A 55666-nucleotide genomic window follows, 5' to 3' on the forward strand; every position below is an offset into this window, starting at 1 on the left:
GCTTTAGGCTTGACACCGACCGCCGGGGCTCATCCGGTAAGGGAGAACCCCGGCGGGCGGCATCCCAGCAAAGACCGGGTACGAACACGAGGAGGAGCGGTCACAGTGCTTGATCCGCAGGGTTTGTACGCATGGGAGCCGAAGGGCCTCGCCGTTGTCGACATGGCGCTCGCGCAGGAGTCGGCCGGCCTTGTCATGCTCTACCACTTCGACGGATACATCGACGCGGGCGAGACCGGCGACCAGATCGTCGACCGACTGCTCGACTCGCTGCCCCACCAGGTCGTGGCCCGTTTCGACCACGACCGGCTCGTGGACTACCGGGCCCGCCGCCCGCTGCTGACGTTCAAGCGCGACCGCTGGACCGACTACGAAGAGCCGACCCTTGACGTACGGCTCGTGCAGGACGCCACCGGCGCGCCCTTCCTGCTGTTGTCCGGCCCCGAGCCGGACGTCGAGTGGGAGCGCTTCGCCGCCGCCGTTCAGCAGATCGTGGAGCGGCTCGGCGTGCGCCTCTCGGTGAACTTCCACGGCATCCCCATGGGTGTCCCGCACACGCGCCCTGTCGGCCTCACCCCGCACGGCAACCGCACCGACCTGGTGCCCGGCCACCGCAGCCCCTTCGACGAGGCGCAGGTGCCCGGAAGCGCCGAATCCCTCGTGGAATACCGCCTCATGGAGGCCGGACACGACGTCCTCGGCGTCGCCGCGCACGTGCCCCACTACATCGCCCGGTCCCCGTACCCGGACGCCGCGCTGACCGTCCTGGAGTCGATCACCGCCGCGACCGGCCTGGTGCTTCCCGGCATCGCGCACTCGCTGCGCACCGAAGCCCACCGCACCCAGACGGAGATCGACCGGCAGATCCAGGAGGGCGACGAAGAGCTGGTCGCCCTCGTCCAGGGACTCGAGCACCAGTACGACGCCGCGGCGGGCGCGGAGACGCGGGGCAACATGCTCGCCGAGCCGGTGGACATCCCCTCGGCGGACGAGATCGGGCTGGAGTTCGAGAAGTTCCTGGCCGAGCGGGAGGGTGACGCCTAGGGCCTGTCCGGCGGATCATGCCGCAGACGCGGGGGATGGCACATCCTCCCCCAACGCTCGGCTTGGCTCGCGCGGGCGGACCCTCATTCGCGTTGTCGTCGGTTGTCGACGCTCCGCGTCGCCGCCCTCCTCCGCCTTGCAGCTCGACGCACCATCCCCCGCTCACCTGCGCCGATCAGGAACCCTTGCTTCCCTGCGAACTGATCCGCCGGACAGTCCCTAGCCCGCTCTTCCCGGGGGCCCGGTCGGGGGGACTGTCAGTGGCAGGTCCTAAGCTGCTCGGCATGCTGAAGGTGGGCCTGACCGGCGGTATCGGCGCCGGCAAGAGCGAGGTGTCGCGACTGCTCGTCGAGCACGGCGCGGTGCTGATCGACGCGGACAGGATCGCGCGGGAGGTCGTCGCGCCCGGAACTCCTGGACTCGCGGCGGTCGTCGACGCCTTCGGCGAGGAGGTGCTCACCGCGGACGGCGACCTGGACCGGCCCAAGCTGGCCTCGATCGTCTTCGCCGACCCGCGGAAGCTCGCCGTCCTCAACTCGATCGTGCACCCCCTGGTGGGCGCCCGCTCGCGCGAACTCGAAGCCGCCGCCTCCGACGATGCCGTCGTCGTGCACGACGTGCCCCTCCTCGCCGAGAACGGCCTGGCCTCGCTGTACGACCTCGTGATCGTCGTGGACGCCAGCCCCGAAACCCAGCTCGACCGGCTCGTCCGCCTGCGCGGCATGTCCGAGGAGGACGCCCGCGCCCGCATGGCCGCCCAGGCCCCACGCGACAAGCGCCTGGAGATCGCGGACGTCGTGATCGACAACGACGTACCCCTGGAGGACTTGAAGGCGCGCGTGCGTGAGGTATGGGCCGATCTCGAGCGCAGAGCCCACCAGCCGCAGGAATAGCGAGCCGTAGGGATGGCGAGCCGTAGGGATGGCGAGCCGTAGGGATGGCGAGCCGTAGGGATGGCGAGCCGCAGGGATGGCGAGCCGCAGGAATGCGAGTCGTAGGAATAGCGGCCCCCTGCGGGGGCGTTGAACCCCTTGAGTGAGGGAAGGACTCAGCCGTGCCCGAGATCAGCGGTTCGACCGGACGTACTCCGGAGACGCATGTCATCGACTTCCGCGCCGCCGAGCAACTGCTCGCCGCGCGTGACCCGCGGGGCGCGGTGAAGCTGCTCGACCCAGTCATCGCCGCGCATCCGGAGAACACGGCCGCCCGGCTGCTGCGTGCGCGTGCCTTCTTCGCCGCCGCCCAACTGCGGCCCGCCGAGCTGGAGTTCACCATCGTGCTGGAACGCGAGCCGGACAACGCGTTCGCGCACTTCGCGCTCGCCCGCACCTATGAGCGCCAGCGCCGCCCCGACCAGGCCAAGCGCCACTTCAGACTGGCGGCGGCGCTCGACCCGAAGCCGCAGTACCTGGAAGCGGCGCGCTTCGACTCGTAGGGACCCCGACTCTCGGCGCGTCCGAGCCGGTCAGGGATGGCGGTGTTGCCGCGGCCGGTACGGACGCCGATTCTCCGGCCGGTACGGAGGCGGGTCCTCGGGCGGGCGGTAGGGCGGGATGTCCGGGCCTGGCTGGTAGTGCGGCCCCTGGCGGATGTGCCGCACGATCATGGTCATGTCCACGGTGACGATCAGCCACAGCACGCCGCACGCGGCCGCCCATCCGGGCCGCCCGGCCAGGGCGAACGCGGCCGTCCCGGCGATCGCCCAGATCAGCCCCCACACGCTCAGCCAGAAGCGCAGCCGCAGAGCACTGCGCGCTGTCGTCGGTTCACTGCCCGTACGCATCAGGATCACCACTCCTACTGGGAAACGTACTCTTCGTGGTGCACGTTCACCAAGGAAGAGCGGTCGCATCGACGACCGCCGGGGGAGGCGACGGTGCTGCTGGACGCGCTGCGGGCGGACGCGAGGCTCGCCAAGTGGCTGAGGGACCTGGAGAGCGAGGGCACGCCCCGGACGGAAGCGGTGCTTCCGGACGCGGACGAGCTGCCGGACGTCCTGCTCGACCTGACCGTGTCCCACGAGCACATCAACGAACTCGTCGCGCTGCGCGCCCGACTGGCCGCCGACGCGGAGGCGATGACACTCCTCGCGCGCTGCGTCGGCCGTTTCGTACGGGACATGGGGGAGATCGGCAAGGGCTGGGAGCCGCCGGCGTTCCCCGCGTCGACGGGGGCCCTCGGGCGCTGCTTCCATGTGTACGTCTTCATCGCGGCGCTTCCCTACGTGCGCGCCTACCACCGGGAGCGAGGCGTCCCGGAGGACGTGTCGAGGCGCACCCTCGCCGACCTCGGCCGCCATGTGGCCGTGCACCACCGGCGGCTCGGCACCCCCGGGCTGCTGTTCCCCTGGTGGATCGCCCTGCACTTCCACGGAGAGCTGTTCCAGCTGGGCCGGCTGCAGTTCCAGCGGACGCGGCTCGGTCAGCGCACCGGCCGGGCGGTCGCGGCGGCGGGCCTCGGCCAGGGCCCCGGCGACCCCTGCCTGAGCCTGCACATCACCGACTTCCGCGGCCCCCTGAGCGCCTCAGCCTGCGACCGCTCGCTCGCCCTGGCCGGGGATTTCTTCGCCCGCCACTACCCCGACGAGCGCTATGAAATAGCCGTGTGTCACTCCTGGCTGCTCGACACCCAGCTCAAGAGGTATCTGCCGACGGACTCCAACATCGTCCGCTTCCAGGACCGCTTCGAGCTCGTGTACGAGAACAAGACTCCGGACGATGGCGTGCCCGTCGGCTTCGTCTTCGGCGACCCCGATCTGCCGCCGGAGAAGCTGCCGCGGCGCAACAGCGTCGAGCGGGCGGTGGGCGACCATCTGCGCGCGGGCGGCCACTGGTACGGCGGGCAAGGCTGGTTCGCTCTGTAGGCCCGGACCCATGCCCCTCGAACCCATCACCCGAACGAGTGGCGGATGGCGGGAACGGGCCGACGAACGTGGCTCGTTGGACGGGTATGAGGGCGCCCCCGCTCGAGCGAAGCCGAGAGTCCAGGAGAGGTGGAGGGGGCGAAACCAATCCCCCGCACTCCGATGAGTTCCCGACGCCCACCCGGTCTACCTCTGTGAAAGCACCGGCTACCGCTTCACACAGGAGATCCCCATGTCCGAGACCACCGTCCCCGCCGCCCGACTCGCCTCCGCTTCAGCTTCCGCCCCCGCGACCAACACCCCTCGCACCCGCCGAGCCCGCATCTCCCTGACCGCCCTGCAAATCGTCCTCGGCCTCTTCTACGCGATCGCGAGCGCCCTCCCCAAGCTGCTCGCGAACCCGTCGGCCGTCGAGGCCTTCGACAAGCTCGGCTGGGGCCACACGGGGATGTACGTCATTGGCGCGCTCGAACTCGCCGGCGGCATCGCCCTGTTGGTCCCGCTGCTCGACTCGGTGGCGGCGGTGGCGCTCAGCGCGCTGATGCTCGGCGCGTTCATCGTCAACGTCACGGCCATCCATGGCCCGTACGTGGCGACCCCGCTCATCCTGATCCTGCCGCTCGCGCTGATCGCCTGGGCCAGGCGCAGCCACACCAGCGAGCTGCTCCGCGTGGTACGCCGACGGGCGTGACGGCCGTACGCGACGAAGGGCTCCCCCAGCGGCAGGGGGAGCCCTCACTGTCGTACGGCGGAACGGACGCCCTGGCGTCCAGGACCTTCAGGCTCCGGAGCCTGAGCCGGATCAGGCACCAGCTCCGGATCCGGCGCCGGAGCCGGGGGGACCACCGTCCGGGCCGGAGGAGCCGGCGGAACCCGAGGTGCCGAAGGACAACCCCCGCAACCGCTCCAGCTCGCGCCGGTCCCGCTTGGTCGGGCGCCCCGCCCCCCGGTCACGGATGCCCGCCGGTGCGACGGCCTCGCGCGGCGGGGGCGGCGGGCTGTTGTCGACGTAGCACTCGACGGCGGCGGGCGCGCCGACCCGTTTGCGGATCACGCGTTTCACGACGACGACCCGCTCCCGGCCGCCGTGCCGCAGGCGTACCTCGTCGCCGACGCGCACGGCGTACGCGGGCTTGACGCGCTCACCGTTCACCCGGACGTGCCCGCCCCGGCAGGCGGTGGCGCCCATCGAGCGGGTCTTGACGAGACGAACGGACCAGATCCAGCTGTCGACCCGCACGCTCTCGCCGCTCGCCGGCCCCGCGGCCTCGGCGGTGGTCACCGCGTCACCGGACTCCTGCGCACCCCCGGCATCCGCGCCCTTCTTCTCCCCGTCAGCACCCTGAGAAGCCATGCCCTCGACTCTAGTCCTCAGGGACCGGCCCACCGAGCGGATTGTCCGTCGCGCGGACCACCCCCGATGCCGCCGGCCCGGCGGGCGCGGCGATGACCTGGTCGTGTACGGCGAGCCCATGGTCGTACGGTGGTGGCATGGACAGCAGTGGCCCGGGATCCAGCGGTCCGAACGGCGGCGGCCTCGCCGAACTGGACGCGCGGGTCTCCGGGTGTCGGGCCTGTCCGCGTCTGGTGGAATGGCGCGAGGAGGTGGCCCGCACCAAGCGCGCCGCCTTCGCCGACCAGACGTACTGGGGCCGCCCGGTCCCGGGGTTCGGGCCGGCCGACGCCTCCCTGCTCATCGTCGGGCTCGCGCCCGCGGCGCACGGCGGGAACCGGACCGGGCGGATGTTCACGGGGGACCGGTCCGGGGACGTGCTCTACGCGGCACTGCACGATGTGGGGCTCGCGTCGCGCGGGACCTCGGTGACCGCGGACGACGGACTGGAGCTGTACGGCGTACGCGTCACCTCGCCCGTGCACTGCGCCCCGCCGGCCAACAAGCCGACGCCCTGCGAACGGGACACTTGCCGGCCCTGGCTCGTGCGGGAGCTGGAGCTGCTGCGGCCCTCGCTGCGGGCGGTGGTCGTCCTTGGCGCCTTCGGCTGGCAGGCCGCGCTGCCCGCCTTCGCCGAGGCGGGATGGACGGTGCCTCGGCCCAGGCCGGTGTTCGCGCACGGGGCCCAGGTGTCCCTCGGTTCCCTCGAGCTCTTCGGATGCTTCCACGTCAGCCAGCGGAACACCTTCACTGGACGGCTCACGCCCGCGATGCTCCGGGATGTGCTGGACACAGCCGCCCGGGCGGCGGGGCTGACGACCCGGCCGCAGGCGGGTTAGCCTCGCGCGATGGGCCTGTATCCGGAGATCGAACCGTACGACCACGGAATGCTCGATGTCGGCGACGGCAACCGCGTGTACTGGGAGGTCTGCGGCAATCCGCGCGGCAAGCCCGCCGTGATGCTGCACGGAGGCCCCGGCTCGGGGTGCGGCGCCCGGTACCGGCGGTACTGCGACCCGGAGGCGTACCGCATCGTCCTGCTCGACCAGCGCGGCTGCGGACGCTCCACGCCGCCCGCGAGCGCGTACGAGACGGACATGAGCGTCAACACGACGGCCCATGTGATCCAGGACCTGGAGCTGCTCCGCGGCCACTTGGGCATCGACCGGTGGCTGGTGTGGGGAGTGTCGTGGGGTTCGGTGCTGGGGCTGCGGTACGCGCAGACGCATCCGGACGTCGTCACCGAGCTGGTGCTGACGGGGGTGGCCACCGGCTCGAACGCCGAAGTGGCCATGCTGTCCAAGGGACTTGGGACGCTCTTCCCCGAGGCCTTCGAACGGTTCCTCGCCGAGCTGCCGAAGGAGGAGCGCGACGGGAATCTCGCCGCAGCGTACAACCGGCTGATCGAATCGCCCGACCCGCGGGTGCGGGCACGCGCGGCACGCGCCTGGACCGACTGGGAGACGGCGATCATTCCCGCGCCGCCGCGCTCGGTGGAGCGCTATGAGGACCCGGCCTTCCGCATGGCCTTCGCCCGCACGGTCACGCATTACTTCGGCAACGACCATTTCCTGGGGGAGGGGAACGACGAGGGTGTCGTGCTGCGGGACACGCCCTTGCTCAAGGGCATCCCCGGCACGCTGGTGCAGGGCAGCCTCGACCTCGGGAATCTGCTCGGCACCGTCTGGCGGCTCCACCACGCCTGGCCCGGCAGCGAGTTGGTCCTCGTCGACGACGCGGGGCACAACGCGGGGGCTCCGGGTGTGGTGGACGTCCTGGTGGCGGCCACGGACAAGTACGCGACCGCGGAACGCTAGTCGTCTCCGAACAGGTGCCGCACCGTTGATCGGTAGTTGGCCTGAACGTGCGCGAGTGCGTGCGCACGGGCCCGGTCCGGGTCGCCGGACGCGATGGACTCGTACAACTCGCGGTGTTCGGTCAGGAGTTGGGGCCACTCCTCGTTCTGCCGGGTGAGCCAGCGCAGTCGGCCGTCGACCGGTTCCATGACGGAGATCAGCAGGCTGTTGCCCGCCATGGCCAGGATCCGGTCGTGGAAGCGGGTGTTGATGTCGGTGATCGCCTCCGCGTCGTCGGCGTGCGTCGCGGTCGCCGCGCGGTCGAGCAGGTCGGCCAGCTCGGCCAGCGCCTCCGGGGTGGCGCGTGAGGCGGCGAGCCCGGCCGCGTAGACCTCCAACGCCTCGCGCAGTTCGAAGAGTTCGGCGACGTCGGTCGGCGTGAGGCGGCGTACGACGGTCCTGCGCGGCGTCTCGAAGAGCACGAAGCCCTCGGCGACCAGCGCGCGGATCGCCTCGCGGACCGGAACCCGGGAGACCCCGAACCGCTCGGCCAGCTCGCGCTCGACCAGACGGTCGCCGGGGCGTAGCCGCCCCGCGATGATCTCCCGCCGCAAGGTCCCCAGGACGCGCTCGCGCACCGCGCCCAGAGGTTCCCGTTCGGCGCCCAGTGACTCCCGCACCCCGCCCAGGGGCTCCCGTTCGGCGTCCAGCGGCTCGCGCACCGCGCCCAGGGGCTCCTGTTCGCCGCCCAGTGAGTCCCGCTCCGCGCTCACTGGATCCCGCCCCTCGCCCAGGGGTTCGATCTTCGTCATGGGCCCATCTTCGCCGACTCGGAGGGTGTTTTACGGAGCCGTAACGGCACGGACATCGGTCAGAACGGTTGACGGCGGGACCATGACGGCACTTTGGTATACCAAAGCGCTTCGCCAGGCCGCCCCCACACGCCCAGAGCAGTCCTCCGTCCCCTCGCCCCTGGAGGCCCCGTGTCCCTCGCCGACAGCGCCGAAGCCACCGGCGCGCCAGCGTTCGTCCCCGACCCCCGGCTCACCAACGAAGACCTCGCGCCCGCCGAGAAGCGCAACTGGAAGGTCTTCGACCTCTTCGCCATGTGGATGTCCGACGTCCACAACCTCGGCAACTACACGTTCGCGGCGGGCCTGTTGGTCCTCGGTATGAACGTCTGGCAGATCTTCACGTCGCTGCTCGTCGGCTTCGTGATCATCTATGCCGGCATGAACCTGATGGGCCGCGTCGGGCAGCGCACCGGCGTGCCCTTCCCGGTCGTCAGCCGTATCAGCTTCGGTGTCTGGGGCGCCAACATCTCCGCGCTGATCAGGGCCGTCATCGCCATCATGTGGTACGGCATCCAGACCTACCTGGCATCCGTCGCGGTCAACGTCATGCTGCTCGCGGCCTGGCCCGGCCTGGAGTCCTGGACCCACCACTCCTTCCTCGGCCTGGACGCGCTCGGCTGGACGTCCTTCCTCGCGCTGTGGCTGGTCCAGGCGCTCATCATCAGCCAGGGCATGGAGTCGGTCCGCAAGTTCCAGGACTTCTGCGGCCCCGCGATCTGGCTCGTGATGATCGCGCTGGCCATCTGGGTCCTCGCCAAGGCCGGCTGGAGCATCTCGCTCACCTCGACCCCGCACCCGGTCTCCGTCGGCGAGCAGTGGCGTCAGTGGTTCGGCGCGGTCGGGCTCATCCTCGCCACCTACGGCACCCTGATGCTCAACTTCTGCGACTTCTCGCGGTTCGCGCCCAGCTACAAGACGGTCAGGCGTGGCAACTTCTGGGGGCTCCCCATCAACTCCACGGCCTTCGTGATCGTGTCCGTCATCGTCACGGGCGGTTCAATCGAGGCCTTCGGCGAGGCCATCACCGACCCGGCGCTGCTCGTCGCCAAGGTCGGCAACACCTGGGTCCTGGTGCTCGGCGCCCTGACATTCGCGATCGCCACCATGGGCGTCAACATCGTCGCCAACTTCGTCTCCCCGGCGTACGACCTCGCCAACGTCTGGCCGCAGAAGATCACCTTCAAGGTCGGCGGCATGATCAGCACGGTCGCCGCCCTGGTCGTCACCCCCTGGAACCTCTTCTCCAACCCCACCGTCGTCAACTACTTCCTCGGCGGCCTCGGCGCCTTCCTGGGACCCCTGTTCGGCGTGATCATGCTCGACTACTACTGGGTCAAACGCGGCCGCGTCGACATCGAGCAGCTCTTCAACGCCCAGCCGGGCTCCCGCTACTACTACCGCAAGGGTGTCAATCCCAAGGCACTGTGGGCGTTCCTGCCCTCGGCGGCCGTGGCCGCGGTCCTCGCCCTGGTGAAGGACTTCAGCGACGTGGCCCCGTACTCCTGGTTCATCGGTACGGCACTGGCGGCCGGGCTGTACGCGGTGCTGTGCCGGGCGGAGCGCGCCGCCGCCGAGACCGTCGCTGTACCCGCTACCGCCGTCGTGGAGGGCTGAGCGTGCGGATCGTCGTCACCAACTGCAATACGACGCAGGAGATGACCGAGGAGATCGTACGAGGTGCCCGGGCCGCCGCAGGCCCGGGCACCACCGTGCTCGGACTCACCCCCGCCTGGGGGCCCGAGTCCGCGGAGGGCTGGCTCGACAGCTACCTCTCGGCGGCGGCCGTCCTCGACACCCTGCGGACGTACGAGGGGCCGTACGACGCCGTGGTCATGGCCGGCTTCGGGGAACACGGCCGCGAGGGCGCACGGGAGTTGGTCGACGTACCGGTCGTCGACATCACCGAGGCGGCGGCTCACCTCGCCTGCCTGCTCGGCCGTCGCTACGGCGTCGTCACCACCCTCGAACGCTCACGCGGCCAGATCGAGGACAGTCTGTACGCCGCCGGTGTCGCCCAGAACTGCGCCGCCGTCGTCGCCACGGGCCTCGGCGTCCTCGACCTCGGCGACGCCCAGCGCACGGAGGAGGCGTTCGTCGCGGCCGCCGCGCGTGCGGTGGAGGCCGGGGCCGAGGTACTGGTCCTGGGCTGCGCGGGGATGACCGGACTGCAACGGGCGGTGGGGGAGAAGCTGGGGCTGCCCGTGGTCGACGGGGTGGCGGCGGCGGTCAAGCTCGCGGAGTCGCTGGTGGGGTTGGGGCTGAGGACGAGTCGGGCGGGCGGCTATGCGCGACCGCTCGCCAAGCGGCGGGTGTGGGGGTCCCCGGGTGACGGGGACTCGCTTCCTTCGGGGTGAAACTCGACCGGCTGACCGGCTGACCGGCTGAGCGGCCGAGCGACCCAGCGGCCGAGCGACCCGGCGGTGGACGGCGGGGCGGCAACGGGCGGCGATCACGCACTCCCGAACGGAGCCCTTCACGATGCCTCCCACCCGTCGTCAGGCGGAGATGCCACCAGGGCAGGGTCGCCCGGCTCCTGCGCCGGGCGAACGGGTCCGGCAAGGCGCGCCGGACCGTACTCCGCGTCCAGCGGGCCAGCAGCCGCCTGAACTCGGCCCGCGCTCTCGTCGGCAATCGCACCAGCACGTCTTCCAACAAGTCGCGTGCGTGTCTGACGTCGTCGAAGGAGCAGCCGGGGCAGGAGCGGAGTGCGCACGCCGGATGCAAAGTGCGTCGGCCGGGCGGGCCGAGGAACACCCGGTACCGCCGGAAGGCCCGCTCGGTGGCACCCGGATAGACGTAGCTGTCGTCGCTCAGGCCCTCGACACGGTGGACGGCCAAGCTCGTGGCCGCGGACAGGCCGTGGATCCGGGCGGGAGGGGCGGGGTCCACACGCGGGGCAACCGCGGTTCGGCGCGCAGGGCGCGAGGCGGTCTACGCGGCATCGTCCTTTCAGTGGGAAGCCACGCACGCGGTCCCGCAGGCGATGGGGTAGCCGGTCAGGCAGGTGGTCATGACCGTCATCGTGCCGTCGTCGGCGGCCCCTTGGACACCAGGTGTTCTCAGTCGCCGACCGTCCGGCTCAGGTCGAGGTGTATTACGAGGACATTCCCGTCGGGTACTGGACGACCGTGAAATTCTCCGGCGCCCTGCCCGCGCGGCGGGTGAACGAGCTGCTCGACCGGGTGGAGCGGTTGCAGCAGGCCGTCAAGTTCGCCCGGGAGGAGGCCAACGGCGTGGCCGTCGACGACCAGCGGGTGGGAGACGCCGTGTTCGGCTACCTGTTCGGGTAGCCTCTGAAACTCCCCGGCCGCCACGCGACACGGCCGGGGTGCGCGAGGAGCGCAAGCTGAAGCTGAAGCTTGTCGTGAGGCGCGGCCAGGACTCAGAGCCGGCCGCGGTCAATCTCAGACTCTTGCTCCAGACTCAGTATTCGCCGCCGATCGCCGGATCGACCGGGCCCAGGTCCCGGTACGTCGAAATGCCGGTTCAAGTCCGGCCCGCGCAGCTCGATGCGTGGTGGTCCAAAGGCAGGACGCGGCGACATAACGACTGACCTGGGTCCTCAAGCGTGCCGGCGTGTGAAGTGGGTGGCATCACAGGGTCCGGGGGCCGGCTACGCCCTCGGACCCGCTCCGCGTTCGGCGACAATCAATCCGGGCTCGCCGCCGTTCGGCAACGGTGGCCCGTGCCCGCTCCTGTCCGGCAACGGTGGCCCGTGCCCGCTCCTGTCCGGCAACGGTGGCCCGTGCCCGCCCCCGATTGCGTTCATAAAGAACGCGGCTTTCCCGCGAAGTGTCACCTCGCGGAAATGTGTACGTTCCGTTGTCCCCGGCAACGCGATCTACCGTAGGAACCACACCAGCCCGGCCGACGTCGCCCGAAGGCATCCCGCCCGCCCTCGCCCGACAGGAGCCCCGTGCCACTCCCCACTGGCGCCGTACCGCCCTGGCTCGCCCACGCCCTGCGCGCGCAGCGCGGACCCGTGCCGTGGAACGCCGTCCTGCGGGGCGCCCTGGCCGCCGGGCCCCTGCTGCTCGCGGCGGTGGCGGCCGGGCGGACCTCCGTCGGAGTCGTCGCCGCGCTCGGTGCCATGCTCGCCGGGATCAACGACCGGCCGGGGAGCAGGCGGGCCGCCGTGCGCAGGCTGGGCGTGCCGGCGCTCGTGGGAGGCGGCGGGCTGCTCGTCGGGTCGTACGCCGGACAGCACACGGGGGCTGTCACGCTCACCCTGCTGCTCACCGGGCTCGGGCTGGTCGCCGGAGCCGTCAGTGCCGTCGGGCCCGTCGCCTCCGGGGCCGGGACGCAACTGCTCGTCGCCGCCGCGATCGGGGCGGGGATGCCGCTGCCGGAACCCGGTTGGCAGCGTGCGGTCTTCTTTCTCGGCGGGGCAGGATGGCTCCTCGCGCTGCGACTCGCACTGCCGACGACCGGCCCCACCGCCGGCGACTACCGGTTCGACGGTGAGCGGGACGCCGTCGGCGCCGTGTACGACGCGATCGGTGCGCTGCTCGAAGCGGCCGGCGGGCCGGACGCGAACAGCCGCCGGGTCGCGCTGACCGCCGCGCTCGACCACGCGCAGGACGCGCTCGCCGGGCCCCGGCTGCGGCGGTACGCCAGTTCCGCCGCCGAGCGCCGGCTGCACGCGCAGTACGCCGCCGCGCTGCCGCTCGCCGAGGCCGCGACCGCGCTCGCCTGGGCCGGCGAAACCGTGCCGGCGCGGGCCGCGGAGGGGCCCCGGCGGCTCGCCGCCGCCGTCCGCACCGGCGGCCAGACCGGGCCGCTGCCCGCCCCCGCCCTCCCGCACGACCGTCTTCTCTCGCGCGGTGGCACCCCCGTCGCCCCCGTGCTGCGCGCCCTCCACGACGCGCTGCTGCACGCCGCCGACGCCTTCGACCGGGGTGGCGCCGCCGACACCCTGCACACCCGGCGCCGTACCGCCGCCTCCCTCGTACACACCGCGCTGGGTTCAGCCGGGCGTGAGTACGGGCTGCGCGTCGCCCTCTGTTTCGGCGCCAGCGCGGCCGTGGCGCAGGCCCTGCACCACGCCCGCTGGTACGGCAACCACTCCCACTGGTACTGGCTCCCCGCGACCGCCGTGTTCCTCGTCAAGCCCGACCTAGGGCCGCTCGCTTCGCGCGTGCTGTGCCGGGCGGCGGGGACCGTGCTCGGCGCGGTCCTCTTCGCGGGGCTCGCGGCCCTGCTGCCCCGCCCGGAAGGGCTCATCGCGCTGGTGGCGGTCAGCGGTGCCCTCATCCCCGTCGCCACGCGGCACTTCGCCGCGCAGACCGCCGTCGTCACCGTGCTCGTCCTGGCCCTCGTGATGGTGGGAGGGGAGCCCCAGGCCTCCTGGAGCCGGATCGGGGAGACGCTGCTGGCCTGCGCGATCGTGCTGCTCGTCGGGCATCTGCCGGCGCTCGGGCAGCGCGGCGGGACCGTACGGGCGCGGCTGGTGCGCGCCGCGGAGGCGGCGGACGCCTACCTCGCGCATGTCCTGAGCGACGGCACCGCGGACGACCGGGCCGGCCGGTGGATCCTGCGGCGCGAGGCCTATCGCGCGCTTGCCGAGGCCCGTGCGGCGATCGACCTCGCCGCCGCCGAACTCCCCGCCCTGGCACGGCACGCCGAGGGTGCGGACGAGGTGGCGGCCACCCTCGAACGGCTCGTCGACACGACCACCGCGTGCGCCGTACAGCTCGACGACACCGGGCGGCTCACCCGCCACCACACCGAGCGGATCGCTGAACTCCTCGACGAACTGGCCGTCCGACGTGAGCGGACGGGACTGCCGGCCCCCAAGCTTCCCGTCGCCGTCTGACCGCCAGTGTCCCGCGCCGGAAATCCATGGGTAGATCCATGGCGCCGCCGAAGCCGCATATCGGCCGCCGACCACGTGTGTTGCCAGTTCGTGGCGCAGCCGACCTGCCTACGCATGTCCGGCGCGGGACACTAGGACCCCACCCGCACCCACACCGGCGCATGGTCCGACCCCGCCACCCCGCGCCGCTCGCCCGGGTCCGCGCCCACCGACGGCAGCCGGAGCTGCTGCTCGCCGGGCAGCCCCGTGCCCGCGGCGGTGACCCGGTGGACCAGGTGATGACTGACCAGGATGTGGTCGATCAGCTCGCGGCGCCCCGCGTTGACGCGGGAGTAGCGTTGGTCGGCCGGTATGAGCGGTGCCACGTCCCACAGGCGTGTGGCGTCGCCGGAGTCCGGATGGTCGTATCCGGGGGTGCCGATCTCGGAGCCGGGCGGGCCGAGCAGGATCTGGGTGGTCGCGGCCTGCACCTCGTCGTTGAGGTCGCCGAGGACCGCGACGTCGCGGGTGCGGCCCTCGCCGGCCAGCAGGTCGTCGGCCAGCGCGCGCAGCGCTGTCGCCTCGGCGGCCCGACGGTAGAGGGCGTACGCGCCGAAGCGGGCCCGCTCGCCCTCGTCGCGCGGCTGGAAGCGTCCTCGGGGGTACGACAGCAGCTTCGACTTCAGATGGCAGACGGCCACCCGCAGTGTCAGGGCCCGGGTGGAGATCTCCACCGCGAGGAAGCCGCGGCCCGCGTGCGATACGGCGGCGCCGCTGTCGTCCGCCTGCACGGGGCGCAGCGACTCGGGGAAGGCGTTGGTGTCGGCGAGCACCCGCGGCGCCACCCGGCTGAGGAAGCCGACCCTGATTCCCCGGTCGTCCGGATGCCCGGAGAGCGTGGCCTGCCACTCGCCGTCCAGCATTCCGGCCAGGTCCGCGAGCGCGTCCGGGTCCCCTACTTCCTGCACGCCCAGCAGCGTCGGGTCGAGTTCCGTGATGACGGCGGCCAGGGCGGCGAGCTTCGTCTCGTACGCGGCCTTGTCCTTCGGTCCGAAGGGGCTGCCGGGCCGGTACAGGTTCTCCAGGTTCCAGGTGGCGAGGAGCATGCCGACTCCTTCCAGGAGGCGCACCCATGCGCACCGTTGCGCACCGGGGTGGACCGTGCTGACGCCAGGGTGCCCGCGCCTGAGCGGCGGCGACAGGGCTGGGACGGGATGCGCGGTTCATGTCCTGCGCCGGCACCATGCCGTCGTACCGTGAGGTGATGACTCGGTCTCGTGGCAAACCGGCTCCAGCCGACCTCATCATCACCGGATGCACCGCGCTCGTGCACGACGATCATGAGGGGATCGGGTTCGTCGAGGACGCCTCGATCGTCGTACGAGAAGGGGTCATCGAGAGCCTCGGCGAAGACGTGGGTGGCCTGGACGCCGTCGAGCGCGTCGACGCCCGCGGTCAGCTGGCGATGCCCGGACTGATCAACTGTCACACCCACTCGCCGATGGTCGCTCTGCGCGGTATCGCCGAGGACCTGCCGGCGGTGGAGTGGTTCAACGACTTCATCTGGCCCATCGAGTCCAACCTCACTGAGCGGGATGTGGAGTTGGGTGCGCGGCTCGCCTGCGCCGAGATGATCCGTGGCGGAGTCACCTGCTTCGCCGATCACTATTTCTCGATGGACACGGTGGCCGCCGTGACGGCTCAGAGCGGGCTGCGCGCGCACCTGGGGGAGGCCTTCTTCTCCTCGCAGGGCGCCGAAGGGCGGGAAAAGTCACTGGAGTTCGCGCTGCGGCACCGGGGCGGCGCCGACGGCCGCATCACCACCGCCCTCGCCCCGCACGCGCCCTACACCGTGGACGACGCCGACCTGGCCGCGACCGCCGAACTCGCCCGCGAGCACGGACTTCCCGTGCATCTCCACGCCTCCGAGAACCGTGAGCAGACCGACAACAGCCTGACCCGCCACGGCCGCACGCCGATCGAGATCCTGGAGCGGACCGGGCTGCTCCACCACGACGTGCTCATCGCGCACGGCACCGGCATCGTCGAACGCGACCTGCCCGTGCTGGAGAACGCGAGCGGCCGGATCGCCGTCGCGACCGCGCCTCGCGGATACCTGAAGTTCGCCTGGGACCCGACACCCGTGCGGGCGCTGCGCGAGATCGGCATCCCGGTCGGGCTCGCCACGGACGGGGCCGCGTCGAACAACTCCCTGGACGTGTGGGAGTCGATGGCGCTCACCTCGCTCGTGCAGAAGTCGGCCGAGGGTGATCCACGTTGGCTGACGTCCCGCCAAGCCCTGCATCACGCGACCCTCCAGAGCGCGCGGGCCGTCGGGCTGGGGGAGCGGATCGGCAGTCTCGCGCCGGGGCGGCGGGCCGACATCGTCCTGGTCGACCTCACCGGCCCGCACACCCAGCCGGTGCACGATCTCGCGGTCACCCTCGTGCACAGCGCCCGCTCCAGTGACGTACGCACGACGATCGTCGACGGTCGCGTGCTGATGCGCGACCGGCGACTGCTCACGCTGGATCTGTCGTCCACGGTGAAGGAGTTGGGGGAGCGGCTGCCCGCCCTCGTCGATCGGAATCACGGTCGGCGCATCCAGCGGTACGACACCTGATCCGCCGATCTCTGACCCGCCGAGAAGGAATCTCGGCGATATGCCGATGAGTTTCGCTTCTCCCGCCGGTCCACCACAGAGTAGGCACCGTTGCGTAGGAGGAGCACATGACGCTTCCGCAGATCGTCTCGCGCGAGGAGTGGCGCGCCGCGCGCGAGGAACTGCTGGTCAGAGAGAAGGCCGCCACGCGCGCGCGGGACGCGCTGAACGCCGAGCGGCGCGGGCTGCCGATGGTCGAGATCGAAGAGGAGTACGTGTTCGAGGGCGGCGACGGGAAAGCGACGCTGCTCGACCTCTTCCGGGGCCGCAACCAACTCGTCGTCTACCACTTCATGTTCGCGCCCGAGTGGGACGCGGGCTGCCGCAGCTGCTCGGCGTTCCTCGACCAGATCGGGTACCTCGCCCATCTGCGGGCGCGCGGCACGGAGTTCGCCGCCGTGTCCCGCGCGCCGTACACGAGGATCCTGCCCTTCAAGGCCCGGATGGGCTGGACGGTGCCCTGGTACTCGTCGTACGGAAATGACTTCAACCATGACTTCGAGGTGACCCTCGACGGCGAGGGCGGGACCGTCGAGCGTCCTGGGGTGAGCTGCTTCCTGCGGGACCGCGAGCGGGTCTTCCACACCTATTCGACGTATGAGCGCGGACTCGACGGGCTCGGTTCGACCACCACCTTCCTCGACCTCACCGCCCTGGGACGGCAGGAGGAATGGGAGGAGCCCAAGGGGCGGGCGTCGGCTCTGGGGGCACCAGCGGGCAGCGAGCGGATCCGGTACCACGACGAATACGAGGACTGACACGAATACGAGGACTGACACGGCGGGTACGCGGACCGGCACAGCGGGTAAGCGGAACTGAGAGTTCCGTCACGATGAACCGGTGAACAAGTGTCGGCTACGTCTCAGTACGGTCACTTGGCGAGGCGATTACCCCATGGTGAGCGTTTAACTCTTACCAGAGCAGCGCTACATGGAGGTGCAGGGTGAACGGGCGAACAGTGCTGGAGCGCTTCCCCGCCGGTGGGCCACGAGGTTCGTGGCCCGCGGAGGAGTTCGCGCAGTTGCGCCGCCTGGAGGGTCAGGCCGCGGAGGTCGTCATGGATCTGGCCACGGACGCGTTCCTGGTGGTCGTGAGAGGTGCGGACGGCGTCGAGTGAGGGCACTCGCTCCTGAGCCGTTGAGCCGAGTGAGCGCACTCGGCTCTGGGCCGGGCAAGGCCACCCGCCGCCGAAGCGGGCGCCTGTGAGGTCACCCCGCCTTCGGCGCCGGCACCTTGCCGGTGAACTGTTCCGCCTGCAGCGCGTAGAGCTCCGCGTAGACGCCGCCGGTGGCCAGGAGCTCGTCCGGGCTCCCGGACTCCACCAGACGGCCCTGGTCGAGAACGTGGACGAGATCGGCGTGGCGCACGGACGCCAGCCGGTGCGTGATGAGGATGACCGTCTGTCCGGAGCCCGCGAGGGCCCTGATCTTCTCGAAGACCTCCAGCTCGGCCCGGGCGTCGAGCGCCGCCGTCGGCTCGTCCACGATCAGGATGGCGCCGCGCCGGTACGCCGCCCGCGCGATGCCGAGGCGCTGCCACTGCCCGCCCGACAGTTCGTGCCCGCCGCTGAAGCCGCGGGCCAGCAGCGTGTCGAGACCTCGGGGGAGATCGGCGACCACGTGCTGGGCCCCGGCCTCGGCGACCGACGCGGCGAGGCGCTCGTCCGTCAGCGGTGCCGAGGCGCGGCCGACCGCGATGTTGACGCGGGCCGTGAAGGGCCATCGTTTGAAGTCCTGGGCCACCATCGCGATGCGCTCGGCGAGCTGATGGCGGTCCGCGCTCGCCGCGTCGACCTCGTCCCACAGGATCCGGCCGCTCTGGGGCGCGTACAGCCCGGCGAGCAGTTTCACCAGGGTCGTCTTGCCCGAGCCGTTCTCACCGACGAGGGCCACGATCTTGCCGAGCGGCACGCGGAGGGTGACGTCCGCGAGCGCGGGCCGGGTCGCGGCGCCCGGATAGGTGAACGTGACGTTCTCGAAGCGGATTTCGCTCGGGTCCTCGGGGAGCGGATCGCCGCCCACCGGGATCGCGCGCTCGGCCGCCTCCACGTAAAGGCGTTGCAGATCGCCCACGAACAGGGCTTCCTCGTGCAGCGAGTTGACTTCAAGGACGAGGGTGTCGAGGCTCGCGGAGCCGGTGCGGATCGCGATCACGGCCGTACCGGCGACGGAGAGCGCCATCGCACCGGCGAGCAGTAGTCCGCCGAGCGTCGCGTACGTCGCCACGGTGGCCAGGCCCGTCCAGGTGGCGGCGATCAGCCCAGTGCGGGCGGAGAGCCGGGCGAGCCGCGCCTGCTCCGCCTCGGCGGCCTGCGACATCGCGCGGAAATGGCGCAGCAGGAACGGTCCCACGCCGTGCACGCGGATCTCCGGGGCCGCCCCGGGCTCCGTGAGCAGACTGCTGATCAGATGCCCGGCCCGGGCGTGCTGCACCCAGGTGTGGAACGACTCGTAGCGGCGCCGGGCGATGGTCAGGGCGCTCCAGGCGCTCGGCAGCGTCATCGTGACGAGCAGCGGCAGCAGCGAGGGATGCAGCACCGTCAGCACGCCCGCCGCCGCGCACAGCGAGATCATCGCGTTCACCACCCGGGTGGCGATGGTGATCATGCGCCGGGCGGACTGGGCGCCGTACTGCGCGGTGTCCAGCAGTTTGTGGAAGGCGTCGTCCTCGATGGCCGCCAGCTCCACTGCCGCCGCCCGCTCCAGATACAGCTCGGTCGCGACCCTCTCCACCTTCGGCTCCAGGCGCCCGGTGGCATACGTCGACGCGGCCCGCAGCAGCGCGCCGAGCAGCATCACGGCGGCGACCGTGACCAGGGCCGGGAGAGCGCCGCGCAGCCGGTCCTCGACCGGGCCGCCCGTCATCAGCCGCCCGAGCGCGCTGTTCACCGCGAACAGATTGACCGCCTGGGCTCCGCCTCGGGCCACCTCGGCGACCAGGACGACACGGGCGGCGCGCGGGTCCGCCTTCCAGGCGAGGCGGAAGCTGGACGCGAGCAGGGAGGGCAGCCGCGTGACCATCGCGCGGAAGTTCAACTCGAGGAACGCGTCGGCGTGTTGGGACCAGCCCATGTCGTAACGGAGCGGGCCGCCGAAGAGCAGGTGTTCCGACTCGGACGGCGCGGGCTTGTCCTCGCGATGCTTCTTTTTCGCCGATTTCCTCACCGTTCTCCTCCCCCGGGAGTGGACGAACGGTGCATTTCCCAGAAACGCGGCGCTCCACGCACGGCGGTAGCGGAGTCTCACGGTGACCGGCGTACTTTCGGACACCCCGGCGGGTCCGGCCGGAGGCCTACGCGCTGATCGGACGCGACCAAACGGGTGTCGTCCCCGTCACCCGGCACACCGCCAGGTAGAGGGGAATCGGCGGGGTGTACGGAACGGCGCCGTCCGGCTTGTGGATGAGCCCGGGCGCGTGGGGCGCGTCCGGTACGACCGCCCCCGTGACGTAGCGCGCGGGCGCCGGCCACTCCAGCGCGACATCGGAGTCGGAGGGCACGATCCACCACCAGTGCGCCCCGTCGGCATAGACACAGCCCACGCGGGGCAGCCGCGACAGCAGCAGCGGGCCGAACCGGGCCGGCACCGACACCGCGTCGCAGCCCAGCGGTACGGTCATGTCCTCGGGCACGAGGAGACGCCTCGGCGCCGCCGGCATCCGCTGTCCGCGCTTCAGGCGGACCAGCGTGTCCAGGCTCAGGACCCGCGCTCCGGGCCCCGGCGCTGACGTACCCCTCACGGCCTCCCCCTGTCTCGGCTCCGCTCGATCGGGGGGATCCCCGCCGTAATCCCCGTTCCCCAGAACGCTTCCGTCCCGGCGCCCCGGCCGTCGGCCGGGGGTTTCTTCGCGCTCCAGCCCAGGTCCGACCGGGCTTCGATGTCCGGGTAGGCCCGGCCCGCTGTGTGCTCCAACTCCGCCCAGACCAGCAGGCCGGGCCCGGTGTCCTGGGCCCCCCAGGCCCTGGACACGGCCGCGACGAGAAGCAATCCCCTCCCGTGCTCCTCCTCGGGCCGCTGCGGGGAGGGATGCGGCTCACCCGGAGCGCATCCCTCGTCACGTACGGCTATCCGCACCAGGTCGTCGCCGTCGTGCAGCTCGCAGACAACGCGCTCGCCGGCGGCGTGCACGATCGCGTTGGTGACCAGCTCGGAGACGACGAGGGTCGCCGTCTCGCAGGTGTCCTCGCACACCGACCAGCGGGACAGCCGGGCGCGTGTGAGGCGTCTTGCCTGAGCGACGGAGCCAGGATGTGCGGCCAGCTCGAAGAAGAACCGGCGCTCGGCGGCCGCGTGGGGGCGGTGCCCTGCGGCGGCACGGAGACCGAACCGGTCTTCGGCGGCGTCTGTTCCTAACGGCGCGGACGGAGTCACGGTTGCCACTATCGCCCCGGCGTGAACACTTGGCAAGTGTCACTCTGAAAAATGCAGAGTGCTGTGTGACGCGGTCGGGGCGCGTGGCACACTGCTCGCAACAGCACGCCGAGCGGCGCCAGTTGGGATCGTCGAAAGAGACCCCTCATGGCGCCGCCCGGGCTGCCAGGACTCGGTGGACAGGCTGTCAGGACTCAGTGGAGGTGGGACGTGAGCGAACCGCGGTCCGCGCCGACGGTCGGCCAGGTCGTTCTCGGCCGGCGCCTGCTGGACCTGCGGGAACAGGCAGGTCTCAAGCGTGAGGAGGCCGCGCGCATCTTGCGCGTCGCGCCCGCCACGGTCCGCCGTATGGAGATGGCCGAGGTCTCTCTCAAAATTCCGTACCTCCAACTCCTGCTGAAGTCCTACGGCGTCGGCGACGAGGAGGCCGAGGCCTTCGTCCAACTCGCCGAGGAGGCCAACAAACCCGGCTGGTGGCAGCGGTTCCACGACATCCTGCCGGACTGGTTCTCGATGCACGTCAGCCTGGAGGGTGCCGCCGCCCTGGTCCGCTCGTACGAGCCCCACTTCGTGCCCGGACTCCTGCAGACGGAGGACTACGCGCGTGGCGTCCTGAAGGCGGGCGCCATCGGCCAGACCAGGCCCGAGGACATCGAGCGCCATGTGGCGCTGCGTATGCAACGCCAGGATCTGCTCACTCGTGAGGGAGCACCCCGGATCTGGGCCGTGATGGACGAGACGGCCCTGCGCCGCCCCATCGGCGGCCCCGAGGTGATGCGCGCCCAGATCGACAAGCTGCTCCAGGTGACGAAGCTGGCTCATGTCACGCTCCAGGTGATCCCGTTCTCCTCGGGGCCGCACCCCGGTACGTACGGGCCCTTCGTGCTGTTCCGCTTTGCCATGCCGGAACTCCCGGACATGGTCTACAGCGAGTACCTGACCGGCGCCGTCTACCTGGACGCGCGCTCGGAGGTGGCGACCCACCTCGAGGTCATGGACCGCATGGCGGCTCAGGCCGCTACTGCACATCGCACGAAGGAGATCCTCCGGGATCTCCGCAAGGAGCTGTGAATGGAACGCATCACGCCGGAACGCGTCAATCCGCGGATAGGCGACGTGCGCATCTACAACGGAATGCCCGCCCGTGAACTGGGCAGCGAGGGCTGGCACAAGCCGTGGAGCGGCGGCAACGGCGGCAACTGCCTGGAGGCGATGAAGCTCGCCGACGGCCGCATCGCGGTCCGCCAGTCGGCCGACCCGGACGGCCCCGCGCTGATTTACACGCCCGGTGAGATGACCGCGTTCATCCAGGGCGCGAAGGCGGGGGAGGCGGACTTCCTTCTCTCCTGACGCATCCTTTTATTTTCTCAACCCTACTGATTCTGACGTTGAGTTGACTGCTCATCGCGGCACGGATGCGGGCTTGCGGAGGCTACCGCCGTTCGGCGCCGAAGCGCCTCGGCGCCGAAGGTGTCGTCCTTCTCCGGGGCCGCAAGGGGCGGGCCAGGTCTGATGCGGGCACCCGGCATTGGCGGCCTGGCCCCGGCGCCGGACAGGGGCGCCTCACCCGGCTACGGCGCGGGTCAGCCCGGTGGCAGCGCCCCGCACAGCGCGTCCAGTGCCGCCCCGTAGGCATGCTCCGCGGGTGTCGCGTAGCCCACCACCAGCCCGTCCGGTGCGGACATCGCCGCCTCCGGGTGCCGGAACTCGCCGAGCCCGTCGAGCGCCACGCCCTGCCAGACCGCCGCCTTGACGGTCGACCGCTCCGTCCCGGGCGGCAACCGCAGCACTGCGTGCAACCCGGCCGCGATCCCGGTGACCTCGATGTGCGGCGCCTGCGCGGCGAGCGCGGCGACGAGCCGGTCACGCCGACCCCGGTACCGCTGCCGCATACGCCGCACGTGGCGGTCGTACGACCCGGAGACGATGAAGTCCGCCAGCGTCAGCTGGTCCAACACGCTCGCCCACGCCTCCCGTTCGCCCTTGACGGCGAGTACGGCGTCGACGTACCGCTCCGGAAGGACCATCCAGCCCAGCCGCAGCGCGGGCGACAGGCTCTTGCTGACCGAGCCGATGTGGATGACCCGCTCCGGATCCAGACCTTGCAGGGCGCCCACGGGCCTGCGGTCGTAGCGGAACTCCCCGTCGTAGTCGTCCTCCAGAATCACCCCTCCACGCGCGCGTGCCCAGTCGATCACCGCGGCACGCCGCGCGGGATGCAGCGGACCACCGGTCGGGAACTGGTGTGCGGGCGTGAGCAGTACGGCCCGTTCCCGCCCCAAGCCGCCCACCTGGGCACCGTCTTCGTCCAGCGGCAACGGCACGGTCCGTACGGACGCGGCGGCCAGCAGCTCGCGGTGGAAGCCGAGACCGTACGACTCGACGGCCAGCGAGCCGCGCAGGACATGCGGGAACAGCAGCCGCAGGGCATGCGAGAAGCCGGAGCAGATGACGATCCGCCCGGGCGAGGCGCGTACCCCACGCGCGCGTGCCAGGTACTCGGCGAGCGCCTCGCGCAGTTCCACCCGCCCCGCCGGATCACCGGGCCCGAAGGCCTCGTTGGGCGCCTGCTGGAGCGCCCGGCGATACGACGCGAGCCAGGCGGCGCGCGGGAACGACGACGCGTCCGGCGTGCCCTGCCGCAGGTCGTGCCGGGGTCCACGCGCGCGTGGAGGTTCTTTTCGGGGTACGCGCGCGGCGCCCGGCGGTGCGGCGCTCTCCTCCTGCCTCAAGGGCGTGGGCGGTAGCCCCACGGCGACCCGGGTGCCCGAGCCCTGCCGTGCGGTCAGCCAGCCCTCGGCGGCGAGCTCGGCGTACGCGTCGGCGACCGTGTTGCGCGCGACCCCGAGGTCGGCGGCGAGCGAGCGGTACGGCGGCAGCCGGGTGCCCGGAGCGAGCCTGCCGCCGCGCACGGCCTCACGCAGCGCCCGGATCAGCGCGGCCCGCCGACCGCCGGCCCCCGACAGCTCCAGGTGCAGATCGGCGCCGATCCGCTCCGCAGAATTGACCCATGATTCCGCCATGAAACTGCACCCTACAGCCGGTCTTTGAGGCCCGTAGATTCATGGTCATGACGACGAACACGCCGCACACGACGACCGCCACCCCCGCCGCGGAAGGCAAGGACATGGCCTTGGCCGAAAACCGGCGCCTCGACTTCGGCAAGTCCGCCCCGAAGGTCTTCCGTGCCCTCATCGGCTTCGACGCGGCGGCCCGCGAGGGCCTCGACCCGGCCCTCGTCGAACTGATCCAGATCCGTGCCTCGCACCTCAACCACTGCGCGTACTGCCTCCACATGCACACCAATGACGCCCGCAAGGCCGGCGAGAGCGAGGACCGGCTGCACATGGTCGCGGTGTGGCGCGAGGCCCGTCACTTCTTCACGCCGAGGGAGCAGGCGGCCCTCGCCCTCACCGAGGCCGTCACGCGCGTCGCCGACGCGGGCGTGCCCGACGGCGTCTACGCGGAGGCCGCCGCCCACTTCGACGAGCGGGAGCTCGCCCACGTCCTGGCCCTGATCCTCACCATCAACACCTGGAACCGGGTCGCCCTGTCGACCGCCAAGGTGGCGGGCACGGACGAGCGCCGCTGACCACCGGCTACACCGTCATGGGGCGGTCGTACGGCCCTATCGGCGCCGACAGCCGAGACGCCCCGGTGAGCGCGTGGTCCACCGCGGCGGCCACCGAGCGGCCCTCGGCGATGGCCCAGACGATGAGGGACTGGCCGCGGGCCGCGTCCCCGGCCGCGTACACCCCAGGGACGTTGGTCGCGAAGTCCGCGTCGCGGGCGATCGTGCCGCGCGGTTCGAGGGCGAGGCCGAGCTGGTCGATCAGCCCGTCGTGGCGGTCGGGGCCGGAGAAGCCGAGGGCGAGCAGGACCAGGTCGGCGGGCAGCGTCCGGCCGGAGCCGGGGACCGGGCGGCGCCGTTCGTCCACCTCGACGAGGTGCAGCGCGCGCACATGCCCGTCGGCGTCCCCGGTGAAGCGGAGCGTGGACGCCGCGAAGAGCCGGGCGTCCGCGTCCGCAGCGGGCGCCGTCTCCAGCACGCCGGCCTCCTCGTGCGCGGCGGACAGCCGGTAGATCTTCGGGTACGTCGGCCACGGCTCGACATCCTCGTCGCGGTCGGCCTCCGGCTGCGGATAGATGTCGAGCTGGGTCACGGAGGCGGCGCCCTCGCGCACGGCCGTCCCCAGGCAGTCGGCGCCGGTGTCGCCACCACCGACGATCACCACGTGCTTGCCGGCCGCGGACAACGGCGAGGCATCCAGATCTCCCTCGCACACCCGGTCGGCCAGTGGCAGGTACTCCATCGCCTGATGGATGCCGGTCAACTCCCGGCCGGGCACGTCCAGTTCACGCCAGGCCGTGGCGCCCACGGCGAGGATCACCGCGTCATAGCGTCCCCTGAGATCGGTGGCGCTCACGTCCGTGCCGATCGCCGTCGAGGTACGGAACTTGGTCCCCTCCGCCCGCATCTGGTCGAGCCGCCGGTCCAGGTGCCGCTTCTCCATCTTGAACGCGGGGATCCCGTACCGCAGCAGCCCACCGATGCGGTCGGCCCGCTCGTACACGGCGACGGTGTGCCCGGCCCGCGTCAACTGCTGGGCCGCGGCCAGCCCCGTGGGCCCCGACCCGACGATCGCGACGGTCCGTCCGGAGAGCCGGTCCGGTGGGCGCGGCGGTGTGAGGCCGTCCTCCCAGGCGCGGTCGGCGATCGCGACCTCGACGTTCTTGATGGTGACCGCCGGCTGGTTGATCGCCAGCACGCAGCCCGCCTCGCACGGGGCGGGACAGAGCCGCCCGGTGAACTCGGGGAAGTTGTTCGTGGCGTGCAGCCGGTCGCTCGCCGCCCGCCAGTCGTCGCGCGAGACGAGGTCGTTCCACTCGGGGATCAGATTTCCCAGCGGACAGGCGTCGTGGCAGAACGGGATTCCGCAGTCCATGCAGCGGTCGGCCTGCTTGCTGATGATCGGCAGCAGCGCTCCGGGGACGTACACCTCGTTCCAGTCCCGCACCCGTTCCTGAACGGGCCGGCGCGGATACTCCTCGCGCGGTGTCGTCATGAATCCCTTGGGATCGGCCATGGCCGTCTCCCTCGCGTGCGCGTACCGGTACGGGGCCGCGGGGCCGTCGGACGTCATCGGCCCACGGCCTGCGAACGGCACTCCTTTCCCGCCACGATACGTCGCCCCCCTCACCCGCGCCGCTCAGCTGAGCACAGGCGCGCAGGTCAGGTGAGGGCCAGCGTGTACGACACGGCCGCGGCGGCCGCCGCGACCGCGCGGACGTGGTTCCACTTCGTCCACTCGCGCACATACGAAACCCAGCACACGGCGGCCTCCGGCGTACCGGGGTCCATCTTCATCAGCGCGTCATTGCGCGGAACGTTCGCGACGACCGTCACCCCGAACGACCCGAACAGGTACAGCGCGCTGCCCAGCAGCAGCTCCACCGCCCCGTCGTCCGGCAACAGGACGAACGTCACCACGGCGAGCACCGCGCACACTCCCGCCGACCCGAGAAACACCAGCATGAACGGCGGACGCATCGCGGACACATTGATCGCGTTCATCGTCGCGACCCCCTGCGCCGGCGGCAGCTGGGCGATCCCTCTCATCACGAACGTCGAGAAGGCGCAGAACACCCCGGCCATCACCCCACAGCCGAGCACCCCCAACACCGTCAGCACGAAATATGGCCCATCGATCATGTCCACTCCCGCCTCAACCCCCCGGAGTCAAAAGATCCTGCACGCCACCAACCGTCACCACAAGTGAAATCCGGTACGGGGACAGTGACCATGGCCGAGCCGCGCGGAGGCATACGCGAACCTCCAGTGCCCCCCGTCGGCCGGCACGGGCCTTGGGCCGCGCGCCTCCCGGTTTCGCGGTCACGCCTCTGCCGTGAGCTCCTCGCGCCACTCCCAGAGCCTGGTCTCCACCGCTGCCGCGATCCGGCGCCGCGCCTCGTGCCGCGGCACACCGCTCATCAGCAACTGGTCGTACGGCGTCTCCGTGTGCCGTACGGAGGCACGGACCGCCGCGGTCACCGCCGCCTCGGACAGCGCACGGCCCGCAGCGCTACGCCCGACCCGCCCGCTGCCGCGCACCGAGGCATGCGCGGCGATCGCCCGTGCCCGCTCGGCCGGACAGCGCGGAAACAGTCGGCGTATCTCCCCCGCGAACGCGTCGGTGAACCGCAGATCCTCCGCCTCCCGGCGCCGCGTGTCCCGCACGCGGCGGCGTCGCCGCGCCTCCGCGTCCGCCAGGCACCGCTCCTCGGCCCGGACCAGCGCCGCCTCCTCGACGAGGACGCCCTGCCGCTCGTACCGGCTGTGCCGCCGGTTGAACCGCACCACCACCGCCGACAGCGCGCCGCCCTCCCGCGACCTCCGCGTCAGCGCGGTGTCCCCCCGCGGCAGGAACACCAGATGCCCCAGATCCGCGCAGTCCAGACACCGGGGCGCCCCCTCCTCCAGCACGAGCAGCGGGAGCGGTCCGGTCCGGCACTCGCCACAGTGCCGCTTCTTGAGCGGCTGAATGACGAGAAGCCCGGTCCGGTACGGGGGAGTCGCGATCGGCGCCATATGCGGTTCATTCCCCTTTCGCCCCGGGATCTACGTCGCCGGGCAGCTCGGCGACCGGGGGCGAGCCCGGTGGAACGCCTCCTGATCGCGGCATCATGGGCTCTGTGCGACTCGAAGCGATCACCTGGGAACGGCTCGGCGACCTCCTCGCCGAGCGCCTGCTCGACCTGAAACCGGGGGACGGCAGTCCCTGGCCGCGCATCGCCTTCGACGGAGCCCCGGCGGCCCGCCCCGGCGACCTGGCGCACCGCGTTGGCGAGGCGCTGCGCATCCGCGGCCGGTCCTCGCTCGTCGTCGGCACGGAGGGCTTCCTGCGCCCCGCGTCGCTCCGCCTCGAGTACGGGCGTCAGGACGTCGAGGCGTACTACGACGGCTGGTTCGACACCGGCGCGCTCTGGCGCGAGGTCTTCGGCCCCCTCGAACCGGGCGGCGACGGCCGTGTGCTGCCCGACCTCCTGGACCCGACCACCGACCGAGCCACCCGCAGCCCCTATGTCCAACTCCCGCCCGGCGCCTTCCTGCTGCTGCACGGACCCCTCCTCCTTCGCCACTGGTTCCCCTTCGACCACAGCGTCCATGTGCTCCTCTCGCCGGGCGCCCTGCGCCGCCGCACCCCCGAGGCCGAGCACTGGACCCTCCCCGCGTTCGCGCGCTACGAGACCGAGGTGGACCCGGGCGCCACGGCCGACGTCCTGGTGCGTGCCGACGATCCGCGCCATCCGGCCTGGAACGGTTGATCGAACAACCGGCCCTCCATGTCTTTTATATGCACATGCATGCAGTTAGCCTGTGTCCATGACGACCTCCGCCGACCACTCGGCCTCATTCGACGATTCAGTCCGTACCCTCCTCGACGGCAAGAACTTCGCCAGCGTCGCCACTCTCGGCCCCGGCGGCGCTCCCCAGAACTCGGTGGTCTGGATCAAACGCGAGGGTGACACCGTCCTCTTCTCCTCGACCGCCGGACGCCAGAAGGTACGCAACCTCCAACGGGACCCCCGCATCAGCCTCTCGATCTTCGACCTCGCCAACCCCTACGCCTCGGTCGAGATCCGCGGCACCGCCGAGATCCTTCCCGACGACGCCAAACGCCTCCCGTACGAGCTGTCGCACAAGTACCTCGGCATCGACCCCCCGGCGGAGAAGGGCGACGAGGTCCGCGTGATCATCCGCGTCGTTCCGCAGAAGATCGTCGGATTCTCCGTCTGACCGTGCGGCGCGGCGCACAGGCCTTGGTCATCGCGGACTTCCGGGTGCGTATCCGCACGGGCGCGGCGAGAATGAAGGGCGCCGGGACTAGCGGTGTGATCCGCGCCGCGCCGGCCGTCCGGCACCGGGAGGTACTTCATGACCACCGCCGGAGAAATCATGCACCGTGGTGCCCAGTGGATCCCCGCCCACGAGACCCTGGACCGCGCCGCCCAGCTGATGCGTGAGCTCAACGTGGGCGCCCTGCCCATCAGCGATCAGAACGAACGGCTCTGCGGCATCCTCACCGACCGCGACATCGTCATCGGCTGTGTGGCCATGGGCCACGACCCGGCACGGGTCACCGCGGGTGAGATGGCCCAGGGCACACCGCGCTGGATCGACTCGGGCGCCGATGTCGGCGACGTGCTCCAGGAGATGCAGGGGCACCAGATCCGCCGGCTTCCGGTGATCGAGAACAAGCGGCTGGTCGGCATGATCAGCGAAGCCGACCTCGCCCAGCACCTGACGGACGAACAGCTCGCCGGCTGGGTCGAGAGCGTCTACGCGAGGACCACGACGAGCTGACCTCGCCGACCCCTCCGCCCTGTTGACGTCCCCACTCCCGCTCGCCAGTCGTTGCCTCGCCAGTCGTTCCCGAACACGCACTCTCGGCCGGCCGGCCGTGCCGGGCGAGGGTGCCTCAGAGCCAGCCGTTGCGCCTGAACCCCCGGTACAGGACGAGGCAGGCGACGGATATCACGCCTATGACGATGGGGTAGCCGAACCTCCAGTGCAGTTCCGGCATGTTGTCGAAGTTCATGCCGTAGACCCCGCAGACCATCGTCGGTACGGCGATCACCGCCGCCCATGCGGTGATCTTGCGCATGTCCTCGTTCTGCGACACCGTCACCTGCGCGAGGTGCGCCTGCAGGATCGAGTTGAGCAGTTCGTCGAAGGCGGCGATCTGCTCGGTGACCCGCAGCAAATGGTCGGAGACGTCCCGGAAGTAGGCCTGTATCTCCGGGTCGACCACACGTATGGGCCGGGTCGAGAGATCCTGGACCGGGCGGGCGAGCGGGACCACGGCCCGCTTCAGCTCGAGGAGTTCACGCTTGAGCTGGTAGATGCGGCCGGCGTCGGCGCGTGCGCCGTTCTCGGCGAACACATCGGCCTCGACCTGGTCGATGTCCGCCTGCATCGAGTCCGTGACATTCACATAGTCGTCGACCACGTGGTCCGCGATCGCGTGCAGAACCGCGGCCGGCCCCTTGGAGAGCTGTTGCTTGTCGGCCTCCAACTCCTCGCGCAGCGGGCCCAAAGACCCGTGCCGTCCGTGCCGCACGGTGATGACGAAGTCGGGCCCGACGAAGACCATGATCTCGCCGGTGTCCACCACTTCGCTGGTCGCCGTCAGTTCCTTGTGCTCCACGTAGCAGACCGTTTTGAACACCGCGAACAGCGTGTCGCCGTACCGCTCCAGCTTCGGACGCTGATGGGCCTCCACCGCGTCCTCGACGGCCAGGGGGTGCAGGTCGAAGAGGTCGGCGATACCGGCGAACTCGCGGTCCGTCGGCTCGTGCAGTCCGAGCCACACGAACCCCTCCTCGCGCTTGCGGATCCGCTCCACGGTGTCGACCAGGTCGCGGCCTTCCGGGATCCGGGCGCCGTCCTGATACGCCACGCAGTTCACCACCGCGGAGCCCAGCGGAGACCGGGCGGGGTGACTCAGGTCGACACGGGCGCGCCGCCGCGTCAGCCGCGCCACCTTGCGGAGGCCGCCGACCGCGCCGAGGGCCGTGACCTTCCGCAGATTCCCTGCCATGGACATCTGGATCTCCTCGCGTGGATCTCCTTGCGCCGCACTTTGCGCCTTGGCACGCCAGTCTGCCAGGCCTGATCGACTGCCGGAAAAGCCTGTGGGAACGGAATATTCCGTTCCGGTGCGTGCCTGTGGATGAGCAGTCGGCGCTCACCGGATCGCGCCGGTGTCGACAAACGGGAGCGTCGACGATTCCCGACAAGCCGGTCAACTGGGATGATCTCCCCATGACGCGATCCGACGGGTATCTCCTCGACAACCGGCAGACCGAGGCGGGACAGCGCTTCGACGCCTTCGCCGCCCTCTTCGACCCCACGACGTTCCGGCACATCGAGCGCTTCGGCATCGGCTCCGGCTGGCGCTGCTGGGAGGTCGGCGCGGGCGGCACGTCCGTGGTCTCCTGGCTCGCCAAGAAGGTCGGCCCGACCGGCAGGGTCGTCGCGACCGACATCGACACCTCGTGGGCCGCCTCAGCCGCCCGCCCGCCGGTCGAGGTCCGCGTCCACGACGTGGGTGCCGAGGAACCGCCGGGGGACGGCTTCGACCTCGTGCACGCCCGGCTCGTACTGGTCCATGTGCCGGACCGGGAGCGGGCGTTGCGCTCGATGGTCAAGGCCCTGCGACCCGGCGGCCGGCTCCTCGTCGAGGACGCCGACCCCGCCCTGCAGCCGCTGCTCTGCCCCGACGAGCACGGCCCTGAGCAACAGCTCGCGAACCGGCTCCGCAGCGGCTTCCGCAAGCTGCTCGCCGAGCGCGGCGCCGACCTCGCGTACGGACGCAAACTCCCGCGCCTGCTCCGCGAGGCGGGGCTGCGCGGCGTCGAGGCCGACGCGTACTTCCCCGTCACCTCACCCGCCTGCGCCGCCCTGGAGTCCGCGACGATCCGTCAGATCCGCGACCAGCTCGTCAACGCGGGTCGGGCCTCCGACCAGGACATCGATCGCCACTTGGCCAACGTCGCCTCCGGCTCCATGGACCTGGCGACGGCGCCGATGATCTCGGCGTGGGGTCGCAAGAGGTAGACACGGAGGGGAGTTGACGCGGCGCGCCTCGGGTGCCGCCGCACACATGGCTGTCGGTCCACCGGCGTGTTCCGCCCCCGGCCGTCCTCATGCGCCGGCCGGTGGCCTCCCCCCAACCCGCTCCACCGCCGTCGCCCCCGCCCGGCACCCCTCCAGCGCCGCCTCCTCAGGCTCCGCGCCCGCGATGAGGGCCGAGAGGAACGCTCCCGTGAACGCGTCGCCGGCGCCAGTGGTGTCGTGGGGTGTGGCGGGCACCGCCGGGACGCGGGCCCGGATGGTTCCCGAGCAGGCCACCAGGGCCCCGTCACCGCCCTGCTTGGCGACGACCAGGGGGATGTGACGGCTCAACTTGGCTGCCGCGTCGGCGGGATCCGGCAGTCCGGTCAGCAGATACGCCTCATCGCGGCTGGGCAGCAGGACGTCTACGCCCTCGGCGAGCTCGAGGAAGCGGTCCACCCCCAGCGCGGTGAGGAACCCCGCCGACGCCGGATCCAGGCTCACCGGTACGCCACGCGCGCGTGCCGACTCCAGCGCCACCGACACCAGCGCCCGGCTCGGCGCGGAGAAGAACAGGTAGCCCGACAGATGCAGCCGCGCGACACCGTCGAGCAGCGCGGGTGACCAGTCGGCCGGCTCCAGTCGCAGGGAGGCCCCGCTGTCCGTGAGGAACGTACGCTCCGCCGAAGCGCCCGTGTCCACCAGGCAGATCACCGTCCCGGTCGGCGCCTGAGGATCAACGACGAGCAGGGGGCGTACGCCGCAGGCCGCCAGCTCGCGTTCGTGCCAGCCGGCCGCGTCCGTGCCCACCCGGCCGAGCAGCCGTACGTCCGCGCAGCCCGCGTGCGCCGCCCAGCATGCGACGTTGGCGCCCGCGCCGCCGGGCAGGGTACGGATCGCGGCGGCCGTGTCGGTGCCCGCCGCGAGCGGCCCCCGGTGCCGGGCGACGATGTCCGTGACCACGTCCCCCACGACGAGCAGCGCGCCCGCGGATCTCGTATCCCCTCCGGCGCGATCCGTCCCGCTCACGCCCCGGCCCAGGCCGCCGCGATCCGCCCCGCGAGGCGTACGTTGCCGCGCACAGCTGCGAGGTTGGCGCTGAGCGACGCCCCGTCGGTGTGCCGCACCAGATAGTCGAGCAGGAACGGCGTCACCGCCTGCCCGGTCACGCCCTCCGCCTCGCACGCGTGCAGCGCGTCGGCGAGCACGCGCGCGTGCAGCGCGGGATCGAGCTGCTCCTCCTCGGGGACGGGGTTCGCGACGATGAGTGACGAGTCAGGAGCGGCCAGCGCGTCCTGTGCGCGCATGACGTCCGCCACTTCCCCGGGGGACCCCAGTGTCCAGTCGACGGGATACCCCGAGTCGGACAGATAGAAGCCGGGGAAGCGGCCCGTGCCGTAACCGGCCACCGCAACGCCCAGCGTCTCCAGGCGTTGCAGCGTCGCGGGCACGTCCAGGATCGACTTGACGCCCGCGCACACCACCGTGATCCGGGTGCGCGCCAGCAGGCCCAGGTCGGCGGACTCGTCCTGTGTCACCGTCCACTCCCGGTGTACGCCGCCGAGCCCGCCCGTGGCGAACACCCGTACGCCCGCGCGAGCGGCCAGCAGAGCCGTCGCGGACACGGTCGTCGCTCCGCTCGCGCCCGCCGCCACCGCGAGCGGCAGATCGCGGTGGCCCAGCTTGCGGATCCCGTCCTCGTTCGCGACCCGCTCCAACTGCTCCTTGTCCAGCCCGACATGTGGTCGGCCGTCGAGTACGGCGATCGTCGCGGGTACGGCACCCTCCCGCCGTACGACATCCTCCAGCTCCCGCGCGATGTGCAGATTGCGCGGGCGCGGCAGCCCGTGCGCGATGATCGTCGACTCCAGGGCCACCACCGGCCGGCGCGCGTCGAGCGCTTCCCGCACCTCTTCGGACACCACGATCACGCGCCTGCCTCCTGTCGGTCGACGTCCCCGTCTCTGCATCTCTGGCGGGCGGCGCGCCCGGTCAAACCCTTGCGACCTGCGGCGTACGACACCAGCCTGGGGGCATGACGGACAACTCGCCACGTCTCGACCATGTCGTCCTCTGGGTACGCGATCCGGTCGCCTCGGCCGACTTCTACGAGCAGGCGGTCGGCCTGGAGCCTGTGAGGGTCACCGAATTCGCCGAGGGAAAGACGTCCTTTCCCTCCGTACGCCTCAATGAAGAGACCATTTTCGACCTCGCGCCCCTCCCCATGGCGGCGTACATGAACATGGTTCCCCAGGGCGCAGACAGTGCCGGCCACCCGGTCAACCACGTATGCCTCTCTCTTCAGGAGGACGACTTCGACGCGCTGCGGGCACGTCTGGAGGAACGGTCCGTACCCCTGTCGGGCTTCTCGTACGACTCCTTCGGAGCCCGCGGAATGGCCAAGCGCAGTTTCTACTTCCGGGATCCGGACGGGAACGTCTTCGAGGCACGGCACTACGAGTAGGCCTCGCGCGGGGTAGTCCACTCGTGGGTAGCCCACTCGCAGGTAGTTCTTGCGCAGGTAGTTCTTGCGCACGGAGTCCTCGCGCACGGAGTCCTCGCGCATGAGGAGCGTGCCCTCCGAGGCCGACCCGCACCGTGCCTTCCGGCCACCCTCCGCGTGAGGTCTGTTCCGGCTGCCTTAAGGTGACCGCTCATGACCACGAACACCCAGGCCACCCCGTCCTTCGCCGTGCACATCCCCGACGCCGAACTCGAACCCGAGCCCCTGGACCCGGGCCAGATCGTCTCCGGCGACCCGGTCGTGACGGGCAAGGTGCTGTGGGAGTCCGCCGACGGCAAGCAACTGCGCGGCATCTGGCAGATCACGCCCGGCGTGGTGACCGACACGGAGGCGAACGAACTCTTCGTCGTCGTCAGCGGCCGCGCCACGATCGAGGTCGAGGGCGGTGACCTCATCGAGGTGGGACCCGGCGACGCGGCGATCCTGCGCGAGGGCGACCGGACGACGTGGACCGTGCACGAAACGCTCCGCAAGGCGTACCACATCAGTCTCTGAGGCCATCGCACTCTGACGCCGTCGCCCTCCGACAGCCTCCGGCGCGTCTTTGCTCGGGCGCATCACCGGCGGGGTGGGTCAGAACAGCGGCTCCGGAAGCACCCCTTCCAGCGCGAGCAGCTTCCGCTTGGTCTCCAGGCCGCCCCCGAAGCCGCCGATACCGCCGTCGCTCTCGACCACCCGGTGGCACGGCACGACGACCGGCAGCGGATTCGAACCCATGGCCACCCCCACGGCCTGCGCCGCGCCCGGCTGGCCGACCCGACCGGCCAGGTCGCCGTAGCCGACGACCGCCCCGTACGGGACGCCCGACGCCAGCTCGCGCAGCACCTGGCGATTGAACCCGGAGATCAGCGACCAGTCCAGCGGCAGTTCGAAGTCGCGCCGCTCGCCCGCGAGGTAGGCTCCGACCTGACCTATGGCCTCGGCCAGCAGAGGGGACTCGGGCGCCTCGACGGGCTCGGTGCCCAGACGGGACCCGAGCCGGACCAGCGCCTGATCGCGCACCGCGTCCGTGGCGTGGAACACGACGTTCACCAGGCCGTCGTGGGTTGCCGCCAGCAGGAGCGGACCGATGTCCGTGCCCACGACGGTCCACACGACCCTTTGCTCGTACTGCCCATGGCTGTTCATGCGATCCACCGTACGGCGCGCCACTGACAACGCCCGTGGCTCGGACGCGGCGCACGTCCGGACCACGGGCTCGGGAGCCGGGCGGCGCTAGCCCAACGCCCTCCGTACTACCTCGGGCACGTTCGTGATGATGCCGTCCACGCCGAAGCCCGCCACACGCCGGGCGGTGTCCGCGTCGTTCACGGTCCAGGCGAAGACCTTCATCCGAGTGTCGTGCGGCCCGTCGAGCGCGTGGACCGATGAGACGTAGCCGGACGTGAGGGGAGTGTGATCCGAGTTGATCTGGTCGGCGAACCGGGCGTACCGCGGCAGCTGCGCGAGTGACGGCGTGCCCAGAAAGGCCGTCTTGATACCGGGGCGCAGGTCATGGACTGTCCGCACACTGTCCGCGCTGAAACTCTGGACGATCAGCCTGCTCCTGAGGTGTGCCGGGTCGAGCCAGCCCTCGTTGCTCAGGAGCTTGAGGGTCTGCCGTTCGATGCCCGGATAGAGCTGGGGGTTCTTGATCTCCAGAACGAGTTTCTGGTGGTTGTGCGAGACGCGGTTCATGTACTGCTCCAGCGTCGGTACGCGCGCGCCCGCGTACCGGGGGTTGAACCAGCTCCCGGCGTCCAGGCGGGCGATCTCCGCCGCGGTGAAGTCCTTGACCTTCCAGGGAGCCCGGTGGGGATAGAGCTCCTCGACGTCGGTCGTGCGCGCCAGTGTGGCGTCGTGGAGGACCACGAGGTGACCGTCCCTGGTGCGCTGGACATCGTTTTCGACCCAACCGAATCCCAAGTCGGCCGCCTTGTCGATGGCGGCAAGAGTGTTCTCGGGCGCGTAGGCGGAGGCGCCGCGGTGGGAGACGATCACCGGACCGGTGCTCCGGGACCCCGCCCGGGCATGTGGGCCGGGCAGTATCAAAACGGCGCCTCCTAGAAGCGCGGCGGTCGTGGCGGCGGCAACGCGCGCGTGCATGCGGTCTCCTCGCGTCGAGAGATCACGGACAGCACAAGACTGACAGCAGAGAGTCAAGGGTGGTGGGCGCGAGATGGTCACAGATTGAATGGAGTTGTCCAAGTCCACGCACCGGCGCCGCACAGGTGGGGTGAGGTCGTGATTCTTTGCCGGAAAATCGTTCGACCATTCCGGTGGGGGTCATACTCTCTGCCTCAACCCAGTCCGCTCTCGCGGTCTTGAGGGTGGGGACATTTCGGGGAATTTCATGAGCAACAGGGCGGGAAGGGCAGCCGCGCATGCAGGGCTCGGTCGACGGCTTCACTTACGGACTCGTCACACCGCTGGTGGCGTACTTCATGGCCTTCCTCGGCGGCGCGCTGGGCCTGCGTTGCACCACCAGATCGATGCTCGTCGCCCGCTCGTGGCGCGCCGGCTGGCTCGTGCTCGGGTCCGCCGCGATCGGCTCGGGCATATGGACCATGCACTTCGTCGCGATGATGGGATTCACGGTCGAGGGGACCCCGATCCACTACGACAGGCCGACAACGTTCGCGAGCCTGGGTGTGGCCATCGTGATGGTCGGCATCGGGATATTCATCGTCGGCTACAGGGGTGCCACCGGAACGGCGCTCTTCACCGGAGGCACCATCACCGGCCTCGGTGTCGCCTCGATGCATTACCTGGGCATGGCAGGAATGCGGCTCAGCGGGAAGCTCGAGTACAACACCCTCACCGTGTCCGCCTCGGTTGTCATAGCCGTCGTCGCCGCGACCGCCGCGCTGTGGGCGGCGGGACAGGTCCGGGGATTCCTCTGGAGCGTGGGTGCCAGTCTTGTCATGGGGCTCGCGGTCAGCGGCATGCACTACGTGGGCATGGCCGCCCTGAGCGTCCATCTGCACGGCACGTCCAGCACTCCCACCGGTGACTCGCCCGCGGCCCTGCTCGCGCCCATGATGATCGGCCCGCTGGTCTTCCTCTGTCTGGCCGGCGTCGTCGTGCTGTTCGATCCGCTGATGGTCATGGGCAGGCCCGACTGGACCCCCACGGAGAACAGGCCTGGCATCCCTGCGCACTCGGTCGCCCCGCGCCCCGGCCGCCGCACCCCTTCCCGCACCGGGCAGGTCCGCGGGCACCGGAGCTCCCGCACCCCGCAGAGCCGGTGATCGGGCCCCGTTGTCAGTGCGGGGTCGTACGGTGGATGCCATGCGGCCCGTATCAAAGATCGAACGTTCGGTGGCGCCTTTCGAGGTCGTCAGCCCATATCAGCCGAGCGGTGACCAGCCTGCGGCCATCGCCGACCTCGAGAAGCGCATCCGCGCAGGTGAGAAGGATGTCGTCCTGTTGGGCGCGACCGGCACCGGCAAGTCAGCCACCACCGCGTGGATGATCGAGAAGCTCCAGCGTCCCACGCTCGTCATGGCGCCGAACAAGACCCTGGCCGCCCAGCTGGCCAACGAGTTCCGCGAGCTGCTGCCGAACAACGCGGTCGAGTACTTCGTCTCGTACTACGACTACTACCAGCCCGAGGCATACGTCCCGCAGTCGGACACCTACATCGAGAAGGACTCCTCGATCAACGAGGAGGTCGAGCGCCTGCGCCACTCCGCGACCAACTCGCTGCTGACCCGCCGGGACGTCATCGTGGTCGCCTCGGTCTCCTGCATCTACGGCCTCGGTACGCCGCAGGAGTACGTGGACCGGATGGTCTCCCTCAAGGTCGGCGACGAGATCGACCGCGACGACCTGCTGCGCCGCTTCGTCGACATCCAGTACACGCGCAACGACATGGCCTTCGCGCGCGGCACCTTCCGGGTCCGCGGCGACACCATCGAGATCTTCCCGGTCTACGAAGAGCTGGCCGTCCGCATCGAGATGTTCGGCGACGAGATCGAGGCCCTCTCCACGCTGCACCCGCTCACCGGCGAGGTCATCAGCGACGACGACCAGGTGTATGTCTTCCCGGCGTCCCACTACGTGGCGGGCCCCGAGCGCATGGAGCGCGCGGTGAACGACATCGACAAGGAGCTGGGGGAGCGCCTCGCCGAGCTGGAGAAGCAGGGCAAGCTCCTGGAGGCCCAGCGCCTGCGCATGCGGACGACGTACGACCTCGAGATGCTCCGCCAGATCGGCTCCTGCTCCGGGGTCGAGAACTACTCGATGCACTTCGACGGCCGCGAACCCGGCTCCCCGCCGAACACCCTGATCGACTACTTCCCTGACGACTTCCTGCTCGTCATTGACGAGTCGCACAACACGGTGCCGCAGATCGGCGCCATGTACGAGGGCGACGCCTCCCGCAAGCGCACGCTCGTCGACCACGGCTTCCGGCTGCCCTCCGCGCTGGACAACCGCCCGCTGAAGTGGGAGGAGTTCCAGGGGCGCATCGGCCAGACCGTCTATCTGTCGGCCACCCCGGGCAAGTACGAGCTCTCCCGCGCCGACGGCTTTGTCGAGCAGATCATCCGCCCCACCGGTCTGATCGACCCCGAGGTCGTCGTCAAGCCCACCGAGGGCCAGATCGACGACCTGGTGCACGAGATCCGGGGACGCACCGAGAAGGACGAGCGCGTCCTGGTCACCACGCTCACCAAGAAGATGGCGGAAGACCTCACCGACTACTTCCTGGAGCTGGGCATCCAGGTGCGCTATCTGCACAGCGACGTCGACACCCTGCGGCGTGTCGAGCTGCTGCGTGAGCTGCGCGCGGGTGAGTTCGACGTTCTGGTCGGCATCAACCTCCTGCGCGAGGGACTCGACCTGCCCGAGGTCTCCCTGGTGGCGATCCTCGACGCCGACAAGGAGGGCTTCCTGCGCTCGGGCACGTCACTGATCCAGACGATCGGCCGAGCGGCGCGCAACGTTTCCGGCCAGGTCCACATGTACGCCGACAAGATCACCCCGGCGATGGAGAAGGCCATCGAGGAGACCAACCGCCGCCGGGAGAAGCAGGTCGCCTACAACAAGGAGAGGGGCATCGACCCGCAGCCCCTCCGCAAGAAGATCAACGACATCGTCGCGCAGATCGCCCGCGAGGACGTCGACACCGAGCAGCTGCTCGGCTCGGGCTACCGCAAGGGCAAGGACGGCAAGGGCGCCAAGGCCCCCGTGCCCTCGCTCGGTGGCAAGGCGGCCAAGACCGCCAAGGGCAAGGGCAAGAGCAAGGAGACGGTGCCGACCGACCGCCCCGCGGCCGAACTCACCGAGCAGATCGAGGAGATGACGGAGCGGATGCGCGCCGCCGCGGCCGATCTCCAGTTCGAGATCGCGGCCCGGCTGCGCGACGAGGTCTCCGAGATGAAGAAGGAGCTGCGGCAGATGAAGGAGGCGGGGCTGGCCTGACGCCCCTTCGGCGGCGCCGGACCTCGGCGTCCGCGCCCTGTGTTGCAAGACCGACACAAAGTACGGCCCGGGGTTCGGCACTGTCAGTGCCGCTGCGTAGGGTTCTGGTCATCCGCGGACTCCGCGGCAACAGGGGACAGTTCGAGAGGGGAACAGCGCGTGGTGGACGTATCCAAGGGCAGTACGCCCAGTGGTCCCGGCGTCAATCTGACCAAGGGTCAGGCCATCAGCCTGCAGAAGCACGACGGGGGCACCCTGGCCGCGGTGCGCATGGGACTCGGCTGGCAGGCGGCCCCCCGGCGCGGCCTGTTCGGCTCCCGCACCCGGGAGATCGACCTCGACGCCTCCGCCGTGCTGTTCGCAGACAAGCAGCCCGTTGACGTGGTGTTCTTCCGGCACCTCGTCAGCGACGACGGCTCCGTACGGCACACGGGTGACAACCTGGTCGGTGGCGTGGGCCAGGGCGGCGATGACGAGGCGATCCTGGTCGACCTGCAGCGCGTCCCGGTCCACATCGACCAGATCATCTTCACCGTGAACTCCTTCACGGGCCAGACGTTCCAGGAAGTGCAGAACGCGTTCTGTCGTCTGGTCGACGAGACCAACGGCCAGGAGCTCGCCCGTTACACCCTGGCGGGTGGCGGCCAGTACACGGCCCAGATCATGGCGAAGGTGCACCGCGCGGGCCCGGGCTGGCAGATGACGGCCCTCGGCACTCCGGCCAACGGCCGCACCTTCCAGGACCTGATGCCCGCGATCCTGCCGCACCTGTAGGCGGCCAGGCGCGCAGCGCACGAAGCGACATAGGGGGACAAGGCGATGACGGCCGAGCTGGTCCGGGGGCAGAACCATCCGCTCTCCCAGGTCCGTCTTGAGGTCCGTGTTTCGGCCGGCAAGCCGATCGTGGCGGGCGCCACGCTCAGCGACGAGACGGGCACGGTCCGCGGCGTCGAGTGGGTGGCCCACCCGGGGGCGCCCACCCTGCCCGGGCTCGAGGTCTCCCAGCAGGCGGCGGCCGACCATCGCCTCGCCTTCGATCTGGACGCACTGCCTCAGGCCGTGCACCGGGTCAATGTGCTGCTCGCACTGCCGTCCGGCGTGGGGGGAGGCCCGGTCCGGTTCGGAGCCGTCGCCGCCCCCTTCGTCGCGGTCACCGGCCTCGACGGATCCGAGGTCGCCAGCTACACCATCACCGGCCTGGACGCCGAGTCGGCCGTCGTCGCCCTGGAGCTCTACCGCAGGCAGGACGCCTGGAAGGTCCGGGCGGTCGGTCAGGGCTACGCGGGCGGCCTCGCCGAACTCCTCACCGATCAAGGCCTGCCCGAGGCCCAGCAGCTCGCGGGCAGCATCAACGAAGCGGTGGCACGGGGCCTGGCCCGCTCGGTGGCGGCGCCCCCGCCGCGTACGCCGGACGCGGACCGCTCCCGCCAGTCGGCCACCTCGGCGCCGGGACCGGATCAGCCGTACGCCGGGACGCAGGGCGCCTCCGGGACCGTACCGCCGCAGCAGTCCCCGTACGACGCCCCCGGTCCGCAAGGAGCGACGGCACCGCAGACGGGTTATGCCGGTGGCCCGGCACAGTCGGATCCCTCCGCCGTCACCCAGCCGCCCTCGCCCACCGTCGGCGGATCGATCAACTACAGCCACCCCGGCAGGCCGAACGGGGCCCCGCCCCCGCCCCCGCCGACCGCACCACCGGCTCCCCCGGGGCAGCCCGCGCAGCCCGTCGCAGGGGACGCGACCGGCTGGTCCATGGAGGAGCGGCTCTACAACCAGGTGTGGGGCATGTTCGAGGACCTGGCCCGCACCATCGCCGCGTATCGCAGCGCCGTCGACTTCGCCGACTCGCGTATGGAGAAAGAACTCGACCAGGTCCTCTCCGACCCCCGCAGCCGGATCGGTGGACAGGGCGACACCGCGCGCGAGGCGGCCCGCGCCAAGCACGCCCAACTCGTCGACCAGGCCCGGGCGGCCCTCGACCGCGACCTCGCTCAGCTCACCGCCGAGTCCGAGGTGGTCGAGCCCGCGCTGCCCCCGGCGTACGCGCGCTGGGACAACCCGGTCTGGCACGGCTACCGGGTGCCGATGGAGATACCCATGGCACTGCGCCTCGGTGACCTGCATCTGCCCGAGAGCGCGGGCCTGAGCATCCCGATGCTGGTCAGGCTGCCGCTGGACCGAGGCCTGTGGATCGACAGCGGCCATGCCACGCTCGACGGCTCGCTCGCCGACTCCGACGAGCTGCGTCGTCTCGCCATGGACACTGCGGTGGCGCATGCCGCACGGCTCCTCGCCGTCTATCCCGCGGGCGACTTCACGGTGCATGTCATCGACCCGGCCGGTTCGGGAGCATTGTCCCTCGCGCCACTTGTGCGGTCCGGAGTGCTCGACGGACCGCCCGCCGTCGGCGCCGCGGGCGTGGCCGACGTCCTGGCGCGACTCACCCAGCGGGTCGACCTGGTGCAGATGGCGGTGCGCGGCGGAGCGGCCGACTCGCTGCCACCGGGCCTCGACACCGCCGAACAACTGCTGATCGTCAATGACTTCCCGCACGGCTTCGACGACCGCGCCGTGACCCAACTGCGCTATCTGGCGGACGAGGGACCGGCCGTCGGCGTCCATCTGATGATGGTGGCCGACCGGGAGGACGCCGCCGCGTACGGGCCGTTGCTCGACCCCCTGTGGCGCTCACTGCTGCGACTCACCCCGGTGCCCGACGACCATCTCGCCGACCCATGGGTCGGGCACGCCTGGACCTGCGAGCCAGCGCTCGTCCCTCTGGGCAGCCAGGTGCTCCAGCAGGTGCTCGCACAGGTGGCGGCGTCCCGCCGTTCCCGGAACCGCTGACGGCTCGTACCGAACTGGGGACGGCTCGCTCGGGGACACCTCGCAGGGGCAGTGTCAAGCATCAGTAAAGGGGCCTGACCAGGTAACTTGGCCCTTCTTTTACTAATCTCTTTACCTTTCCTTGGTGATTGGGTACTCTTTCCGTACGGAGGGGAGTACTCCCTACCTGCTGCGGCGTACCCGTCAATACGGATCAGGCCAGATCCCGGGGCGTCGGCCCGTAGGCACCGGGCGCATCACGCGCCACGGCCGCCTCGGGTGGAAGAGACCTCCGGTAGCGACGACGCTGAAATCTGCCGTTACGTACTGCCGGAGGCGCAGTGGATGTTTCCCTGACCCTGTGGGTCCTGACCATCGTGGGTCTAGCCGCCCTGATCGCGGTCGACTTCTTCATCGGCCGCAAGCCGCACGACGTATCGATCAAGGAAGCCGGAATCTGGACCATCGTCTGGATCGTCCTGGCCGGACTGTTCGGACTCGGACTGCTCGTCTTCTCGGGCGGAGAGCCCGCGGGAGAGTTCTTCGCCGGCTTCATCACCGAAAAGTCGCTGAGCGTCGACAACCTCTTCGTCTTCGTCCTGATCATGGCGAAATTCGCAGTGCCCTCGCGGTACCAGCAGCGGGTGCTGCTCGTCGGCGTACTCATAGCCCTCGTCCTGCGCGCGATATTCATCGCCGCCGGCGCCGCGATCCTCGCGAGCTTCGCGTGGGTCTTCTACATCTTCGGCGCGTTCCTCATCTACACCGCCTGGAAGCTGATCCAGGAGGCCCGGGCGGACGAGGAGGACGAGGAGTTCGAGGAGAACAAGCTGCTCAAGGCCGCCGAGCGACGCTTCGGCGTGGCCGACCGCTACCACGGCACCAAGCTGTGGATCCAGCAGAACGGCAAGCGCGTCATGACGCCGATGCTGGTCGTGATGCTGGCGATCGGCACCACCGACGTGCTCTTCGCACTCGACTCGATCCCCGCGATCTTCGGTCTGACCCAGGACCCGTACATCGTCTTCACGGCCAACGCGTTCGCGCTGATGGGTCTGCGGCAGCTGTACTTCCTCATCGGCGGCCTGCTCAAGAAGCTGGTCCACCTGAGCTACGGTCTGTCGGTCATTCTCGGCTTCATCGGCGTCAAGCTCGTACTGCACGCGCTGCACGAGTCCGGCGTTCACGTCCCCGAGATCTCCATCCCGGTCTCGCTCGGCGTGATCTGCGCGGTCCTCGTGGTCACCACGATCACCAGCCTGCTGGCTTCCAAGAAGCAGGCGGCGCGCGAGCAGACCACGAGCGCTCCGAAGGACAGCATCGACGTCTGACCACGTCGGACGTAGGAACAACCACCCCCGGGAGCGGTGCGCGGCGCATTGCCGGGCACTGCTCCCGGTGCTTGCTTGGACTTTGCGCGTCTCCCGGCCCGGGGGCGCCCAGGCCGGGTGGAGGTACCCATGAAGTTCGTGCAGATCGTCGAGTTCGAGACCGAGCGCATCACAGAGATGCAGAAACTGGCCGAGGAGGCCGACAAGCGGATGGCCGACCGCAGCGCCGGCCCGACGCACCGCCTCGTCCTGCAGGACCGGAACACGCCCAACCGCTATCTCGTGGTCATCGAATTCGACTCGTACGAGGAGGCCATGCGCAACAGCAACGACCTCGAGACGACCAAGATGGCGGAGCAGATGGCCGCGCTGTGTACCAGGCCGCCGTCCTTCACCGACTGCGACGTACGGGAGATGACCGAGCTGAAGTAACGGCTCGGCCCCCATACCGCTGTCGCCATGCTGAAGGGAGTCCCGCGCCACCGGAGTGCCGGAGCAAGCTCGCTCCGCGGGAGTGCCGGCAAGCTCGCGCCACCGGAGTGCGGGCCCGCGGCCCCCTGCGACGATCGCAGCATGATCGTTCGGCTCCGGCCTCTTGTGACGCGGTGGACGGCCGTCGTGCCCGTGATCGCCGTGGTGCTGCTGGCCTTCACATGGGGACGCGACCTGCCCGGAGCGGCCGTGGCCCTGGTGACGCTGGTCCTCGCCGGGGCCGTGCTCGCCGCCGTCCATCACGCCGAGGTGGTCGCGCACCGGGTCGGCGAACCGTTCGGTTCCCTCGTCCTCGCCGTCGCCGTCACGATCATCGAAGTCGCCCTGATCGTCACCCTGATGGTGGACGGCGGCGCCAAGAGCTCGACGCTGGCCCGCGACACGGTGTTCGCGGCCGTGATGATCACCTGCAATGGCATCGTCGGACTGTGCCTGCTCGTCGCCTCACTGCGCCACGGGCTCGCCGTCTTCAACGCGGAAGGCACCGGCGCCGCGTTGGCGACCGTCGCGACTCTGGCCACGCTCAGCCTGGTCTTCCCGACGTTCACCACCAGCAAGCCGGGACCGGAGTTCTCCAGCGCCCAACTCACCTTCGCCGCGCTCGCCTCACTGGTCCTCTACGGCCTGTTCGTGACGACCCAGACCGTGCGGCACCGCGACTACTTCCTGCCGATCACCCGGCAGGGCGACGTCATCCACGCGGACGACCACGCCGACGTCCCGTCCGCCCGTACGGCCGGAGTCAGCCTGGGACTGCTCGGTCTGGCCCTCGTCGGCGTGGTCGGCCTCGCCAAGGGCGTGTCGCCCACCATCGAATCCGGGGTCGAGGCCGCTGGTATGCCGCACTCCGTGGTCGGTGTGATCATCGCGCTGCTCGTCCTGCTCCCGGAGACCATCGCCGCGCTGCGCTCGGCGCGCCGCGACCGGGTGCAGACCAGCCTGAACCTCGCCCTCGGCTCCGCGATGGCCAGCATCGGACTGACCATCCCCGCCGTCGCCCTGGCCTCCGTCTGGCTCTCCGGACCACTCGTCCTCGGCCTCGGCTCCACCCACATGGTGCTGCTCGCGCTGACCGTCGTGGTGAGCTCACTGACGGTGGTTCCGGGACGTGCGACACCACTCCAAGGGGGCGTCCATCTGGTGCTGTTCGCCGCCTATCTGGAGCTGGCGATCAATCCCTAGGGCGGTGTGGGGGACGCTTCGTCATTCGGTCGCCTGTACGGCTGTAAGGCGCGGTACCGGCCGGGTCTCGGGGAGCAGTGCGAAACAGCCCAGGCTGAGCAGCGCGATCCCCGTCAGATACGCGGCCACACCCCACGGGACGCGCTCCCCGCTCGCCACAGCCGTCGCCACGATCGGCGTGAGCGCGCCCCCGAGAACCCCGCCGAGGTTGTAGCCCACCGCCGCACCCGTGCACCGCACCCGGGGCTCGTACAACTCCGGCAGATAGGCGGCGATCACGGCGAACATCGTGATGAACGCGATCAGTGCCACGAGGAAACCGAGGAACATCAGCAGCGGTTCGCCGGTCGACAGCAGCGCGACCATCGGGAACATCCACAACGCGGCGCCCGTGCACCCCGCCAGACACAGCGGCCGTCGTCCGTAACGATCGCCGAGGAGGGCCATGAGGGGCGTCAGGGAGCCCTTCACCACCACGGCGGCCATGATGCACGCCAGCATGACGGTGCGGCTCACACCGAGCCGTTCGACGCCATAGGCGAGGGCCCAGGTCGTCACCGCGTAGAACACCGCGTACCCGACCGCCAGCCCGCCGGCCGTCAGCAGCACGAGCCGCCAGTGGTCGCGCGCCACCTCCGCGAGCGGCACGCGCGCGTGGTCCCCCATCTCGAGAAACCGCGGACTCTCCGCGAGCGAACCACGCAGCCACAGTCCCGCCGCCGCGAGCACTCCCGCCGCCCAGAACGGCACTCGCCATCCCCATGCCGCGAACTGCGCGTCGGACAATGTGGCCGACAGCACCAGCATCACCCCGTTGGCCAGCAGGAACCCCACCGAAGGCCCCATCTGCGGGAAGCTCGACCACAGTCCACGCCGCTCGGCGGGCGCGTGCTCCGCGGTCAGCAGCACCGCCCCGCCCCACTCACCTCCAAGTCCGAGCCCCTGCAGAAAACGCAGCACAAGAAGGAGCACGGGAGCGGCCACACCGACGCGGTCGTACGTCGGCACGAAGCCGACGGCGACAGTCGCCGCGCCGGTCAGCAGCAGCGAGGCGATCAGGACCGGCCGCCGACCGCGCCGGTCCCCGATGTGCCCGAAGAGCACCGAGCCGAGCGGACGGGCGACGAACCCGATGCCGAACGTTCCGAAGGCCGCCAGCGTCCCCGCCAGCGGCGAGAACGTCGGGAAGAACAGCGGCCCGAGGACCAACGCGGCCGCGGTCCCGTAGACGAAGAAGTCGTAGAACTCGATGGCTGTCCCGGCGAGCGAGGCGGCCGCGAGCCGGAGCATGGAGGGCGCCCTTACGGTGTGTACATCGTGCATGCCGCGTCAACTACCCACGGTGACCGGCGGTTACGGGGGCGCGCGGGAGTGCGGTGCGCGTCAGTACGTGACGGAGATGCGCCGGGCCGGGCCGTCCACGCGAATTGTGCCTCCATAGGGGAGGACGATTTGCGGATCGGTGTGACCGAAGTCCACATCGAACACGACCACCATGTGCTGGGCATATATGTCCACGGCCTTGAGTACTGCCTCGCGCTGCTCCCGCGCGTAGCGGGCGGGCCTTGGAGGCGGCGTCATGGGGCTCATCGAACGACCACGCCTTCGGACGGCCCATCAACAGCGCCCCGAAGCGTCGCAGCAGGCCGCGCTCGCCCATGCTGCGCAGAATCCAGAAGACGTCGTTCGCCTTCGGCATGTCCTCCGAGGTCTCCAGGAACAGCACATGACCGTCGTACACGGAAGGATCGCCAGCGATCTCGCGGTCGGCCATCAGCAGCCAGGACAGGATCTCGATGTTGCCGCCCCACGAGCGGCCCTCGACCACGCGGTCGGGACGGTGCCAACTCCAGCCGCCGCCCGGCTCGGTCGGCGGCTGCGAGGCGAAGGTCTCCGGCGCGTCCCACGGCTGATCGACATCACGGAACCGCTCGGCCGGGCGCAGTTCGTAGGGCCCGGACGTGAACAGCGCGGCCCGCAACGACTCGGCGGTCAGCGGGTCCATGGCGCCGGGGCGGCCGACCTCGCACATCACGGTGGCGCCGTGGTAGCCGACGATTCCGGCGTTCCACAGGTAGGCGAGGAGGTTCGTGTTGTCGCTGTACCCGAAGAACGGCTTCGGGTTCGCCCGGATCAACTCCCGGTCCAGCAGCGGCAGCATGGTGATCTGGTCGTCGCCGCCGATGGACGCGATGACGGCCTTGATCGTCGGATCCGCGAACGCCGCGTGGAGGTCGTCCGCACGCTCCCGCGGGGTCGAGCCCATCTTCCGGGTCGCCGGGTACTCGACCGGTTCGAGGTCGTACTCCTCGCGTAGCCGCTCCAGCCCCAGCTCGTAGGGGAGCGGGAAGAGGCCCGGCAGTCCCCCGGACGGCGAGACGACGGCTATCCGGTCGCCGGGCGAGGGCTTGAGAGGATACGAGGGCGTCGCCATGACGGGAGGGTACGGGCCGTCACCTCTCCGGTGCACCGTGATAAACCGGGTCTGAGCAGCGGTCCTCAACGGGCCGGCAGACCTGAAGGACCGGAGGAACCGTGCCCCGCACCCTCGCCAACGCCCCGATCATGATCCTCAACGGGCCCAACCTGAACCTCCTCGGGCAGCGTCAGCCGGAGATCTACGGCTCCGACACGCTGGCAGACGTGGAGGCCCTGTGTGCCAAGGCGGCGGCCGCGCACGGCGGCACGGTGGACTTCCGGCAGTCCAACCACGAGGGCGAGCTGGTGGATTGGATCCATGAGGCTCGTCTCCACCACGCCGGGATCGTGATCAACCCGGCCGCCTACTCGCACACGTCCGTAGCGATCCTGGATGCGCTCAACACCTGTGACGGCCTTCCGGTGGTGGAGGTCCACATCTCCAACATCCACCAGCGCGAGGAGTTCCGGCACCACTCGTACGTCTCGCTCCGCGCCGACGGTGTCATCGCGGGCTGCGGAGTGCAGGGGTACGCCTTCGCGGTGGAGCGGGTCGCGACGCTTGCGGAGGCGGGGCGGACGGACACGTGACGGCGGGAGCCGCAGCCGCGCACGCCTGGCGGCGGGGGCCGCGGACGCCTGACGGCGGGAGTCACAGCCAACGGACACGTGACGGCGGGAGCCGCAGACGCCTGACGGCGGAGTCACAGCCACTCGACCCCGGGGCTTGCAGCCGCTCGACGGCGGGGCTCATAGAGGCCTGACGGCGGGGGCCGCGGACGCCTGGCGGCGGGAGTCGCAGCCACCCGACCCCGGGGCTTGCAGCCGCTCGGCGGCGGGGCTCATGGACGCCTGACGGCGGGAGTCACAGACGCCCCGCCTCCACGATCCGCCTCAGGAAGCGCTGCGTGCGCCCCTGTTGCGGGTCTCCGAAGATCTCCTCGGCCGTGCCGCGCTCCAGGATCACCCCGCCGTCCAGGAAGCAGACCTGGTCCGCGACCTCGCGGGCGAAGCCCATCTCGTGGGTGGCCAGAACCATGGTCATACCGTCGTCCTTCAAGTCGCGGACGACGTTGAGTACTTCGCCCACGAGTTCCGGGTCGAGGGCGGCGGTGATCTCGTCCAGGAGGAGCAGCCGGGGGCGTACGGCCAAGGCGCGGACGATCGCCGCCCGTTGCTGCTGGCCTCCGCTCAGCCGGTCGGGGTACTCGCTCGCCTTGGCGCCGAGACCGAGCCGTTCGAGCAGCTCACGCGCGTGTGCCTCCGCCTCCGCACGGTTCACGCCATGCACGCGGCGCGGGGCGAGGGTGATGTTCTCCAGGACGGTCATGTGCGGAAAGAGGTTGTACGCCTGGAAGACCACGCCGATCCGCCGGCGCACCGCGTCCTGGTCGACCCTCGGGTCGGTGATCTCCTCGCCCTCCAGCCAGATCGCGCCGTCGTCGATCTCCTCCAGCAGGTTCGCGCACCGCAGCAGCGTGGACTTTCCGGAGCCGGAGGCGCCGATCAGCGTGGTCACGGTGTGCGGGGCGACTTCCAGGTCGACGTCCCGCAGCACTACCGAGTCGCCGAAGGTCTTGCGGACGGATTCCATCCGCAGCATGGGCCCGTCGAGTTCGGGGGTCCGGCTCATACGATGCCTCCCTGGCTGCGGCGCCGGTCCATGCGCGCGGTGACCCAGTCGGTGAAGCGGGTCATGGGGATGGTCAGGGCCACGAAGAGCAGCGCGGCCACGATGTACGCCGTGTAGTTGAGACTCCGGCCCACGATGATGTCGGCGGAGCGCATCGCCTCCACCGCACCGCCGATGGACACGAGGCTGGTGTCCTTCTGCAGGGATACCATGTCATTGAGGAGCGGCGGAACTTGGCGGCGAACGGCCTGCGGCAGCACCACATGGCGCAGTGTCTGACGGTTGGTGAGACCCAGCGAACGTGCGGCGGCCCGTTGCGAGGGATGAACGGACTCGATGCCTGCGCGGACGACTTCGGCGACGTACGCCGAATACGTCAGCACGAGGCCCGTGCCGCCGAGCAGGACGGGGTCGTTGGTCACGCCCTGCAGTTGGAGCGCCGGGACGCCGAACACGACGATCGACAGGCAGATGATCAGCGGCAGGCCGCGGAAGAAGTCCGTGTAGGCGGTGGCCAGGGCCCGCAGCGGCCAGTACATCGGACCCCGCAGGGTGCGGGCCACGGCTATCAGTGTGCCCAGCACCAACACGACAACTCCGCACACCGCGAAGAGCCGGAGGTTCAGCCACAGTCCTTCGAGGACCTTCGGGAAGGCCTCACGCGCGAAGGAGGCATCGAAGAACGTCTCCTTGGTGCGCGGCCAGCCGGGCGCGTCGACGACGACGAAGTACAGGACCACGGCCGTGACAAGCGTGGAGAGCGCGGCAACGGCCGTCGAGCGGCGAGCGCGGGTACGCCGATAGCGCTGCCGCTCGATACGCCGCCGCGACGGGACGTACGCCTCGCCCCCGGGCATGTCTCCCTCGGCGGAGTCCTCTCCCGACTCCTCCTTCGTCGCCGTCACTTGAGTACCGGAGCGTCGACGGCTTCGGACAGCCACTGCTTCTCGATCTTCGCCAGCGTGCCGTCCTCGCGCAGTGCGTCCACGGCCTTCGTCACGCAGGAGGTCAGCGCGCTGCCCTTGTCGAGGACGAGTCCGAACTGCTCGGGCTTACCGCCCTGTTGCTCGAACTGCCCGACGATCTCCGCGTTGGTCACCTCGGCCGCCGTGATGTAGAAGGCGGTCGGCAGGTCGGTGACGATGGCGTCCACCTGCCCGTTCTTCAGCGCGGACTTGGCCTGGTCGTTCTTCGCGTACGCGGCCGGCTCCTGGGTCGGCTTCACGACGTCGTCAATGTAGTTCAGGCTGGTGGTACCCACCTGGGCGCCCAGCTTCAGGCCCTTGAGGTCCGCGACACTCGTCGCCTTCGCGGCCTTGGAGCCCTTCAGCGCGATGACGGCCTGGCGCACGTCGTAGTAGCCGGACGAGAAGTCCACGGCCTTCTTGCGCTCGGCGCTGATCGACACCTGGTTGATGTCGAAGTCGAACGTCTTCTTGCCGGGCGCGAAGGCCTTGTTGAAGGGGACGCTCTGCCACACGACATCACCCTCGGCATAGCCGAGCTGCTTCGCCACGGCGTACGCGACCGCCGACTCGAAGCCCTTGCCGTTGGCGGGCTTGTCGTCCTTGAACCACGGCTCGTACGCGGGCTCGTCGGTCGCGATGGTGAGCTTCCCGGAGGTCTGCGTGCTCAACGTGCCCTTGGCGCAGGTTTCCGCCGTGCTCCCGGAGGCCTTGCCTGTGGCCTTGTCCTCCGGCTGCGGAGCGCAGCCCACGGCGAGGGCGAGCAGGGCGACGGTGACGGCGGACGCGGCACGGCGCGGGGCGCGTTGGGCGAGATCCATGGCGGGAGAGTGACAGTGAACCATGCTGTTTGTCGAGGTCACAGCGGTAAATGTCCGCATCGTGGGAACCTGTGTTGCAGTCCCGTGAACGCTCGGTGAGAAGCCGGGCCGTTCACTCGATGAGATGTCCCGCCGAGTGTCCGGCGTGGGGCTCTGCCGGGGCCGCCGGCCGAGGGCGGGGATCGAAAGGCCGACGGCCCGTTCCCGTGCAGGAGCCGTCATCCTGCGCGGGGCTGTGACCAGTGGACTGCACCAATGCCCGCGCGGGGAGCGCGCGCGGGGCACCGGCGCGTGCGCTCGGTTCACACGGGGCGCGTGTTGACGAAGCGCACCGGCGCGTGTGCGGGGGCTTGCGCGGGACGTGCAACGCGTGGTTCACGCGGTGCGCGCGGCCCAGACGGCACGCGGCCCAGACGGTGCCCTCGCGGGACAGACGGTGCGCGCGGGCCAGACGGTGCGCGCGGGGCGCACGCCGCCGCGTTCGCCCGGGGCGCATGCCTCACGATTCGCGCGGGGCTCACGCTAACGCCATCGAGCCCCCGAGGTCGCGTTCACCACCCCCGCGCGTGCCACTCCGGCAGATGCGGGCGCTCAGCGCCCAGCGTCGTGTCGTTGCCGTGGCCGGGGTAGACCCAGGTCTCGTCCGGCAGAACGTCGAAGATCTTGGTCTCCACGTCGCGGATGAGGCTGGCGAACGCCTTCGGGTCCTTGCGGGTGTTGCCCACGCCGCCCGGGAAGAGGCAGTCTCCGGTGAACACGTGCGGATGCCCGTGCGGGTCGTCGTAGACGAGGGCGATCGAGCCGGGCGTGTGCCCCACCAGGTGGCGCGCGGTGAGTTCCACGTGCCCCACGTGGATCGTGTCGCCGTCGTCCACGAGGACGTCGGTCGGCACCGGGATGCCGCCTGCGTCGGCCCGGCCCGCGTAGGTGCGCGCGCCCGTGGCCTCGACGACCTCCGCGAGCGCCTGCCAGTGGTCGCCGTGCTGATGGGTGGTCACGAGGGAGGTGATGCCGTCGTCACCGATCAGTGTGAGCAGCGTCGAGGCGTCGTTCGCCGCGTCGATCAGGAGCTGCTCGTCGGTCGCCCGGCAGCGCAGCAGATAGGCGTTGTTGTCCATGGGGCCGACGGCGACCTTGGAGATCATCAGGTCCTGCAGCTCGTGCACATCGGCAGGTCCGCCGACCTTCACCGCTCCGCTGTACGTCATGGCGGCAGCCTATAGCGGGGGCAGGGTGGGCAGCGGACCGCCGTCGAGAGTCAGGCCGGTCCCGTCGCGACGCCCCGCCAGCCAGCCGAGCAGCGCGGGCGCGGCACCGGTCACGGTGACCTCGGCGCCACCCTGCGCTGCGCGTCCCGTGCTCCACGCGTGCGTGGAGTCGGTGAGGCGGGTGTGAGGCACGTCGGGATGTCCGCTGAAGCGGTCGGCGAGAAACCCGATCTCGCGCTCCATGAACTCCTCGGGAAGATCTTCGAGCTCGTACCCGATGCCCAGATCCACGTGGTGCAGCTCGACCTCGACCCACCGCCGGAACGGCACTCGGGCAGCCGTGTCGGTGACTCCGTTGCGCAGCTCCACCGTGCGGGACCAGTCCGCTGGAGCGGCCCCCGTCTCCTGGAAGCGGTCCGCGCTCGCACGTACGTCCGCGAGCTGTGCGTCCAGGGGGCGCGGGGCGTCTCGCTCGATGTCGCCGTCCCGGGCGTCGCCGGAGGGGTACATGGGGCGGCCTTCGAGGACGTTCACGAGAGCGTCCGCGTTGCGGGCGAGGTGGGCGAGTACGTGGCCGCGGCTCCAGCCGGGGAGTCGTGACGGTTCGGCCACAGAAGCGTTGTCCAGTTCGGTGGCTGCGCTGAGCAGCCGTTCGGTCGCGTCACGTACAGACGCCAGGTCGCGCACATGATCAATCATGGGGCCGACCCTAACTCGGCCACACCTTCGGGTGAAGGTGGTCGAGGGCCCCCGCAATTCGAATGCGCGTGCTATAGGCTCGAGCGCGGCGTCGGGCATGCTGGAGAGCCCGGGATTGTTGTCAACCAGGGAAACCAACCGGCGCTGTCAGTGGCTCCCCCTAGTCTGGAAAAGACGGGGGCCTCGCCCCTGTCACTTCTCTCAAGAAAGGTGCGGACCGGCGTGGCCGACCGTCTCATCGTCCGTGGAGCGCGCGAGCACAATCTGAAGAATGTCTCGCTCGACCTCCCGCGCGACTCGCTCATCGTCTTCACGGGCTTGTCGGGGTCGGGCAAGTCCTCCCTCGCCTTCGACACGATCTTCGCCGAGGGCCAGCGCCGCTATGTCGAGTCGCTCTCGTCGTACGCCCGGCAGTTCCTCGGCCAGATGGACAAGCCGGACGTCGACTTCATCGAGGGCCTCTCCCCGGCGGTCTCCATCGACCAGAAGTCGACCTCGCGCAACCCGCGCTCGACGGTCGGCACCATCACCGAGGTCTACGACTACCTGCGCCTGCTCTTCGCGCGCATCGGCAAGCCGCACTGTCCCGAGTGCGGTCGTCCCATCACGCGCCAGTCACCGCAGGCCATTGTCGACAAGGTCCTGGAGCTGTCGGAGGGGAGCCGCTTCCAGGTCCTTTCGCCGCTGGTGCGCGAGCGCAAGGGAGAGTTCGTCGACCTCTTCGCCGACCTCCAGACCAAGGGGTACAGCCGGGCCCGGGTCGACGGCGAGACGATCCAGCTCACCGAGCCGCCCAAGCTGAAGAAGCAGGAGAAGCACACCATTGAGGTGGTCGTCGACCGCCTCACGGTCAAGGAGGGCGCCAAGCGTCGCCTGACCGACTCCGTGGAGACGGCCCTCGGCCTGTCCGGCGGCATGGTCGTGCTCGACTTCGTCGACCTTCCCGCCGACGACCCCGAGCGCGAGCGCATGTACTCGGAGCACCTGTACTGCCCATACGACGATCTGTCCTTCGAGGAGCTGGAGCCCCGCTCGTTCTCCTTCAACTCGCCCTTCGGCGCCTGCCCCGAATGCACCGGTATCGGTACGCGCATGGAGGTCGACCCCGAGCTGATCGTCCCGGACGAGGAGAAGTCCCTCGACGAGGGCGCCATCCACCCCTGGTCGCACGGGCACACCAAGGACTACTTCGGGCGGCTCGTCGGAGCTCTCGCGGATGCGTTGGGATTCCGGACCGACATCCCCTTCGCCGGTCTTCCGCAGCGCGCCAGAAAGGCGCTGCTCTACGGCCACAAGACGCAGATCGAGGTCCGCTACCGCAACCGCTACGGACGCGAGCGCCTGTACACCACGCCCTTCGAAGGGGCCGTTCCCTTCGTCAAGCGGCGCCACAGCGAGGCCGAGAGTGACGCGAGCCGTGAGCGCTTCGAGGGCTATATGCGCGAGGTGCCCTGCCCCACCTGTGAGGGCACGCGCCTGAAGCCGCTCGTCCTCGCGGTCACCGTCATGGAGAAGTCGATCGCCGAGGTCTCCGCCATGTCCATCAGCGACTGCGCGGACTTCCTGGGCGAGCTGAAGCTCAACGAGCGCGACAAGAAGATCGCCGAGCGCGTCCTGAAGGAGGTCAACGAACGACTGCGCTTCCTGGTCGACGTCGGCCTCGACTACCTCTCGCTGAACCGCGCGGCCGGCACCCTCTCCGGCGGTGAGGCCCAGCGCATCCGGCTGGCCACCCAGATCGGTTCCGGACTCGTAGGCGTGCTGTACGTCCTCGACGAGCCCTCCATCGGTCTGCACCAGCGCGACAACCACCGACTGATCGAAACCCTGGTCCGGCTGCGCGACATGGGCAACACGCTCATCGTCGTCGAGCACGACGAGGACACCATCAAGGTCGCCGACTGGGTCGTCGACATCGGCCCCGGCGCGGGTGAGCACGGCGGCAAGGTCGTGCACAGCGGCCCCTTGAAGGAGCTGCTCGCCAACCCCGAGTCCGTGACCGGCCAGTACCTGTCGCGCAAGCGGGAGATCGCCACGCCGGACATCCGCCGCCCCACCGACCCGAGCCGCAGGCTCACGGTGCACGGCGCCCGGGAGAACAACCTCCAGGACATCGACGTGTCCTTCCCCCTGGGCGTCCTGACGGCCGTCACGGGTGTGTCGGGCTCCGGCAAGTCGACGCTGGTCAACGACATCCTGTACACGCACCTGGCCCGCGAGCTGAACGGCGCGAGGAACGTTCCGGGGCGGCACACGCGCGTGGAGGGCGACGACCTCGTCGACAAGGTCGTGCACGTCGACCAGTCGCCCATCGGCCGCACGCCCCGGTCCAACCCGGCGACGTACACCGGAGTCTTCGACCACGTCCGCAAGCTGTTCGCCGAGACGACCGAGGCGAAGGTGCGGGGCTACCTTCCCGGCCGCTTCTCCTTCAACGTCAAGGGCGGCCGCTGCGAGAACTGCTCCGGTGACGGCACCATCAAGATCGAGATGAACTTCCTGCCGGACGTGTACGTACCCTGTGAGGTCTGCCACGGGGCGCGCTACAACCGGGAGACCCTGGAGGTCCACTACAAGGGCAAGTCCATCTCCGAGGTCCTCGACATGCCGATCGAGGAGGCCCTCGGCTTCTTCGAGGCCGTCCCGGCGATCGCCCGCCACCTGAGGACGCTCAACGACGTCGGCCTCGGCTACGTCCGGCTCGGCCAGTCCGCGCCGACGCTGTCCGGCGGTGAGGCGCAGCGCGTCAAGCTCGCGAGCGAGCTGC

Annotated in this window: 54 protein-coding genes and 2 pseudogenes (1 of these 56 cut by a window edge); 32 read left to right on the plus strand and 24 right to left on the minus strand. The window is 70.3% G+C overall.

Annotation, left to right across the window (positions count from 1 at the left end):
* Positions 1–105 precede the first annotated feature (105 nt).
* The 3 genes from AB0D27_RS26590 to AB0D27_RS26600 all read left to right on the plus strand — a co-directional run bounded on the left by AB0D27_RS26590 (position 106) and on the right by AB0D27_RS26600 (position 2479).
* Positions 106–1044 (plus strand): PAC2 family protein, encoded by a 939-nt coding sequence (locus tag AB0D27_RS26590; protein ID WP_362513557.1) that lies wholly within the window; start codon positions 106–108, stop codon positions 1042–1044.
* Between the two features lie 284 nt (positions 1045–1328).
* A complete protein-coding gene (coaE, locus tag AB0D27_RS26595; RefSeq protein WP_362513560.1) occupies positions 1329–1937 on the plus strand; it encodes a dephospho-CoA kinase in 609 nt (202 codons plus the stop codon).
* A 161-nt stretch (positions 1938–2098) separates the two neighbouring features.
* Positions 2099–2479 carry a tetratricopeptide repeat protein gene (locus AB0D27_RS26600; protein ID WP_362513563.1) on the plus strand — a complete coding sequence of 127 codons (381 nt, stop codon included), beginning with the start codon at positions 2099–2101 and terminating at the stop codon, positions 2477–2479.
* A 30-nt stretch (positions 2480–2509) separates the two neighbouring features.
* Here AB0D27_RS26600 and AB0D27_RS26605 read toward each other — a convergent pair whose 3' ends face one another.
* Complete coding sequence (locus AB0D27_RS26605) at positions 2510–2827, minus strand: DUF6343 family protein (protein WP_362513566.1); 318 nt, start codon at positions 2825–2827, stop codon at positions 2510–2512.
* Positions 2828–2920: 93 nt separating this feature from the next.
* Between AB0D27_RS26605 and AB0D27_RS26610 the strand changes: the two genes are divergently transcribed.
* Positions 2921–3907, plus strand: a complete 987-nt coding sequence (locus AB0D27_RS26610) for an acyltransferase domain-containing protein (RefSeq protein WP_362513569.1) — start codon at positions 2921–2923, stop codon at positions 3905–3907.
* Positions 3908–4139: 232 nt separating this feature from the next.
* Entirely contained in the window at positions 4140–4598 is a 459-nt protein-coding gene (locus AB0D27_RS26615; RefSeq protein WP_362513572.1) for a DoxX family protein, read from the plus strand.
* 111 nt (positions 4599–4709) lie between these two features.
* On the opposite strand, the gene AB0D27_RS26620 is transcribed toward AB0D27_RS26615, so the two are convergent.
* Together AB0D27_RS26620 and AB0D27_RS26625 are read right to left on the minus strand one after the other, a co-directional pair.
* The gene (locus AB0D27_RS26620; protein WP_362513574.1) at positions 4710–5261 is read right to left on the minus strand and encodes an RNA-binding S4 domain-containing protein; all 552 of its coding nucleotides are present in this window, start codon (positions 5259–5261) and stop codon (positions 4710–4712) included.
* 10 nt (positions 5262–5271) lie between these two features.
* Positions 5272–5400, minus strand: coding sequence for a hypothetical protein (locus tag AB0D27_RS26625; protein ID WP_362513577.1), 129 nt, complete (start codon positions 5398–5400; stop codon positions 5272–5274).
* Here AB0D27_RS26625 and AB0D27_RS26630 point away from each other — a divergent pair.
* Positions 5399–6139 carry a uracil-DNA glycosylase gene (locus AB0D27_RS26630; RefSeq protein ID WP_362513580.1) on the plus strand — a complete coding sequence of 247 codons (741 nt, stop codon included), beginning with the start codon at positions 5399–5401 and terminating at the stop codon, positions 6137–6139. The genes AB0D27_RS26625 and AB0D27_RS26630 overlap by 2 nt on opposite strands.
* Before the next feature lie 9 nt (positions 6140–6148).
* Positions 6149–7117: a prolyl aminopeptidase gene (gene pip / locus AB0D27_RS26635; protein WP_362513583.1), complete on the plus strand. Its 969-nt coding sequence runs from the start codon at positions 6149–6151 to the stop codon at positions 7115–7117.
* On the opposite strand, the gene AB0D27_RS26640 is transcribed toward pip, so the two are convergent.
* Positions 7114–7908 (minus strand): GntR family transcriptional regulator, encoded by a 795-nt coding sequence (locus AB0D27_RS26640; protein ID WP_362513586.1) that lies wholly within the window; start codon positions 7906–7908, stop codon positions 7114–7116. The genes pip and AB0D27_RS26640 overlap by 4 nt on opposite strands.
* A 171-nt stretch (positions 7909–8079) precedes the next feature.
* Between AB0D27_RS26640 and AB0D27_RS26645 the strand changes: the two genes are divergently transcribed.
* From AB0D27_RS26645 to AB0D27_RS26660, 4 genes and pseudogenes are all read left to right on the plus strand, one after another.
* Complete coding sequence (locus AB0D27_RS26645) at positions 8080–9564, plus strand: NCS1 family nucleobase:cation symporter-1 (protein ID WP_362513589.1); 1485 nt, start codon at positions 8080–8082, stop codon at positions 9562–9564.
* A 2-nt stretch (positions 9565–9566) separates the two neighbouring features.
* Complete coding sequence (locus tag AB0D27_RS26650) at positions 9567–10304, plus strand: aspartate/glutamate racemase family protein (protein ID WP_362513592.1); 738 nt, start codon at positions 9567–9569, stop codon at positions 10302–10304.
* A 714-nt stretch (positions 10305–11018) separates the two neighbouring features.
* A pseudogene (locus AB0D27_RS26655) lies at positions 11019–11240 on the plus strand (hypothetical protein); the annotation flags it as partial.
* 626 nt (positions 11241–11866) lie between these two features.
* On the plus strand, positions 11867–13765 hold the full coding sequence (locus AB0D27_RS26660) for an FUSC family protein (protein WP_362513595.1): 1899 nt from the start codon (positions 11867–11869) through the stop codon (positions 13763–13765).
* A 131-nt stretch (positions 13766–13896) separates the two neighbouring features.
* Here AB0D27_RS26660 and AB0D27_RS26665 read toward each other — a convergent pair whose 3' ends face one another.
* The gene (locus tag AB0D27_RS26665; protein ID WP_362513598.1) at positions 13897–14850 is read right to left on the minus strand and encodes an endonuclease/exonuclease/phosphatase family protein; all 954 of its coding nucleotides are present in this window, start codon (positions 14848–14850) and stop codon (positions 13897–13899) included.
* Positions 14851–15008: 158 nt separating this feature from the next.
* Between AB0D27_RS26665 and AB0D27_RS26670 the strand changes: the two genes are divergently transcribed.
* From AB0D27_RS26670 to AB0D27_RS26680, 3 genes are all read left to right on the plus strand, one after another.
* On the plus strand, positions 15009–16367 hold the full coding sequence (locus AB0D27_RS26670; protein ID WP_362513601.1) for an amidohydrolase: 1359 nt from the start codon (positions 15009–15011) through the stop codon (positions 16365–16367).
* 107 nt (positions 16368–16474) lie between these two features.
* Positions 16475–17164 (plus strand): DUF899 domain-containing protein, encoded by a 690-nt coding sequence (locus AB0D27_RS26675; protein WP_362513604.1) that lies wholly within the window; start codon positions 16475–16477, stop codon positions 17162–17164.
* 185 nt (positions 17165–17349) lie between these two features.
* Entirely contained in the window at positions 17350–17523 is a 174-nt protein-coding gene (locus tag AB0D27_RS26680) for a hypothetical protein (protein WP_362513607.1), read from the plus strand.
* 91 nt (positions 17524–17614) lie between these two features.
* Here the strand turns inward: AB0D27_RS26680 and AB0D27_RS26685 are convergent, their stop codons facing one another.
* From AB0D27_RS26685 to AB0D27_RS26695, 3 genes are all read right to left on the minus strand, one after another.
* Complete coding sequence (locus AB0D27_RS26685) at positions 17615–19477, minus strand: ABC transporter ATP-binding protein (protein ID WP_362513718.1); 1863 nt, start codon at positions 19475–19477, stop codon at positions 17615–17617.
* A gap of 220 nt (positions 19478–19697) precedes the next feature.
* Positions 19698–20063 carry a hypothetical protein gene (locus AB0D27_RS26690; protein WP_362513721.1) on the minus strand — a complete coding sequence of 122 codons (366 nt, stop codon included), beginning with the start codon at positions 20061–20063 and terminating at the stop codon, positions 19698–19700.
* 77 nt (positions 20064–20140) lie between these two features.
* Complete coding sequence (locus AB0D27_RS26695) at positions 20141–20785, minus strand: ATP-binding protein (RefSeq protein WP_362513610.1); 645 nt, start codon at positions 20783–20785, stop codon at positions 20141–20143.
* Positions 20786–20986: 201 nt separating this feature from the next.
* On the opposite strand from AB0D27_RS26695, the gene AB0D27_RS26700 reads away from it, so the two are divergent.
* Positions 20987–21847, plus strand: a complete 861-nt coding sequence (locus tag AB0D27_RS26700; protein ID WP_362513613.1) for a helix-turn-helix transcriptional regulator — start codon at positions 20987–20989, stop codon at positions 21845–21847.
* A complete protein-coding gene (locus tag AB0D27_RS26705; RefSeq protein WP_362513616.1) occupies positions 21848–22126 on the plus strand; it encodes a DUF397 domain-containing protein in 279 nt (92 codons plus the stop codon).
* Between the two features lie 233 nt (positions 22127–22359).
* Here the strand turns inward: AB0D27_RS26705 and AB0D27_RS26710 are convergent, their stop codons facing one another.
* On the minus strand, positions 22360–23799 hold the full coding sequence (locus AB0D27_RS26710; protein ID WP_362513619.1) for a PLP-dependent aminotransferase family protein: 1440 nt from the start codon (positions 23797–23799) through the stop codon (positions 22360–22362).
* A gap of 104 nt (positions 23800–23903) precedes the next feature.
* Between AB0D27_RS26710 and AB0D27_RS26715 the strand changes: the two genes are divergently transcribed.
* Positions 23904–24368, plus strand: a complete 465-nt coding sequence (locus AB0D27_RS26715) for a carboxymuconolactone decarboxylase family protein (RefSeq protein ID WP_362513722.1) — start codon at positions 23904–23906, stop codon at positions 24366–24368.
* 7 nt (positions 24369–24375) lie between these two features.
* Here AB0D27_RS26715 and AB0D27_RS26720 read toward each other — a convergent pair whose 3' ends face one another.
* The 3 genes from AB0D27_RS26720 to AB0D27_RS26730 form a co-directional block, all read right to left on the minus strand.
* Positions 24376–25863 (minus strand): glutamate synthase subunit beta, encoded by a 1488-nt coding sequence (locus AB0D27_RS26720; RefSeq protein WP_362513621.1) that lies wholly within the window; start codon positions 25861–25863, stop codon positions 24376–24378.
* Between the two features lie 146 nt (positions 25864–26009).
* Positions 26010–26489, minus strand: coding sequence for an anthrone oxygenase family protein (locus AB0D27_RS26725; protein ID WP_362513624.1), 480 nt, complete (start codon positions 26487–26489; stop codon positions 26010–26012).
* A 180-nt stretch (positions 26490–26669) separates the two neighbouring features.
* Positions 26670–27365: a DUF2293 domain-containing protein gene (locus AB0D27_RS26730; RefSeq protein WP_362513627.1), complete on the minus strand. Its 696-nt coding sequence runs from the start codon at positions 27363–27365 to the stop codon at positions 26670–26672.
* 95 nt (positions 27366–27460) lie between these two features.
* Between AB0D27_RS26730 and AB0D27_RS26735 the strand changes: the two genes are divergently transcribed.
* The 3 genes from AB0D27_RS26735 (at position 27461) to AB0D27_RS26745 (ending at position 29141) form a co-directional block, all read left to right on the plus strand.
* Positions 27461–28102, plus strand: coding sequence for a uridine kinase (locus AB0D27_RS26735; RefSeq protein ID WP_362513629.1), 642 nt, complete (start codon positions 27461–27463; stop codon positions 28100–28102).
* A 58-nt stretch (positions 28103–28160) separates the two neighbouring features.
* A complete protein-coding gene (locus AB0D27_RS26740; protein WP_362513632.1) occupies positions 28161–28574 on the plus strand; it encodes a PPOX class F420-dependent oxidoreductase in 414 nt (137 codons plus the stop codon).
* 138 nt (positions 28575–28712) lie between these two features.
* A complete protein-coding gene (locus AB0D27_RS26745; protein ID WP_362513635.1) occupies positions 28713–29141 on the plus strand; it encodes a CBS domain-containing protein in 429 nt (142 codons plus the stop codon).
* Between the two features lie 115 nt (positions 29142–29256).
* Here the strand turns inward: AB0D27_RS26745 and corA are convergent, their stop codons facing one another.
* Positions 29257–30384 carry a magnesium/cobalt transporter CorA gene (gene corA, locus AB0D27_RS26750; protein ID WP_362513636.1) on the minus strand — a complete coding sequence of 376 codons (1128 nt, stop codon included), beginning with the start codon at positions 30382–30384 and terminating at the stop codon, positions 29257–29259.
* A 218-nt stretch (positions 30385–30602) separates the two neighbouring features.
* Here corA and AB0D27_RS26755 point away from each other — a divergent pair, with 218 nt between their 5' ends.
* Entirely contained in the window at positions 30603–31397 is a 795-nt protein-coding gene (locus tag AB0D27_RS26755; RefSeq protein WP_362513639.1) for a methyltransferase domain-containing protein, read from the plus strand.
* An 87-nt stretch (positions 31398–31484) separates the two neighbouring features.
* Here the strand turns inward: AB0D27_RS26755 and AB0D27_RS26760 are convergent, their stop codons facing one another.
* The gene (locus AB0D27_RS26760) at positions 31485–32423 is read right to left on the minus strand and encodes a sugar kinase (RefSeq protein ID WP_362513642.1); all 939 of its coding nucleotides are present in this window, start codon (positions 32421–32423) and stop codon (positions 31485–31487) included.
* The gene (locus tag AB0D27_RS26765; protein ID WP_362513645.1) at positions 32420–33325 is read right to left on the minus strand and encodes a pseudouridine-5'-phosphate glycosidase; all 906 of its coding nucleotides are present in this window, start codon (positions 33323–33325) and stop codon (positions 32420–32422) included. Before AB0D27_RS26765 ends, AB0D27_RS26760 begins: the two co-directional genes overlap by 4 nt.
* Before the next feature lie 104 nt (positions 33326–33429).
* Between AB0D27_RS26765 and AB0D27_RS26770 the strand changes: the two genes are divergently transcribed.
* Together AB0D27_RS26770 and AB0D27_RS26775 are read left to right on the plus strand one after the other, a co-directional pair.
* Positions 33430–33858: a VOC family protein gene (locus AB0D27_RS26770; protein WP_362513648.1), complete on the plus strand. Its 429-nt coding sequence runs from the start codon at positions 33430–33432 to the stop codon at positions 33856–33858.
* Between the two features lie 192 nt (positions 33859–34050).
* Positions 34051–34413 carry a cupin domain-containing protein gene (locus AB0D27_RS26775; RefSeq protein WP_362513650.1) on the plus strand — a complete coding sequence of 121 codons (363 nt, stop codon included), beginning with the start codon at positions 34051–34053 and terminating at the stop codon, positions 34411–34413.
* Positions 34414–34491: 78 nt separating this feature from the next.
* Here the strand turns inward: AB0D27_RS26775 and AB0D27_RS26780 are convergent, their stop codons facing one another.
* Complete coding sequence (locus AB0D27_RS26780; RefSeq protein WP_362513653.1) at positions 34492–35046, minus strand: methylated-DNA--[protein]-cysteine S-methyltransferase; 555 nt, start codon at positions 35044–35046, stop codon at positions 34492–34494.
* 87 nt (positions 35047–35133) lie between these two features.
* Complete coding sequence (locus tag AB0D27_RS26785) at positions 35134–36003, minus strand: glycerophosphodiester phosphodiesterase family protein (RefSeq protein ID WP_362513656.1); 870 nt, start codon at positions 36001–36003, stop codon at positions 35134–35136.
* Between the two features lie 278 nt (positions 36004–36281).
* Between AB0D27_RS26785 and AB0D27_RS26790 the strand changes: the two genes are divergently transcribed.
* The 7 genes from AB0D27_RS26790 to AB0D27_RS26820 all read left to right on the plus strand — a co-directional run bounded on the left by AB0D27_RS26790 (position 36282) and on the right by AB0D27_RS26820 (position 45155).
* Entirely contained in the window at positions 36282–37148 is an 867-nt protein-coding gene (locus tag AB0D27_RS26790; RefSeq protein ID WP_362513659.1) for an MHYT domain-containing protein, read from the plus strand.
* A gap of 40 nt (positions 37149–37188) precedes the next feature.
* Complete coding sequence (uvrB, locus tag AB0D27_RS26795; protein ID WP_362513661.1) at positions 37189–39324, plus strand: excinuclease ABC subunit UvrB; 2136 nt, start codon at positions 37189–37191, stop codon at positions 39322–39324.
* Positions 39325–39531: 207 nt separating this feature from the next.
* Positions 39532–40098: a TerD family protein gene (locus AB0D27_RS26800; protein WP_362513725.1), complete on the plus strand. Its 567-nt coding sequence runs from the start codon at positions 39532–39534 to the stop codon at positions 40096–40098.
* A 45-nt stretch (positions 40099–40143) separates the two neighbouring features.
* Complete coding sequence (locus AB0D27_RS26805; RefSeq protein WP_362513664.1) at positions 40144–42171, plus strand: TerD family protein; 2028 nt, start codon at positions 40144–40146, stop codon at positions 42169–42171.
* Between the two features lie 320 nt (positions 42172–42491).
* Positions 42492–43481 (plus strand): TerC/Alx family metal homeostasis membrane protein, encoded by a 990-nt coding sequence (locus tag AB0D27_RS26810; RefSeq protein ID WP_362513667.1) that lies wholly within the window; start codon positions 42492–42494, stop codon positions 43479–43481.
* A gap of 129 nt (positions 43482–43610) precedes the next feature.
* Complete coding sequence (locus AB0D27_RS26815) at positions 43611–43913, plus strand: hypothetical protein (protein ID WP_362513669.1); 303 nt, start codon at positions 43611–43613, stop codon at positions 43911–43913.
* A gap of 141 nt (positions 43914–44054) precedes the next feature.
* Positions 44055–45155 (plus strand): ionic transporter y4hA, encoded by a 1101-nt coding sequence (locus AB0D27_RS26820; RefSeq protein WP_362513672.1) that lies wholly within the window; start codon positions 44055–44057, stop codon positions 45153–45155.
* A 21-nt stretch (positions 45156–45176) separates the two neighbouring features.
* On the opposite strand, the gene AB0D27_RS26825 is transcribed toward AB0D27_RS26820, so the two are convergent.
* Positions 45177–46445 carry an MFS transporter gene (locus tag AB0D27_RS26825; protein ID WP_362513675.1) on the minus strand — a complete coding sequence of 423 codons (1269 nt, stop codon included), beginning with the start codon at positions 46443–46445 and terminating at the stop codon, positions 45177–45179.
* Positions 46446–46538: 93 nt separating this feature from the next.
* Positions 46539–47589: pseudogene (locus AB0D27_RS26830) on the minus strand (S66 peptidase family protein).
* A gap of 101 nt (positions 47590–47690) precedes the next feature.
* Between AB0D27_RS26830 and aroQ the strand changes: the two are divergent.
* Positions 47691–48164 (plus strand): type II 3-dehydroquinate dehydratase, encoded by a 474-nt coding sequence (aroQ, locus tag AB0D27_RS26835; protein WP_362513678.1) that lies wholly within the window; start codon positions 47691–47693, stop codon positions 48162–48164.
* 274 nt (positions 48165–48438) lie between these two features.
* Here the strand turns inward: aroQ and AB0D27_RS26840 are convergent, their stop codons facing one another.
* The 5 genes from AB0D27_RS26840 to AB0D27_RS26860 form a co-directional block, all read right to left on the minus strand.
* Entirely contained in the window at positions 48439–49206 is a 768-nt protein-coding gene (locus AB0D27_RS26840) for an amino acid ABC transporter ATP-binding protein (protein ID WP_362513681.1), read from the minus strand.
* Complete coding sequence (locus AB0D27_RS26845; protein WP_362513684.1) at positions 49203–50111, minus strand: amino acid ABC transporter permease; 909 nt, start codon at positions 50109–50111, stop codon at positions 49203–49205. Before AB0D27_RS26845 ends, AB0D27_RS26840 begins: the two co-directional genes overlap by 4 nt.
* A complete protein-coding gene (locus AB0D27_RS26850; protein WP_362513687.1) occupies positions 50108–50992 on the minus strand; it encodes an ABC transporter substrate-binding protein in 885 nt (294 codons plus the stop codon). Before AB0D27_RS26850 ends, AB0D27_RS26845 begins: the two co-directional genes overlap by 4 nt.
* Positions 50993–51543: 551 nt before the next feature.
* Positions 51544–52200, minus strand: a complete 657-nt coding sequence (locus AB0D27_RS26855) for an MBL fold metallo-hydrolase (RefSeq protein WP_362513690.1) — start codon at positions 52198–52200, stop codon at positions 51544–51546.
* A 9-nt stretch (positions 52201–52209) separates the two neighbouring features.
* Positions 52210–52899: a maleylpyruvate isomerase family mycothiol-dependent enzyme gene (locus tag AB0D27_RS26860; RefSeq protein ID WP_362513692.1), complete on the minus strand. Its 690-nt coding sequence runs from the start codon at positions 52897–52899 to the stop codon at positions 52210–52212.
* 222 nt (positions 52900–53121) lie between these two features.
* On the opposite strand from AB0D27_RS26860, the gene uvrA reads away from it, so the two are divergent.
* A protein-coding gene (gene uvrA, locus AB0D27_RS26865) for an excinuclease ABC subunit UvrA (RefSeq protein WP_362513695.1) crosses the window boundary here: on the plus strand, positions 53122–55666 show its 5' portion. 485 nt of this gene lie beyond the right edge of the window; the window shows 2545 of its 3030 coding nt (coding positions 1–2545); its start codon is at positions 53122–53124; the stop codon falls past the right edge of the window.

It is taken from the genome of Streptomyces sp. NPDC048415 (assembly GCF_040651675.1).
Lineage (GTDB): Bacteria > Actinomycetota > Actinomycetes > Streptomycetales > Streptomycetaceae > Streptomyces.

What these genes read in the sequence shown, in the direction of transcription:
- AB0D27_RS26620 (WP_362513574.1), bottom strand. Translation starts at nt 5,261, where the DNA reads ATGGCTTCTCAGGGTGCTGACGGGGAGAAGAAGGGCGCGGATGCCGGG.
- AB0D27_RS26775 (WP_362513650.1), top strand. Translation starts at nt 34,051, where the DNA reads ATGACCACGAACACCCAGGCCACCCCGTCCTTCGCCGTGCACATCCCC.
- AB0D27_RS26770 (WP_362513648.1), top strand. Translation starts at nt 33,430, where the DNA reads ATGACGGACAACTCGCCACGTCTCGACCATGTCGTCCTCTGGGTACGC.
- uvrB (WP_362513661.1), top strand. Translation starts at nt 37,189, where the DNA reads ATGCGGCCCGTATCAAAGATCGAACGTTCGGTGGCGCCTTTCGAGGTC.
- AB0D27_RS26670 (WP_362513601.1), top strand. Translation starts at nt 15,009, where the DNA reads ATGACTCGGTCTCGTGGCAAACCGGCTCCAGCCGACCTCATCATCACC.
- AB0D27_RS26855 (WP_362513690.1), bottom strand. Translation starts at nt 52,200, where the DNA reads ATGACGTACAGCGGAGCGGTGAAGGTCGGCGGACCTGCCGATGTGCAC.
- AB0D27_RS26735 (WP_362513629.1), top strand. Translation starts at nt 27,461, where the DNA reads ATGGGCTCTGTGCGACTCGAAGCGATCACCTGGGAACGGCTCGGCGAC.
- AB0D27_RS26725 (WP_362513624.1), bottom strand. Translation starts at nt 26,489, where the DNA reads ATGATCGATGGGCCATATTTCGTGCTGACGGTGTTGGGGGTGCTCGGC.
- AB0D27_RS26790 (WP_362513659.1), top strand. Translation starts at nt 36,282, where the DNA reads ATGCAGGGCTCGGTCGACGGCTTCACTTACGGACTCGTCACACCGCTG.
- AB0D27_RS26720 (WP_362513621.1), bottom strand. Translation starts at nt 25,863, where the DNA reads ATGGCCGATCCCAAGGGATTCATGACGACACCGCGCGAGGAGTATCCG.
- corA (WP_362513636.1), bottom strand. Translation starts at nt 30,384, where the DNA reads ATGTCCATGGCAGGGAATCTGCGGAAGGTCACGGCCCTCGGCGCGGTC.
- AB0D27_RS26685 (WP_362513718.1), bottom strand. Translation starts at nt 19,477, where the DNA reads ATGGGCTGGTCCCAACACGCCGACGCGTTCCTCGAGTTGAACTTCCGC.
- AB0D27_RS26850 (WP_362513687.1), bottom strand. Translation starts at nt 50,992, where the DNA reads ATGGATCTCGCCCAACGCGCCCCGCGCCGTGCCGCGTCCGCCGTCACC.
- AB0D27_RS26615 (WP_362513572.1), top strand. Translation starts at nt 4,140, where the DNA reads ATGTCCGAGACCACCGTCCCCGCCGCCCGACTCGCCTCCGCTTCAGCT.
- AB0D27_RS26805 (WP_362513664.1), top strand. Translation starts at nt 40,144, where the DNA reads ATGACGGCCGAGCTGGTCCGGGGGCAGAACCATCCGCTCTCCCAGGTC.
- AB0D27_RS26675 (WP_362513604.1), top strand. Translation starts at nt 16,475, where the DNA reads ATGACGCTTCCGCAGATCGTCTCGCGCGAGGAGTGGCGCGCCGCGCGC.
- AB0D27_RS26625 (WP_362513577.1), bottom strand. Translation starts at nt 5,400, where the DNA reads ATGCCACCACCGTACGACCATGGGCTCGCCGTACACGACCAGGTCATC.
- AB0D27_RS26755 (WP_362513639.1), top strand. Translation starts at nt 30,603, where the DNA reads ATGACGCGATCCGACGGGTATCTCCTCGACAACCGGCAGACCGAGGCG.
- AB0D27_RS26740 (WP_362513632.1), top strand. Translation starts at nt 28,161, where the DNA reads ATGACGACCTCCGCCGACCACTCGGCCTCATTCGACGATTCAGTCCGT.
- AB0D27_RS26815 (WP_362513669.1), top strand. Translation starts at nt 43,611, where the DNA reads ATGAAGTTCGTGCAGATCGTCGAGTTCGAGACCGAGCGCATCACAGAG.
- AB0D27_RS26820 (WP_362513672.1), top strand. Translation starts at nt 44,055, where the DNA reads ATGATCGTTCGGCTCCGGCCTCTTGTGACGCGGTGGACGGCCGTCGTG.
- AB0D27_RS26665 (WP_362513598.1), bottom strand. Translation starts at nt 14,850, where the DNA reads ATGCTCCTCGCCACCTGGAACCTGGAGAACCTGTACCGGCCCGGCAGC.
- coaE (WP_362513560.1), top strand. Translation starts at nt 1,329, where the DNA reads ATGCTGAAGGTGGGCCTGACCGGCGGTATCGGCGCCGGCAAGAGCGAG.
- AB0D27_RS26705 (WP_362513616.1), top strand. Translation starts at nt 21,848, where the DNA reads ATGGAACGCATCACGCCGGAACGCGTCAATCCGCGGATAGGCGACGTG.
- AB0D27_RS26840 (WP_362513681.1), bottom strand. Translation starts at nt 49,206, where the DNA reads ATGAGCCGGACCCCCGAACTCGACGGGCCCATGCTGCGGATGGAATCC.
- AB0D27_RS26630 (WP_362513580.1), top strand. Translation starts at nt 5,399, where the DNA reads ATGGACAGCAGTGGCCCGGGATCCAGCGGTCCGAACGGCGGCGGCCTC.
- pip (WP_362513583.1), top strand. Translation starts at nt 6,149, where the DNA reads ATGGGCCTGTATCCGGAGATCGAACCGTACGACCACGGAATGCTCGAT.
- AB0D27_RS26860 (WP_362513692.1), bottom strand. Translation starts at nt 52,899, where the DNA reads ATGATTGATCATGTGCGCGACCTGGCGTCTGTACGTGACGCGACCGAA.
- AB0D27_RS26825 (WP_362513675.1), bottom strand. Translation starts at nt 46,445, where the DNA reads ATGCTCCGGCTCGCGGCCGCCTCGCTCGCCGGGACAGCCATCGAGTTC.
- AB0D27_RS26730 (WP_362513627.1), bottom strand. Translation starts at nt 27,365, where the DNA reads ATGGCGCCGATCGCGACTCCCCCGTACCGGACCGGGCTTCTCGTCATT.
- AB0D27_RS26715 (WP_362513722.1), top strand. Translation starts at nt 23,904, where the DNA reads ATGGCCTTGGCCGAAAACCGGCGCCTCGACTTCGGCAAGTCCGCCCCG.
- AB0D27_RS26745 (WP_362513635.1), top strand. Translation starts at nt 28,713, where the DNA reads ATGACCACCGCCGGAGAAATCATGCACCGTGGTGCCCAGTGGATCCCC.
- AB0D27_RS26690 (WP_362513721.1), bottom strand. Translation starts at nt 20,063, where the DNA reads ATGCCGGCGGCGCCGAGGCGTCTCCTCGTGCCCGAGGACATGACCGTA.
- AB0D27_RS26605 (WP_362513566.1), bottom strand. Translation starts at nt 2,827, where the DNA reads ATGCGTACGGGCAGTGAACCGACGACAGCGCGCAGTGCTCTGCGGCTG.
- AB0D27_RS26710 (WP_362513619.1), bottom strand. Translation starts at nt 23,799, where the DNA reads ATGGCGGAATCATGGGTCAATTCTGCGGAGCGGATCGGCGCCGATCTG.
- AB0D27_RS26780 (WP_362513653.1), bottom strand. Translation starts at nt 35,046, where the DNA reads ATGAACAGCCATGGGCAGTACGAGCAAAGGGTCGTGTGGACCGTCGTG.
- AB0D27_RS26785 (WP_362513656.1), bottom strand. Translation starts at nt 36,003, where the DNA reads ATGCACGCGCGCGTTGCCGCCGCCACGACCGCCGCGCTTCTAGGAGGC.
- AB0D27_RS26640 (WP_362513586.1), bottom strand. Translation starts at nt 7,908, where the DNA reads ATGACGAAGATCGAACCCCTGGGCGAGGGGCGGGATCCAGTGAGCGCG.